Source organism: Colwellia maritima, assembly GCF_022669015.1.
Classification (GTDB): Bacteria; Pseudomonadota; Gammaproteobacteria; order Enterobacterales; family Alteromonadaceae; genus Colwellia; species Colwellia maritima.
The window spans coordinates 922,745-980,415 of record NZ_JAKKSL010000002.1; the positions used below are offsets into that span (position 1 = coordinate 922,745).

Genomic DNA, 57,671 nt, shown 5'->3' on the forward strand with positions numbered 1-57,671 from the left:
CTAAGGCTAAATCATGCAAATAGCGAATAAAAGCACAAAATCAACAAAAAACAATCAAAATCACTGTCTATTAAGTAAAATCACGTAAAATAACCAATTAATTTTTGTTAATTAGTCCAAATAACTATATTTAACTTGAATTTTTCTCAAAATGATGTAATTTTACTACATATTGAATTTCTAAGAGGTTTACCATGAAAATTAAAGTTGGCATTAACGGTTTTGGCCGTATCGGTCGTTTTGTATTTAGAGCAGCGGCAGCAAGAGATGATATTGAAGTTGTAGGTATTAATGATTTAATTGATATTGATTACATGGCTTATATGCTTAAGTATGACTCAACTCATGGTCGTTTCAATGGTACTGTTGATGTTGTTGATGGACAATTGATTGTTAATGGTAAACCAGTTCGTGTTACAGCAGAGCGTAATCCTGCTGATTTAAAATGGAATGAAATCGACGTTGATGTCGTTGTTGAATCAACTGGCTTGTTCTTAACTGACGAAACAGCGCGTAAGCATATTGAAGCAGGCGCTAAACAAGTTGTACTTTCTGCCCCATCGAAAGATGATACCCCTATGTTTGTTTGTGGCGTTAACTTAACTGAATACGGCCAAGATGTTGTATCTAATGCGTCTTGTACAACTAACTGTTTAGCGCCAATTGCTAAAGTATTGAATGACAACTGGGGCATTAAAGACGGTTTAATGACCACAGTTCATGCTACTACAGCAACACAAAAAACAGTTGATAGCCCTTCAGCGAAAGATTGGCGCGGTGGTCGTGGTGCAGGTCAAAACATTATTCCTTCAACAACAGGTGCTGCTAAAGCCGTAGGTAAAGTTATTCCTGCGTTAAATGGTAAGCTAACCGGTATGGCATTTAGAGTACCAACTCCAGATGTATCAGTAGTTGATTTAACAGTTAATTTGGAAAACCCGGCTAGCTACGACGCTATTTGTCAAGCAATGAGCGCTGCTGCCGAAGGCGAATTAAAAGGTATTTTAGGTTACACTGAAGATGCTGTTGTTTCTAACGATTTTGTTGGTGAAGTTTGTACTTCTGTATTCGATGCTAAAGCCGGTATCGCGTTAACGGATACTTTTGTTAAAGTAGTTTCTTGGTATGACAATGAAATTGGCTATTCAAACAAAGTATTAGATTTAGTTAGCTATATTCATAATTATAAAAAGTAATTTATATAAATTAAGTTACTTAACTGATATTTACACAGGTGACATGAATCACATTTTGTAATTTTCAGATCAAAAAGTTCAAACAAAAAGCTAGATTTTCATCTAGCTTTTTTATTACTATTTTTTCAGTTTTGTCTTTGTATTAACTTATAGAAGCATTTATCTGCTCTAACACTAATTGTGGGTCAACCGCTTTTGTTATAGGGCGTCCAATCACTAAGTAATCAACCCCTACTTTTATTGCTTGTTCTGGTGTCATAATACGTTGTTGATCATCTTGAGATGAGCCTGCCGGTCTAATACCGGGTGTAATTAGTTTAAACGCTTTCCCTAACGATAACTTTAATTGTTCGGCTTCCATTGCTGAGCAAACCACACCGTCTAAACCACTGTCTTTGGTTAATTTAGCTAAAAAGTTTACCTGTTCAGCGGGGTTTTATTAATACCTAAACCACGTAAGTCGGCTTCTGACATCTTTGGTAAGTACGGTAACGGCAATTAATAATGGCGCATCTTTACCATAATTTTCAAGGGCTTGTTTGGCTTTTACCATCATTTGGCTTCCGCCACTGGCATGTACATTGACCATCCAAACACCTAGGTCAGCCGCTGCCGTAACAGCCTTTGCAACGGTATTTGGGATATCGTGAAATTTTAAATCAAGGAAAACATCAAAGCCCTTCCCTGTTAACGTTTTAACAAAGTCAGGACCAAAATAGGTAAACATTTCTTTGCCAACTTTTAATTTACAATCGTTCGGAGAGATTTTATCAACAAACGATAAAGCATCGTTTTTCTTATCGAAGTCTAACGCAACGACAACTTTTGGATCTAACATGGGATTTCCTATTTTCAATTCTTTACGCGATTCATACCGCGCTTAATAGTACAAATAAAACTTGTGAATAAATAATATTAAATTTAGTAGGCTTTATCTGCTCAGTCAAACGAAGCTAGTTCAAGGAAAATGCACGGAGTTGACACTAGTCAATGAGTACCTTTGACGCCGAAATAGCAAAGTATGACAACGCAGATTAAGACTACTCTCCTTCAAGTCCTCGCACGGGCTTCAATTGTTCCCATTCGTGACACGATGGACATGACCAATAATGTGTTGAACTATTAAAACCACAGTTTCGACAACTGTATCTATGTTTAATTTTTAAATACTCGCCAATTAACTCTTTTATTAAATCTAAACTTGCTTTGTTATCAACATCATCTGCTTGCTTCATTTCCATTTTAACGAGGTGTTTAAAACCACGTATTGTTGGCCTACGCTTGAGTGCTGATAACAAAAATTCTTTTGCTTTTTTATTGCCATGTTTTTTCTCAACATAACTCAAGTATGAAATTAATGCACTAGAGCTTGCCGTTTCGTCATACACTTTTTTAATGAAACGAAAGAATTCATCACTCGCATCAAGATGAAGATAACATTTATGCATTTGGTCTATAACATCGGGGAAAAACTCTTTATCTTGCTGATAAATGTCTTGATAACATTTACAGGCTAATTCACATTGTTTATGATTTTCATAAATCTTCGCCATTAACCAATTAGCCCTACATGAATTAGGATCAAGTTTAAGAGCTTGTTCAAGTAATTCGATCACTTCAATAAATTTGTCTTGTTCAAATGCACTGGTGGCTTGTTCGCAGTAAAAATTGGCTAGGGTGTGCAATAAACGTTTATCATTAAATTTTACTACTAATTTTTGGTGACTAATGCCTTGTTGCCAATCTTTAGTCGATTGAAAAATTTGCAATAAGTAATTTAATGATTTCAAGCCGTAGTCTGGTGACTTTAATAACTTGTTAAACATAGTTTCTGCACGATCATATAAACCCGCACTGAGAAAGTCTTTACCTAATTCGAATACGGCTTGTTGTTTGTCTTTTGTGGGCAAATTACCGTGGCGAACTAAGTGTTCATGCACTTTTAGTGCGCGATCAAGTTCACCTCGTTTCCGAAAAAGATTCGCCATTGCAAAATGAGCTTCAACACTGTCATCTTCAACTTTTAATGCATCTAGTAATGAATCAATTGCTTTATCTTTTTGATTCGACAATAAATAATTCAAACCAGTAGAATACTTAATCGACAAGTCTTGTTTAATCGTTTGATCTTTTTGTTTTATACTATTTCTTCCCATAAACCGACCATAAGCCATGGCGACAGGGAGAAGTAGGAAAAGTAGCTCTATCATTTTATCACTTAAGCTTAAGCCTCGGTTGAGCGTTTTTTGGCTAAGGATTTTTTACCTTTGCGGACTAGTCGCCATATAATGGTAGCGAGTAGACCAAGTAAAAATCCTATCGCGGTGAACAAGCTAACCGCTGCTGCAATAGATAGCTCAACTCTTGCAATCATATAATTTAAGGAAATGATTTGTTCGTTTTGACTACCAAAAACAAATGCAATAGCGAGTAATAGTAAAACTAAGAGTAAAGTGAAATAAAGACGCACGTTGATTAATCTCGTTTAGAAGTTATTGGTAAAGGTTACCATAGCATGGATAGCATATAGATTACGGCACACCAAATGTATGCCGTATATTATCTATTTTTTTTATGGTTTTTGCAATGCAGACAATATAATACGACAGGGTACGACAATCGATAGCCTATCTTTAGTTTCTTTTATTAATCAATCATTACACATGATTATTACTCGATTCATTACTGCCGATTCATTACTGCCGATTAATGATTAACGATAGCTTAGAAAACGACTCGATTACCGACAAAAAATTTACCATTATACTTACTAGCATTCCGACGATTACGCTGCTCACTAATTAACGAATTGAATTGTTCCATTAATTTAATAAAGTTAGGGTTTTGCGAAATAATCGCCATTTCGTTATCCACACTCCCCACATGCTCTATCATTGCAGTTTCAGCTGCAATAGGATCTCGCTCTTTGATGGCAGAAATAATGTTAGTGTATTCATCAACCACGGCACTACTACGCTTTATTCCTATCATCGCTTTTAAATGATTAATACGATCCATTTGAGCTATTGAACTTTCAAGTAATAACCATGCACCTAAAATACCAAAGATATTCAAATAAAGTTTGATGAAATAACTCATCAAGTTGTGCAAAGGGACAAAATACGGCTTTATCATCATCCGTAATAGTCTTAGGAGGCGTTTGACTATACTCGGCAATTATCGAGTTTAGTTTTACTTGTTCAGCTAAACTAATGCCCTTTTCTGCAAGGCGCTTGGCACAAGCACTTTCTAAACTTCCTCTGATGAAACACGCTTCTAAATAGCTTTCAAGGCTAATTGACGTAACATAGCTGCCGCTTTTGGGAATGATAGTGACTAGACGATCATTAGCCAAACGTATTAACGCCTCTCTTACGGGAGTTTTACTTATTTGAAATATTGCGGCTATTTCTTTTTCTACTAACGGCATGTCAGGCAATAAAGAAAGGTTGATAATATTTTCACGTAACACGGAATAAATATGATCAACTAAACTGCCCTCTTGTGGAATACAAGTAGCATTCAATATTTTGTCTATACTTTGAATTTCAAAATCAGTTAGTTTCATTAAAAGCTTGGTGTTCTTCTCAAAGGTGTCATAACGAATACTTATTACAACACAAGTTATTACCAAAAGTTGGTATTTGCGCATACAATAACAGATATAAAAGATAAAAATAACACTTAATTGGTAATTGTAAATTACACGCACTGGTAAGTACACAAAACCACAATTGGTAAAATTTAATATTGCATTTACATGATAAACATATTATAAGTGTTTTTAATATATCAAAACAAAAACTGATATATCAATTAAGGCATGATTTTAATCACTCAATAGTTAGTTGAGTTTGTAGGATTTTATTTGCGCAAAACGATAACGAGATTGATAAAAAATACCGAGTTACAAGTGCCGCGTTAATAGGTTAATAATTGGCATAGTTAACGTACTAAAAATAACCAAAATTATATATGAGATACCAAATGAAGCATAAAAAGTTTACCACGTCAGTTACTTTACTATGCCTAGCTTTAGCTAGTTGTAGCGAAAATAAAAACGTTGAAACACAACAAGTAAGTCACTCAACTCCTGAACAACAAGTACCTGCGAGCAAGTTTGACTTGAGTCATTGGTATTTAACTGTTCCGCTTGATAAAAACAAAGATGGTGTATCTGACATTTATGACGTTGCAGAGCTTGAAACTTACTCTCATCCTGACTTTTTCTATCTAGATAATGATAACAATATGGTGTTTGCAAGCCCTAACCGTGCGGCTACTGAACGTACATCTACCAACACACGAAGTGAGTTGCGTTATATGATAAGGGGAAAAAATCAAACGATTGCTGAATCATCATTAAAAAACAATTTTGCCTTAGTTGATAATCAGCATGCTGATAAATATGCAGCCATTGGCGGAAAGTTAGAGGCAACGCTTCATGTTGATCATGTAGCAAAAAATGCTAAATATCCGAATAAGCCACCTGCGTATTCTGTTGTTGTTGGACAAGTTCATTCATTTCAACTGCCAGATGAAGAACACATACCAGGTTATGGTCGGGGTAATGAGCCATTAAAAATTTCTTATAAAAAATGGCCAAACCATGACAAAGGGTCAGTCTTTTGGACCTACGAAAGAAACCTTGCTACAGATGATCCTAACCGAATTGATATAGCCTATAGTGTTTGGGGCAGTAATTGGGATGACGCTACAGATCCAGGCGAAAACGGTATCGCATTAGGCGAAAAATTCAGCTATACCGTAAACATAGATAAAAACACCATGTATCTTACTTTTACAAGTGAAAATCATGAAACAGTTCATCATCAAATTAACCTTGCTGACAATGTTGATGTAAATGGCAAGGTAGATAATGCCGATTACCCCTTTAGTTACAAAGATGAAACCATGTACTTTAAAGCGGGTGCTTATAATCAATGTAGTACCAAAGATCACCCTACAAGCTTCCGTTATCCTGCATGTCCTGGTACTGGAAATTGGGCTGTTGATGTTAAAAATGGCGACTATACTAAAGTAACGTTTTCTAAATTAGTGGTTAGCTCTTCTACACCAATGTAAATCATTAAATATGTCTGATATAAGTTAGTAATCAACTGAATTTTATATAGATTATTTATAATTGTTATCCAAAGGAATTATTATGTTATTGCCAATTACAATTATTGGTAATAATCTATCGTAATTTCTGTAAGATCCATGTAATCTATAACAACATAGTAAAAACCAAATAAACGTACGCAGTATTTCATTAATAACTGGTTACTCATTACATTTAGGAGAAAAACATGTCGAAGGACACTAAATTACATTTTTATCCCCTGGTATTATTTTTTGCGCTTTTTTCTTTTTCGCAGGTTAGTAATGCCAAATTGGTAAGAACAATAGAACAGTTTGATAACGCTATTGCATCAATAAAACCAGGTGAGGAAGTTGTTCTGGCCAATGGTACTTGGAATGATGTTGAATTAGTGTTTAAAGCAAAGGGCTTGTTGAAAAAACCAATTACGCTAAAAGCCGAAACTCTTTGGTAAGGTAATCATTACTGGACAGTCTAATTTAAGTATCTCTGGTGAGTATTTAGTGGTTTCTGGCCTTGTATTTAAAAACGGCTATACGCCAACAGGCGAAGTTATTTCATTTAGAACGTCAAATGATGACTTAGCAAACCACACTCGCGTAACTAATGTAGTAATTGACAATTTTAGTCATCCAGAGCGCCATTTAGCCGATCTTTGGGTGGCTATCTATGGTAAAAACAATCATTTTGACCATAACACGCTTGTTAATAAACGTAATCGTGGTGTAACGCTTGCTGTAAGACTTAACTCTGAAGGTAGTGAAGATAATCACCATGTTATTGAATACAACTACTTTGGACCTAGACAAATCCTTGGTGCAAACGGTGGTGAAACACTGAGAGTAGGTACCAGTCATTTTTCAACTAAATATTCTAATACTCTTATTCAATATAACTTTTTTGATCGTGTGAATGGCGAACATGAAATCATTTCGAATAAAAGTAGCGGTAATATATACCGTGGCAATGTGATCTTTGAAAGCCAAGGAACATTAACGATGCGACATGGTCACCACACGCTAGTTGAAGGTAACTACATTATTGGTAATGGTAAACCTAACACGGGTGGAATTCGTATCATTAATGAATACCAAACGGTGAGAAACAATTATTTGTCTGGTTTAACAGGTCATCGTTTTCGTGGTGCACTTGTTATCATGAATGGTGTGCCAAATTCGTCTCCTAATCGCTATAACCAAGCTATTGAAGCGATCATGGAAAATAATATTGTTGTTGATAGTGACTATATTAATTTTGGTGCAGGTAGCGATGAAGAACGCACAGCAACGCCAATTGATTCTTCATTTAGACATAATATTATCATGAGCAAAAGCAATCTTGACGTTATCAAATTATATGACGATGTTTCAGGTATTAAATTTGCAAAAAACATTATTAACAACGAGTCTAATGTGCCATATGTGTTAGCTAAAGGTTTCCAAAAAACGCCTTACTTAGTAACAGTAAATGAACATGGATTACGCGTGCCACCCAAAGCATTAGTTGATCAAATTTCATTTGGTGAAATTAAACTTCCAATTAGTAAGCCTAATACGGGTGCTAATTACTATGCTAAAGAAGAAATATCTATCGTATTTCAAAGTGGTAAAACCATCGAAGTTAAATCAGGAACTGACACTCTGCTTACTGCATTAAATGCCAGTAACTCAGGTGATATTTTAATGCTTGAAAATAATGGCGAATACTTGCTGACTAAACTTGCTGATATTCATCACCCTATTACAATTATGGCAAAAAAGGGTAAAAAACCAGTTATTCGCTCACAAAAACCAAGTTTTTTAGTTATCGAAAATGGTGGTGCGCTTGAGGTTGATAACTTGTGGTTCGACGGTGCCGAGTCTCCTGACTATAAAGGCAACAATGTTATTAGAACCAGTGGGCATTCTATGAACATTAATTATTCTTTATTAGTGCGTAACATTAAAGTGACCGATTTAGACATTAATGGATATTTTGATTTTTTCAAAGGGAGTTACGGTACATTTGCAGATGAAATACAACTGATTGACTCTGAAATGAGTAATATCTCGGGTGGAATTCTTGTGTTAAATAAAGAAACTGATGATATTGGCGAATATAGTGTTGAAAACTTAACAATCTCTGGCAATACCTTTACTGATATTAATGCTGAAGTCGTCAATATATACCGTGGTGGTTTTGATGAAAGTACTTTCGGTCCAATGGTGACAGTGAAAAATAATCAGTTAACTGATGTGGGTAACGGTTCAACTCATAGATCAGGTGCTTCTATGTATTTTCATGGTGTTCAAGATCTAAATATTACAGACACCATCTGGAATAATAGCGCTCCACTGAGTTTACATCTAAGTAATGGCGAACCTATCACATTAATTAAAGATGTCGTGATGAAAAATACCAATAAAATTCGTGCAAACAATACTGAATATAAAACCTTAAACGTTGTATACCAATAAATTTAAGTTTTGGATTAATTCTGTTTGGCATTCACTTTCTATACTTCCCAACACCGCATTTAACTGTGAATTGGGCAGTATAGATATTCAACAAAACATAAATATGAACATAAATAAAAAGCTTGTCTGTTGCGAAACACACAATGACTTTTTATAACGCTAGGAACAACATGAATACTAAGTTAACCGGAAAAAATGTATTAATTACTGCCGGTGCACAAGGCATTGGTGAAGCCATTACTAAGCACTTTATTGACAGTGGCGCAAACGTTGCTATTCACTATTTTTCAAGTGCTGATACCGCAAATAAATTAGTTGAATATGCACAAAGCAAAGGCCAAAAAGCCGTTGCTTTGAGTGGTGATTTAACCGATGAAGTGGTTGCAAATTCATTGGTTGAGCAAACCATTACTGCACTGGGGAGTTTGCATATTTTAATCAATAATGCGGGGTCGCTTGTTGACAGAAAAATGCTGAATGATATGGACACTGATTTTTGGCACAAAGTGATGGACATTAACTTAACGTCTATGATGTTTGTGACACGTGCAGCGGCGCCTCAACTTGCTAAGCATAAAAGCAGTAGCATCGTTAATTTGGCTTCACTTGCAGGACGTAAAGGTGGTCATCCAGGCTCTTTAGCTTATTCAACTAGTAAGGGTGCCATTCTTACGTTAACACGTGCACTATCTTCTGAATTAGGTCCTCAAGGGACACGTGTGAATGCTGTTGCACCAGGGTTAATTCTAGGGACTTCATTTCACAACACACATACAACAAAAGCATCGGCAGCTCAAACCATTGCAGGTATTCCAATTCAGCGTGCAGGTGATTCAGATGATGTAGCTCGTGCAGTGGTTTACTTAGCCTCTGAGTATGACGGTTTTATCACGGGTGCTACGTTAGATATTAATGGTGGCGTCTACAATATGTAGAACTTAATTCATGTATCAAGCTAGTGGTATTAGCCGAGTTATTACTTGGTTTTTTATTGCGCTTTTTACCTGATTTTATCTTTGGCAATTTTTATATAGGGTCATTTATGCTTAAGACAGCAGTAATACATCCAACAATCTTAGAAGCGCTCGCTCGCTCAGGTCATTTTGCACAAGTAGTGATTGCAGATGGTAATTTACCTGTTGGCGCTATGTCGGGTCCTAACTCTGTTACGGTACACCTTAATTTTAGTCCTGGTTTATTAGATGCTTTAACGGTACTTAAAGGAATTATTGACGTGTGCCCTATTCAAGGCGCTATTGTCATGGAAAAGCCACCTCAAGCAAACGCGGAAATTCATGATGCTTATAAAGCACTATTAGGTGATGTGTCTTGGGAGTCAATGGAACGTTGGGCTTTTTACGACAAAATTCGTGATCCCTTAACAACCTTAATCATTCAAACAGGTGAACAAAGGCGTTTTGCCAACCTTATCCTTACCGTCGGGGTTGTGAAAATGGCTGAAGAAAATAATTTCTAGCAATGTGAAATATAAATCAAGTACAACCAGTACACGCACAGTGGTTGTTTCTAATATCAAGCTTATTAATGGTAAATATTAGTAACAATAACAAGATCTATTGTCGGCTAACCAATGTGTATAGACGGCAGTAAATAATTTTTTGGGGGGAATAAATGTGTCAGCAATAATTAGAACAATATTAAGTTTTGGACAAAGATTTTTAGCTATTGGTTATACCATAGGTACTGGTAGTGTCACGTCGATGATAGTGGCAGGTAGTGAATTTGGCATGGGCTTGTTATGGGTATTACTATTAAGCTGTTTGTTTTCAGGTGTGCTTATTTATGCCTATGGTAACTTTGCTTTAGTTACGGGTGAAACCGCCCTGTACAGTTTCAGAAAACACCTTAAGTTTGGTAAGCCGATGGCCATACTGATAATTATTGGTGTTACCTTTGGTCAATGGAATTCTTTAATGGGGATATTAGGTATTTCAGCTAATATTCTGTTTGAAATGATCGCATTGTACTTTCCTTCTGTTGTCCCACACAAATATGGCATTGTGATCACTATTGCCCTTGTTGTGATTAGCGCTATGTACGCCATATTGCTGATAGGTAAGTATTCATTATTTGAAAAAATCCTTGTTATCTTTGTTTCTTGTATGGGGATCTCTTTTATTTTATCACTGTTTGTTGTGCAACCTTTACCTGCTGAAGTTATCAGAGGCTTAATCCCTGTTATTCCCGATGTTGAGGGTGGGAAAATGATGGTAGCAGCTTTTGTTGGTACAACGATGGCCGCTGCCACTTTTTTATCAAGACCTTTATTTATTCAAGGCAAGGGTCGGACAATTGCTGACCGAGGTCAACAAAAGAAAGACGCCATAGTTGCAGCTATATTAGTATTTATTATCAGTGGTGCGGTAATGGCTGTTGCTGCCGGTGCTTTATTTCATGACGGTAAAAAAGTAACTGATGTGGTCGATATGGTTAGTGCGCTTGAACCAATTGCGGGTAAAGCTTCCCTTACTGTTTTCTTTTTTGGAACGCTTGCTGCTTTGGGTTATCTTCTGTATTCCCATGCATGTTAATTGCCCCACTATTAATAGAAGATTACCGCTCGGGTAAATTAGACACCCAATCTAAACAGTTTCGTATCATCACTGGTATTGCTGCTCTGTTTGCGTTAACTATTCCAGTACTTGGTTTTAATCCCGTTAAAGGTCAAATATTAACGCAGGTATTTAACGTTTTCGTTCTGCCTTTGGTTATTCTTGGTATTATATTAATGATTAATAACAAGAAATTAATGAGGGAATATGCTGCAGGCTATTTACTTAATTTTGTATTAGGTTTGGCATTTCTTTTCGCGGTATTGATTTCGTATAACGGCATTCTTGCACTTATTGCATAATAAAAGGACTATCATGATTATAATAGTTTGTGGGGTTTCTGGTACAGGGAAATCAACCATTGGTAAGTTATTAGCAAGTAAGTTACAACTGCCATTTTATGATGGTGATGATTTTCATCCCAAAAGTAATGTACAAAAAATGCAAAATGGAACGGCCTTAAATGATCAAGATCGGGCCCCCTGGCTCACTCAACTTTCCACTGAGTTAGCTCAGTGGGAAAGCAATAAAGGTGCTGTGCTTGCTTGTTCAGCACTTAAAGAGTCATACCGAGAAATACTTTCAACAAAATGCAAAGAACCAATAACGTGGGTAGTGCTAAATGGGTCAAAAGCCTTGCTCACTGAGCGGTTAGATGCGAGAAAAGGACATTTTTTTGATTCTCATATGTTGACCTCCCAACTGAATACACTTGAATTACCAGACTACGGTCTGGTGATCAACGTTGCGTTAACACCTGAGGAGATAATCGATACTATTTCTACACATGTACAAGGTTAACGTTTATAAACTAACGAATACATAATCGTTATTGCTGACGTTTAATAACAATAACGATTAACAACGCTGAGCCAATAGAAAAACACAATAATTGATGAGGTACAAATAATGAACCTAAAAAAAACACTACTTCCCTACGGTGTAGTAGCCCTGAGTAGCATTCCTTTAATTAGCATTGCATTATCAGGCTGTAGTCTACATAACAATCCTACCGAAAAAAGCGTCATGGTGCCGGCAGATAAATTTGACTTAACACAATGGAAAATAGCAATCCCCACTGATGCAAATAATGACGGTAAGGTAGATGAAATTAGTGCAAAGGATATACAAACCTTTCAACACCCTGATTATTTTTATTTAGATGCACAAGGAAATATGGTTTTTACAACCCCGAATAAAGCCTTTACAACACCAAATTCAACCAACACTCGTAGTGAACTTCATCAAGTAATTCCGGGATAAAAGGTACTAGCGACTCGCGTAAGAATAACTTTTCTTTAAAAGCTAACAAACATGCCGATAAATTTGCGCAAGTCGGTGGAAATTTACAAGCAACAGTCATGGTAAATCACGTTGCAAAACGTGCAGGTTATCCTGATAAAGCACCTGCGTTCTCGGTTGTCGTGGGGCAAATACATGCAGGTAAGAGTAAAGATTTAGTCGCTGAAAACGAAGGCTACGGTTGGGGTAACGAGCCATTAAAAATATACTATAAAAAACGTCCAGATCAACAATATGGCTCTGTTTTTTGGAATTATGAACGTAACCTAGAAAAGAAAAACCCAAATAGAAAAGATATTAGTTACCAAGTATGGGGCAACTCATGGCTCAACAGTGAAAATCCTGGTGAAGCAGGTATTGCACTCAATGAAACCTTTAGCTATGAAGTGAATGTATACGAGAACATTATGTACTTAACTTTTTCTAATAAACGTCATGGAACGGTTAATTTTGAAATTAACTTAGCTGATAATATTGATGCTAATGGTGATATTGATGTACTAGACCACCCTGTTGGCTATTCTGGCGATGTTCTTTACTTTAAAGCCGGTGCATATGATCAATGCAGTATTAAGGATGATCCTGGCTTTTGGTACCCCAAATGTTTAGGTACTGGTGATTGGAAAACAGACAAGAAAAACGGTGATTATGCACAGGTTACATTTCTGCGTTTAGAAACTGGCTTAGGGGAAAAGCCTCTTAAATAATTGTTTTAGTTATCAATAAAAAACGGCTTATAAATTGATTTATTTTCAATTTATAAGCCGTTTTACTATGCAATATAAGGGCTAATTTACACTTTCGGTCCAGTCAAACTTTACAAGTGTCTTGGACATTAAAAGCATACGCTATTTAAGCTTTACATAACTAATATCGACTTAACGATAGTTAATTAGTGATCGTAATCGATAATTAAGCTACTGAAAGATTAACTCTTTCTCGCAACTCTTTACCTGGCTTAAAATGAGGTACGTATTTGCCACTTAACTCAACTGATTCACCTGTTTTAGGGTTTCTACCAACTCTAGGTGCACGATAATGTAATGAAAAACTACCAAACCCTCTGATTTCAATGCGGTCACCTTTAGCTAAGGATTGCGCCATTAACTCTAAGATTTCTTTAATCGATTGTTCTACATCTCTAGCTGACAAATGACTTAATTTATCACCTAGTTTTTCAATGAGTTCTGATTTGGTCATAAGACCTCCAGTATTCATCTAGCTTCGCGCTAATGAGGTTAATATAAGAGGAGAATTATAAATTCTCCTCCCCTAGTCTCTTCTTAGTTTAATAAAAACTAGGAAAAGTGCAAAGAAATATAATTTATTTCTTGTTACAAGTTATTAATTTTTAGCGTTTTTAAACGCTGCAGCCATTGCACTTAAACCGGTTTCTTCAACTTGGTTTAAGTTATCCAACGCTTCACGTTCGTCAGCTTGGTCTTTCGCTTTGATAGATAAGCTAATAGTACGGTTCTTACGATCCACACCCATAAACTTAGCTTCAACATCATCACCAACTTTTAATACTGTAGAAGCATCTTCAATACGGTCTACAGAGATGTCGCTAACACGTAAGTAACCTTCAACACTTTCAGCTAACTCAATTGTAGCGCCTTTAGCATCAACTTCCGTTACCTTACCATTAACAATAGCACCTTTTTTCTTATCTGTCAGATACATATTGAACGGGTCGTCTTCAGCTTGTTTAACGCCTAACGAGATACGCTCACGTTCTGGGTCAACTTGAAGTACGATAGCATCGATTTCATCGCCTTTCTTATAATCACGAACAGCTTCTTCACCGCCGCCCCATGAAATATCAGATAAGTGAACTAAACCATCTATGCCGCCATCAAGACCAATGAAGATACCAAAGTCAGTAATTGACTTGATCTTACCTGATACTTTGTCGCCTTTGTTGAAGTTTTTAGCAAACTCTTCCCAAGGGTTAGCAATACATTGTTTAAGACCTAAAGAAATACGACGACGTTCTTCGTCAATTTCTAATACTAGCACTTCAACAGTGTCACCTAAGTTAACAACTTTAGATGGGTGGATGTTTTTGTTAGTCCAATCCATTTCAGAAACGTGAACTAAACCTTCAACGCCTTCTTGGATTTCAACGAAACAACCGTAGTCAGTTAAGTTAGTTACACGACCAGAAAGTTTAGAACCTTCTGGGTAACGGTTAGCAATAGCTACCCATGGATCTTCGCCTAACTGTTTCATACCTAATGATACACGAGTACGTTCACGGTCAAATTTCAATACTTTAACTTGAATTTCATCACCAACATTTACGATTTCACTTGGGTGTTTAACGCGTTTCCAAGCCATATCTGTGATGTGAAGTAGGCCGTCAATACCACCTAGGTCAACGAATGCACCGTAGTCAGTAAGGTTTTTAACGATACCTTTAACTTCTTGGCCTTCCGCTAATGACTCTAGTAATTCATCACGTTCTGCACTGCCTTCTGCTTCGATTACAGCACGACGTGAAACAACTACGTTATTACGCTTTTGATCAAGCTTAATAACTTTGAATTCTAAATCTTTACCTTCAAGGTGAGCAGTGTCACGTACAGGACGAACATCAACTAATGAACCCGGTAAGAAAGCACGAATATTGCTAACTTCAACCGTGAAACCACCTTTAACTTTACCGTTGATAACACCGATAATAGTTTCTTTTTCTTCGTATGCTTTTTCAAGCACTTGCCATGCTTCGTGACGTTTTGCGTCATCACGAGAAAGCACAGTCTCACCGAAACCATCATCTGTCGCTTTAAGTGATACATCTACTTCATCACCAACAGAAACTTCTACTTCACCAACAGCGTTTTTAAATTGGTCAATTGAGATCACGCTCTCAGATTTAAGGCCGGCGTCAACAATTACGTTGTCTTTGGTTACTTTTACGATTGTGCCACGGATAATTGAACCCGGACGAGTTTCGATTTCTTTTAAACTTTCTTCAAAAAGTTGTGCAAAATTTTCAGTCATAACTTGTCTATTAACTCAGTTATTAATCCAATCAACATCATTGTTTCATGGGGTTGTTAAATTAGCCTCGGTACATCCTGACGTAGGCTTTAAATAAATTACCGTTACTCAAACTTAAGTTAAGTATAAGTAAATGATAAGGACTTATGTTAATTTTCCATTCGCAAATGAAAGGACTTTATTAACCACTTCTTGTATAGAAAGGCTAGTAGAATCAATAATTAACGCACCTTCTGCCGGAATTAAAGGGGCAACTTCTCGGTTGCGATCCCGTTCATCACGCTGACGTATGTCATTCAAAAGGCGCCCGATTCTAACATCAAACCCCTTCTCTTTCAACTGATTAAATCGGCGTTCTGCACGTATCTCTGCGCTAGCAGTCAAAAATACTTTTACAGGAGCCTTAGTAAACACAACCGTGCCCATGTCTCGCCCATCAGCAACTAAACCTGGTGCAACACTAAAGGCACGTTGACGACGTAACAAGGCCTCTCTTACACGTGGAAAGGCTGCAACTTTAGAGGCTAATGAACTAATTTCTTCACTACGAATAGTATCCGTAACATTTTCACCTTCTAAAATAACTTTACTTTCGCCCTGACTACTAATTTCAAATTGAACGTCAAGGTGAGCTGCCATTGGAATCAAAGGCTCTTCATTATCTAGGCTAACGTGATGATGCTGTGTAGCAACAGCAAGAACGCGGTAAATAGCACCACTGTCAAGTAAGTGCCAACCAAGCTGTTCAGCAACAATTCTAGCAACAGTTCCTTTGCCTGCGCCACTAGGACCGTCTATTGTGATTACTGGAACACTTTCCTGCATACATATCTCTCCTAATGTCAAAAATCGGCGGCATTATACGTGATCTATAGATTAATACCAATTTGAATAAAGTTATTACCTGTTCTACGTCAAATTTATGAACGTAGAACAGGTAAAATCAACTAAGTATAGTTATGCTGTATTGCTTTATTTTAGCAAGAGACTTGCGATAATTTATCAAAATAATCAGGAAATGTTTTCGCTGTACACTTAGGATCATTAATTGTGACAGCTGTGTCACTTAGGGCAACAAGCGAAAAACACATGGCAACTCGATGATCATTGTAGGTATCAATTTCAGCGTGTAGTAATTTTTTAGGCGGTGTAATAGATATGTAGTCTTCGCCTTCTACCACGTCAGCGCCAACTTTTCTTAGTTCTGTCGCCATGGCCGCTAATCTATCCGTTTCTTTTACACGCCAATTATAAATGTTTCGAATGGTTGTGGTGCCTTTTGCAAACAATGCCGTTGTCGCAATTGTCATAGCAGCATCAGGAATGTGATTCATATCCATATCAACCGCCGTTAGTGGTTTACCTACAACAGTAATTGATTCATCATTCCACGTCACTTCGGCACCCATTTTTTCGAGTACATCTGCGAAATGTTTATCACCTTGCACACTTAATTTACCAACACCGTGTACGGTAATTTCACCACCTTTAATTGCTCCGGCAGCTAAAAAATAGGACGCTGACGACGCATCGCCTTCTACCATATACTTTTTAACCGCTTGGTATGATTGATTACCTTTTACTGTAAAAGATTGATAGCTGTTATTCTGTACTGTTACGCCAAATCTTTTCATTATATCAAGCGTTATATCGATGTATGGCTTAGAAACTAAATCACCTTCAATTTCTATTCTAGTATCTGTTTTTAATAACGGAGCTATCATCAATATTGCGGTTAAAAACTGACTAGAAATAGAGCCATCAATAGTTACAGTACTTGCAGTTAAGCTTGTACCATTTATTTTTACTGGTGGATAATCTTTATTTTCTAAATATTGAATATCAGCATTAAGCTGCATTAACGCATTAACCAAGTGACCAATTGGTCTTTCTTTCATTCTTGGTTCGCCCGTTAAAATAAATTCGCCTTCGCTTGCTGCAAGTGCCGCGCACAATGGACGCATTGCAGTACCGGCATTTCCAAGAAATAATTCTACCGGTTCACTAACCTTGAAAAAACCATTGTTTCCACTGACTGTGCACTCTGTGCCACACTCGCTCAGCGTATAGTTAACACCAAGGGTTGTTAATGCATTCAGCATATACTTAATGTCATCACTGACAAGTAAATTGGTTATTTTGGTCTCGCCATTTGCTAATGCTGCAATTAATAATGCGCGGTTAGATAAGCTTTTTGAACCAGGTAAAAAAACCTCACCATTAATTTTACTTATTGGGTTTAATGTTAGCTGCTCCATGCTATCTGTTCCCTTTTTCAAATTTTTGCATGAAATTCACTAGCGCTTGTACACCTTCAATAGGCATTGCATTGTATAAACTTGCGCGCATACCACCGACGCTTCTATGACCTTTTAATGCCATTAAGCCATGCTCTTCTGCTTGAGTTAAAAATTGTTTATTTAAACTTTCGTCTTTTAGCCAAAAAGTGATATTCATTTTACTGCGATACTGTGATTCAATATTATTTTGATAGAAGTCACTACTATCAATGGCATTATACAATAATTCTGCTTTTGCTTGATTGAGTTTAGCAATGGCTTTTACGCCGCCTATCTCTTTAAGCCACTGAAAAACTAATCCCGCTAAATACCACGCGTAAGTTGGCGGAGTGTTATACATTGAGTCATTATCGGCTGTTGTTTTATAGTTCATAATACAAGGTGTTGCTTTTTGAGCATTGCCAAGCAAATCTTCACGTACAATGACAATAGTTAAACCTGAGGGGCCTATGTTTTTTTGAGCACCCGCATAGATTAAACCAAATTTTGTTACATCAACTTCGTGTGACAAGATGGTTGATGACATATCAGCCACAAGCGGTACCCCATGAGTATCGGGTATCTCGTTAATTTCAATACCATCAACCGTTTCATTTGGGCAGTAATGTACATAGGCTGCATCACTATTAAGCGGCCACTTGTCGCTAGGGGTAAGGCTAACTTCACCATCACCGTGCTCTTCGCGAATACTGATCACATTGACATTACCAAAATTTTTAGCTTCAGCAGCCGCTGCTTTTGACCATGAGCCATCAACAATATAGTCAGCGGATTTTCCCTCAGGTAATAAGTTTAATGGCACCGCTGAAAATTGACCACGACCGCCGCCATGGCAAAATAGTACTTTGTAGTTTTCAGGAATAGCCATAAGATCGCGTAAATCGGCTTCTGCCTGTGCTGCCATTTCAATATAAATAGCGCTGCGATGACTAAGTTCCATAACAGAGCAACCCGTATTGCTCCAATCGATAAATTCTTTTTGTGCTTTTGCCATTACAGGTGTAGGTAACATTGCGGGGCCCGCACAAAAATTAAAAACTTCTGACATGATTTCTTCTCAAATGGGTAAATTAAAATTATCAAACCTGATTAATTAGTTTGATATACCTTTTTTCTGAACATAAAAAAAGGCGGTTATTAGCCGCCTTTCAGTAGTGTGCGACGTTTATTCTTGCTCGTCGTCCGATGTACTTTCGTCATCCACTTCTTTGGGCGCTTTGCTCAGGATTATGTGTTGATGAGGAATCAGCTACGATTGTAGCATCATCCGTTTCACTAGCCTCTTCAGAGTTCTCTTCCGACGCAATAACCGCTGGCTCTTCTATTTCATCAATACGTTGTAGTGCAACAACATGTTCCCCCTCAACAGTACGTATTAAGCGTACACCCTGAGTATTACGACCAATAACGCTCACTTCATTAACACGCGTACGTACTAAGGTGCCGTTATCTGTAATCACCATGATTTCGTCAAGTTCATCAACTTGTACTGCACCAACAACTTTGCCATTACGTTCACTCACTTTAATTGAAACAACCCCTTTGGTTGCCCTACTTTTCGCAGGATATTCATTTAAGTCGGTACGTTTACCAAAGCCGTTTTCCGTGATAGTTAATATAGGTCCATCTTTTTTAGGTACGATCAACGAAACAACTTTTTGGTCGTCTTCGAGTTTCATACCGCGAACACCTGTACCTGTTCTACCGATAGGTTTTAATGCCCAACGTTGTTCACCCGTTTCAGGATCAAGTTTAATCTCGCCTGTTTCGCTATCACGTACTTTTTCATTAAAGCGAACCACTTTACCGGCATCAGAGAACAACATTATATCGTTGTTACCATCAGTAATATCAACACCTATTAGGGTGTCATCATCACGAAGGTTTAAGGCAATAATACCGTTAGCTCGTTGGTTTTTATATGCTGTTAATGCTGTTTTCTTCACCGTACCTGATGCAGTCGCCATGATAATATATTTATCTTCGGCATATTCACGTACAGGTAAAATCGCGGTAATATGTTCGTCGTTTTCTAATGGTAGAATATTGACAATTGGACGACCACGCGCAGTTCTACTTGCTAATGGTAGCTGATACACTTTAAGCCAATATAGTTTGCCTCTATCAGAGAAACATAAAATAGTGTCATGAGTATTGGCTACTAACAATCGTTCAATGAAGTCTTCTTCTTTCATTTTAGTCGCTGCTTTACCTTTACCACCACGACGCTGTGCTTCATAGTCACTTAATACTTGATATTTGACATAACCTTCATGAGAAAGGGTTACAACAACATCTTCTTCTGTGATGAGATCTTCAAGCGATAAGTCATGAGAAGCATTAGTAATTTCAGTACGACGTTCATCACCAAATTCATCTCTGATGGCAACCAGTTCTTCACAGATTACTTCCATTAAACGTTCAGGACTGCCTAAAATATGCATTAATTCAGCAATAAGGTCTAATAACTCTTTATACTCATTTAGAATTTTTTCGTGTTCAAGACCACTTAATTTATAAAGCTGTAATTCAACAATCGCTTTTGCTTGTACTGGCGTTAAATAATACTTGTTATCACGAATACCAAATTGCGGTTCAAGCCACTCAGGACGTGCTGCGTGTGTGCCTGCGCGTTCTAACATAGCGCTAACATTACCTAAATCCCAACCTTGAGCAACTAGCTTTTCTTCTGCTTCTTTTCTTGATGGTGAGGTTTTAACCAATTCAATAATCGGTTCAATATTGGCAAGTGCTATAGATAGACCTTCTAAGATATGGGCTCTATCACGGGCTTTTCTTAGTTCAAAAATAGTACGACGTGTAACGACTTCGCGACGATGTAATACAAACTCTTCAAGCATTTCTTTCAGGTTAAATATTTTTGGTTGGCCATTGCCTAATGCCACCATATTAAAACCAAAAGACACTTGCATTTGAGTGAGTTTATATAAGTTATTTAAAACAACTTCACCAACATCACCACGTTTGATTTCAATAACCATACGCATGCCGTCTTTGTCAGATTCATCACGTAAAGCTGAAATACCTTCAAGACGTTTTTCTTTAACAAGCTCAGCCATTTTTTCAATAAGGCGTGCTTTATTCACCTGATAAGGTAACTCATGAACAATAATGGTTTCTTTACCTGTGGTTTCATGCACTTCAATTTCAGCGCGCGCACGAATCTTTATTTTACCACGACCGGTACGGTAGGCTTCTTCAATACCCGCTCTACCACTAATAATAGCCGCAGTGGGGAAATCAGGCCCTGGAATATATGTTAGTAACTCTTCAAAGGTAATGTCACTGTTTTCTATTAAGGCTAAACAGCCATTAATGACTTCAGTTAAATTATGTGGCGGAATATTAGTAGCCATACCCACGGCTATACCTGAACCACCATTCACTAATAGTGTAGGAATTCGTGTAGGCATAACAGCCGGAATAAATTCTGTGCCGTCATAGTTTGGTACAAAATCAACCGTTTCTTTGTCTAAATCCGCTAAAATAGCATGTGATATTTTAGCCATTCTGATTTCGGTATAACGCATTGCTGCCGCGCTGTCACCATCAACTGAACCAAAATTACCTTGACCATCAACTAACATGTAACGCATAGAAAACGGTTGTGCCATACGTACAATAGTGTCGTATACAGCAGTATCACCATGAGGGTGATATTTACCTATTACATCACCAACCACACGGGCTGATTTTTTATAAGCTTTGTTCCAATCGTTTCCTAAAACATCCATTGCGAATAAAACACGGCGATGAACAGGTTTTAATCCATCACGTACGTCAGGCAAAGCGCGCCCAACAATAACGCTCATGGCATAATCTAGATAGGAGGTTTTTAACTCATCTTCAATATTTACTGGAACTATTTCTTTGGCCAGATCTGACATAAATAGACGTTTCCCTTAACTTAAAATGTAACTTTAAAATCACACGATTTTTATTATTATCTTTTCATAAAAAAGATCTAAATCAACGCAGCATACTATCACAAATTTGAGTGATGCCAAACAGCTTTATTCGTCCAGTAACAAGGAGATGGCATGTCTTAATAAAAGTGGTGGTAAAAGCAGCATAATTAGCGATTAATTGATCTATGTCGTCACTTTATTCCTTGTTTCCTCTTTGTTTAATACGCCGATTCGTTTAGAATCGAACCAATCAAAAATCAACTAGATATAACCATGACTATGACCATGACAGAAATTAACGATACACCTAATGTAAATGAGGTTGAAATTGCTAAATTTGAACAGATAGCGAGTCAATGGTGGGATTTGTCTGGTGATTTTAAGCCATTACATCAAGTTAACCCGTTAAGAGTACAATTTATTTGCCAACACATTAGTGAGCAACAAACAGATCTTTTTGCTAAAGAAGTTATTGATATTGGTTGTGGCGGCGGGATATTGTCAGAATCACTGGCGAAGTTAGGTGCCAAGGTTACTGGTATTGATATGGGTAACGAACCTCTCAATGTAGCTAAACTACATGCTCTTGAATCAGGTTTAACCATAAATTATGAAAAAATAACCGCTGAAGAAAAGGCACTACATTGCCATGAACAATTCGATATGGTGACATGTATGGAAATGTTAGAACATGTCCCTGAGCCTGCTTCTATAGTTAATGCGTGCGCAAATTTAGTTAAACCTGGTGGTTTAGTGTTTTTTTCCACGTTAAATAAAACCGTAAAATCATACCTTCTTGCTATTTTAGCTGCGGAAAAAATACTTAAATTAGTGCCTGATGGCACCCATGAACACGACAAATTTATAAAACCCTCTCAGTTGATTCAGTGGGCAGCAGAAAGTGGCTTAAATTGTATCGATGCTAGTGGCATTCATTACAATCCACTTTCTGAAAATCATAAGCTTTCATCAAGTTTAGACGTTAACTATATTTTGTGTTGTCAAAAAGTATAAGGACGTCAAGTTAAGTAGACCTTAACCACATTAACCGATTGAGTAATTTTTCAAAAATATGCTTTGTTAATTTGTTTTATTCCAAACGATTAATCAGAACCAAGTATACTTTCTATATAGCATATTTACTCCTTGATTCTTTTTTACCCATATCGGTTAAACTAAAAACAATCACTGCAACTCATTGATATTAAAGTGATTTATTTTTAATATTACAAATGGATATATAAACTTGTAAAAATTAATTAAAATATTTTCATTTAAAATTATTTTTTAAAATAATGATTGATTTTGTCAAGTTACAAAACCTTTTAACGTTACTAGGTTAGTCATCGCTAACCTAACGACGACAAATAAAAATATCATAAAAGCAAGCTGTTTTTATGTCTTGCAAAAAGACAAAAACCTCACTATCTTGTGTCTAACTTTATAAAAAACCCTAGATGTTGTGTGCACACCATAAGTATGCATATTAAATTAAAGTTTCTAAAAATTAGAACTAACTAAGCGCACTTTAGTGATTAACTTACATGTAATGTGTAATATATGCTAAAGAAAATAATCATAATTTACACCACAGGTCTTTCATGAATAATTATCTTTTTGTTACCAAACGGAATGGCGAAAAAGAACCCATCGATTTAGAAAAAATTCATCGCGTTATCGCTTGGGCTGCAGAGAATCTTGACCATGTGTCAGTTTCTCAAGTTGAATTGAAATCACATATACAATTTTATGATGGTATTAAAACAGCGGATATTCATGAAACTATTATTAAGGCTGCTGCGGATTTAATATCTGAGGAAACGCCTGATTACCAATATTTAGCCGCTAGGCTTGCAGTATTTCATCTTCGTAAGAAAGCGTATGGTCAATTTGAACCCCCTTCATTATACGACCATGTGGTAAATATGGTTGAATCAGGAAAATATGATCAACACTTGTTAGTTGATTACGACAAAAGTGATTTCGAACATATGTCGTTGTTTTTAGATCACAGTCGTGATTTAAACTTCAGTTATGCTGCAGTTAAGCAACTTGAAGGTAAATATCTTGTACAAAACCGTGTTAATGGTGCTATTTATGAAAGCGCACAATTTTTATATATTTTAGTCGCCGCCTGTTTATTTGCAAAATACCCGAAAGCAACACGATTAAGTTATGTAGAAGGTTTTTATAACGCAATATCAACCTTTAAAATATCACTTCCTACACCTATTATGGCAGGTGTTCGTACACCAACCCGTCAATTTTCATCTTGTGTGTTAATTGAATGTGATGATTCGCTTGATTCTATTAATGCTGCCTCAAGTGCGATAGTGAAATATGTTTCTCAACGTCTTGGTATTGGTGTAAATGCCGGACGGATTCGTGCGTTAGGCAGTGCTATTCGTAATGGTGAAGCGTTCCATACAGGTTGTATTCCTTTTTACAAACACTTCCAAACGGCGGTAAAAAGCTGTTCACAAGGTGGTGTTCGTGGTGGTGCAGCAACCTTGTTTTATCCACTTTGGCATTTAGAGGTTGAGAGTTTACTCGTACTTAAAAATAACCGAGGTGTTGAAGAAAACCGTGTACGCCATTTAGATTATGGTGTTCAGTTTAACAAAGTTATGTATCAACGATTGATCAAAGGTGGTCACATTACATTATTCAGCCCAAGTGATGTACCAGGGCTTTACGATGCATTTTTTGAAGACCAAGATAAATTTGAAGAACTATACACGCAATATGAAAACGATGATTCTATTCGTAAAAAGCGTATTAAAGCCATCGAATTATTTACGTTATTTGCTCAAGAACGTGCAAGTACTGGCCGTATCTATTTGCAAAACGTTGATCATTGTAATACCCATAGTCCTTTTGATCCTAGTAAAGCACCTATTCGTCAAAGTAACTTATGCTTAGAAATTGCCTTACCCACTAAACCGATGAGCGACGTTAATGATGAGTCAGGTGAAATAGCACTGTGTACTTTGTCTGCATTTAATTTAGGGGCAATAGAATCACTTGATGAATTAGAACCTTTAGCTGATTTAGCCGTACGTGCACTTGATAGTTTACTTGATTACCAAGACTACCCTATTCCGGCTGCTCGAAATGCCAGTATGTCTCGTCGTACTTTAGGCATAGGTGTTATTAATTATGCCTATTATTTAGCAAAAAATGGCTTATATTACTCAAATGGCAGTGCCAATAATTTAACCCATAAAACCTTTGAAGCCATTCAGTACTATTTACTAAAGGCCACCAACGAATTAGCGAAAGAACAAGGTGCCTGTCCTAAATTTGATGAAACACGTCTTGCACAAGGTATTTTACCCATTGATACTTATAAAAAGTCTATCGATGATATTACAGGCGAACCCCTTCATTTAGATTGGGAATCTTTACGTGCAAGCATTAAAAAGCATGGTGTGCGTAATTCAACAGTATCTGCGTTAATGCCATCTGAAACATCATCTCAAATTTCAAATGCAACTAACGGCATTGAGCCACCACGTGGCTTAATTAGTGTTAAGGCAAGTAAAGATGGTGTATTAAAACAAGTTGTACCTGAATATTTAAAACTTAAAGATAACTATGAGTTACTTTGGAATATTCCAAGTAATGAAGGTTATTTAGAACTTGTAGGTATTATGCAAAAATTTGTTGACCAAACAATTTCAGCTAATACTAACTATGATCCATCTAAATTTGAAGGGGGAAAAGTGCCAGTAAAACAAATCCTAAAAGATATTTTAACCGCCTACAAACTTGGTGTTAAAACCATGTATTACCATAATACTCGTGATGGCGCGAGTGATGATGTAGAAGTAGAAGATGACGATTGTCTTGGTGGTGCTTGTAAAATTTAAGCCCTGAAACAGAATGTGTCTCAGGTGATTTACAATCACAAACATGTAATAACGAAACAATAAAACCAATAAAATCATATGAACCTGGTCGTGTTACTGGGTTCTTTATTGCCAAACGCTTTAGAGTCAAATTTAGAGAATTTATTCTGGCAATATATTAAGGAAAAATGGCTAATGACGTACACCACGTTTAATCAAACACCCAGTAATGCTTTACTCGAACCTATGTTTTTAGGTAATAGTGTTAATGTTTCTCGCTATGATCAACAACGCTATATTGCTTTTGAAAGATTGATTGAAAAACAACTTTCATTTTTTTGGCGTCCCGAAGAAGTTGATGTTTCAAAAGATAGGTCTGACTGGCAAGGTTTAACTGAATCAGAAAAACATATTTTTATTTCAAACTTAAAATATCAAACATTACTTGATTCAATGGCTGCTCGTTCAGTGAATGCGGTTTTATTACCCTTAGTTTCTTTACCTGAAGTTGAAACCTGGGTAGAGACTTGGGCATTTAGTGAAACGATTCATTCTCGTTCTTACACGCATATTCTACGTAATTTATTTACAGAGCCTGGTGATGTTTTTGACGATATTATTGTTAACCCTGCCATTTTAAAACGCGCTAGCAGCATTGCTAAATATTTTGATGATGTAATTATCACCACACAATTACTGCAATCACAAGGTGAAGGTGTTTATGACGTTGAAGGTAAATCGATAGAGGTTAGCACCAGAAAACTTAAAGAGCGCTTGTTCTTAGCTGTTTGTTCGGTTAATGCACTTGAGGCGATACGCTTTTATGTTAGTTTTGCCTGCTCATTTGCGTTTGCAGAACGAGAGTTACTTGAAGGCAATGCCAAAATAATTAAGCTTATTGCACGTGACGAAGCACTTCACTTAACTGGAACCCAAGCATATGTTGAATCTTTGGATGTCAGGAAAAGATGACCCTGAAATGGCTGAAGTTAGTAAAGATATGCGTCAAGAGGGGTTACAAATATTCCTCGATGTTGTCGATCAAGAAAAAGAATGGGCTCAATATTTATTTAAAGATGGCTCAATGATTGGTTTGAACGCTGAAATATTAAATCAGTATATTGAATACATATCAAATCAACGACTTACATCAATTGGCTTTAGTGCACCGTTCAACATAAAAAGTAACCCGTTACCATGGATGAACGCTTATTTAGTCAGTGATAATGTACAAGTTGCCCCACAAGAAACTGAAATATCAAGTTACTTAGTTGGACAAGTTGATTCGAGTATTGAAGCTGATGAATTTGATGATTTTGATTTATAAATATTATTCAATACTAGTTCATGTCTGTTTCAACTAAACCTTGTGCTGAGTTAATACCCAACATTAGTGCTGACGGAAAAATAATAGCGTTTACAGAAAATAAGCAAACGCTATTAGAATGTTTAGAGCAGGCAGATGTTGAAGTGCACTATCACTGCCGAGACGGATTTTGTGGTGCTTGCAGAGTCACACTCAACGGTGAGGTGTCTTACCCTAACGGTGAACCTTTAGCCTATGTGGGCGAAAATGAAATTTTGCCCTGTTGCTGTATCCCGATTACCGATATTACTTTAACACTTGAATAACCATTTCTGATTAGCCTTGTTAACTTATACCTGTTTCATTAATTAAGTGATCTATTTTATACGTAGAAAAAATTGCCAAATACAAGGCATTTATTTCAATAACTAGTTGGTCTAATGATTAAATAAACAACGATATAGTGGGTGGTTTTAGCAAGTAAAAGTGATCACATAGTTGCTGAGATTGGTATTAATAACAATTCCATTAAGTTATTTTAATTCCGTCTTAAATTTGTCGATAATTAAAGTTTATATAGAACGTTATTGATTTTGACAAGTGCGCTACAAGGCTGTAGCTTATTGTTAATGGTTATAATGACTAACTTACCTCTAACTGCCTTTTTTCGTGTGAATTAAAATGAAGTATATAAAATGAATGGATTTTTAAAACCCTACTTGTTTCGAGCCATATTATTTTCTGGTTTAGCCCTTATTTTAGGGCTGTCACTTTCTTATATTGTTTATAAATCTTCAACTAAAATAGAACAAAACACGTATGAACTGGTCAATAAATATATTCCTATTTTAAATAGTTCTAACCAAATTATTGAAATATTAATTGCTCAAGAACGCAATATTTACGAGTATTTTGTCACACAAGACAACTCATTATTTTTATCAAAACAAAATGAATTTAATCAAATACTCACTGCGCAATACTTGCTAATTACTCAGCAAGGTTCATTTACTAATGAAAGTCAATTAATTGCTGAAAGCCAAAAGCAAATAGAACTTTTATTCACAAAATTTCATACGACAATCCAAAACAGAGATCAATATGATGCAAATGACTATTGGGATGAATTAAGAGTTATATTAGCCCAAATATCCGCGACTAGGCGTGAAATAACGCCCGTATTAGAAACGATAAAAATGGAGACTCAAAAGAACGTAATGAGCGCTAAAAATGCCACCCATAAACAAGTGGCGAAGAGTCACACTATGGTGGTTTTTTATAGCTTTAGTATTATTCTATTGGGTGCTCTTATTGCATGGTATATAAGACAATCTATTGTAAATAATGCCAAGATGAACCGTTTAGCATTATTTCCTCATCGTAATCCTAACCCTATTTTGAGTATTAACAACAAAGGAAATATTAGTTTTTCTAACCCCGCATGTGAAGCATTGTTACTTAAGTTGCAATACACGAATGAAGAAATACATAAATTGCTACCTCATAATTATTCTGCCCTGTGCAAAAAAATAATAAAGAGTAAATTGCAGTCTATTTCTGTTGAACAAACAATTAAACAATTTGTTTTACAATACAATATTAATTATTTACCCGATATCAATGCGTATGACATTCACATAATAGATATTACCGAACGAAAAATAGCAGAAGAGAAAGTTAAAAAATTAGCCTTTTATCATCAAGTAACTCATCTGCCCAATCAATATAAGCTTGATGATGATTTAATCTCTGAAATAAAACGTCAAAAAGAATTTTCTTTGGGCATATTTTCTATTAGAAGTTTTAATGAACTCGTGACAGCCTATGGTGTTGAAGTCTGTAATGATTTAGTACTTAAGTTTTGTCAGCACCTAAATAACGCCTTCGTTAACGAATTCATTTTCTATCATCTTAATGAAAACCACTTTGCTTTAATTAGCCGTGGCGAGAATGACAAAGCATCGTTACAACGTATTGCCAAACAAATTTGCCATATAGCTGAAAAACCGCTTATTACACAATACGGCGAATTCTTTATTGAGTTAGACTTTGGATTTTGCTTATACCCAACCCATGGTCAAGATAAAAACCGTTTAATCAAAAATGCATTCTCTGCCCTGTCGATTGCTCAAGCTAACCAACACGAATACTTTTCTTTATTTTGTTCCGATCTTGAGCACGACATTACCCATAATGCCAACATGATTGATGATTTAAGAAATGCAATTACAAAAGATGAATTATTTTTGGTTTTTCAACCTCAGTTAAACTTAGCTCAACAGAAAATAACCGGTATAGAAACCTTAGTTAGGTGGAAACGTAACGATAACATAGTATCACCAAACTGAATTTATCCCTTTAGCAGAACAGTCTGGTTTAATCGTCCCTATTGGCCAATGGATTCTTGAGCAAGCATGTTTGTTTACTAAAACCTTAATCAGTTTAGGCCATGAAGACATCGTTGTTGCGGTGAATGTATCACCACGTCAATTTTCTCATCCTGATTTTTTACAAACAGTTCAGCAAACGTTAGAAAACACAGAATTAGATGCCAAAAACTTAGAACTAGAGATCACCGAAGGTGTCTTTATGCATAACGAAGAAATGACTTTATGCGTACTTAATCAACTAAAGAAAAATGGTATACAACTCTCAATTGATGATTTTGGCACGGGTTATTCTTCCCTCTCTTACTTAAAACGTTTTCCCATAGATAAACTCAAAATAGATCAATCGTTTGTTAAAGATTGTCACGAAAATAATGAAGATAAAGCCATCATCAGTACGATTGTTGCTTTAGGGAAAAATCTTAACTTATCTTTGATTGCTGAAGGCGTAGAAGAATTAGCCCATGTTGATTTTCTAAAAAGTATTCACTGTGATGAGATACAAGGTTACTGGTATAGCAGACCATTGGAAAAAGATAAGCTTATCTCATTCATGACAAATGCAATGGTTAGAAATAACGGTTAAGGCTTTAACGACATGAACAAGATAATAAACTGGTTTTCTCTCGCCATTGAAAAAAACACGTTAAAACGCTCATTAAAAGTAGCGATGATTGTTGGAACGCTGCTGATGTTAATTAACCATGGAGATATAATTTTCTCTGGTGAAATTCAACTACACCATATATTGAAAATATTATTAACCTATTTAGTACCCTATTTAGTGTCTACCTATAGTAGTGTTGAGTCGAAACTCAACCACTAAAATAAGATACATTTACAGCAGTTGTTCCTGGCAAGAGTTTATTTAACAGCTTTATATCACACGGCTTAATAGTTTGTATTAAGCGCTCTTTGCTCTTTGTATAAAGCGCGTTCAACCCAATAATCAACACTCACATAACGTCCTGCACCCATAAATAATAGCGCTAATAACATGATAAAATAGGTAACAGAAAACTCGATACCATTATTTAACATCACAACACTGCCCGAAGAGGTTATGTAATCGTAGTTAGTGTGTTCTTGCAATACTTCTTTGACAATAGCCAACTTGTTTGAAGCTTCTATTACGCGTTCGGTAGCAAATGGCGCACTCGGGTCAGTAATAGCCTGCCAACCGTTGTCCCAATGAACTGTTCCGGCGGCAACAATCATAGTAATCATCAACGGAATTGAAAACCATCTTACGGCAACACCAAAGAAAAGTGCTATAGCACCAAAAAATTCAGTTGCGGTAGCTAAAATTGCCATCAAAAAAGGAAACGGTAAGCCTAAACCCCACTCGGTATTTCCAAACCATTCAACAATTCCCTCAAAGCCTTCAACTTTCTTAGTGCCTGCCATCCAAAAAACAGGTACTAAGTACATCCTCAACATAAAAGGGGCTAAAAAATCTAATTTTCGGGTTTTATTCAATAATGCGTGGATTTTTATTAAGTGCGATTTCAAAGTCTACTCCTTACAAAATACTATTTAGAATAACGATGTATTAAATAGTGATTTTTAGATGAATATTCGTTAGTTTAATGATTTGATGCTATCGAATAATAAAGGTTACAACTTTTTTGAAAAAACAAACGAGTCCCCCTCAAGACCTAGAAAATGAAAAACAACTCATTGATGGTCTTCTCAATAATGACAATTGTGCCTATGAAACTTTAGTAAGGCAATACAGTTCGAGAATGTATGCCATTGCGCGACGTTTTTTTAATAACGATGATGATGCCCAAGAATGTCTGCAAAAAGCATTTATTCAAGTATTTAAAAATATTATATCGTTTAATAAGGACGCTAGTTTAGCTACTTGGTTACATCGAATTACCGTAAATGAAGCATTAATGATGATCAGAAAACGCAAAAGACAACAGACAACCTCATTAGATGACTTTACTCAACATTATAATGAATTTGGCGAACGCACAGTGTTTAGCGATAGCGAAACAGATGAATTAGGTCAAAGTTTAGGGAATACTATTGAAGCTATTTTTGAACAAAAAGAAACTAAATTATCGCTGACAGAAATTATTTATCAACTTCCTGAAAAATACTGTAACGTTTTGCTACTTAGAGACATCCAAGAGATGAATACTAAAGAAACAGCAGCATTATTGTTTATCTCTGAAGCATCAGTGAAAACGCAATTACACCGAGCTAGATTGCTTTTAAAAGCAATTTTAGAGCAACAAGACAAAGAAAATTTAGAAAATAATTGGAAGGTGAATTAACGTGTTAATGATTAAACGATTAATGACTCGATATGTCCCTGGCATGTTAACTTGTGAAGAAGTAGATAACTTTTTATATGATTTTCATGAAGGGCAATTATCGTATGCTGAAAGAATTAAATTTAAACTACATTTGAGCATGTGCTCTGAATGCAGAGCTTATGTCCAAGGTTATATCAATACAATTCGTAATACACAAGCAGATATTAAAAAAACGGAACCCGTAGAAACTATTCCTGAAGAGTTGATTGAAGCAATTTTGAAAAGCCGAACAAAAAAGTAGTTTTATCCTTTAATATAATATTGGAAATACCATAAAATGATCGCAAGTCAATTGGCCATTCTCGAACAAGGCCTTTCATATCTAACGCACATTTCTGAAGAAGATTATACCGCAATCATATCGCCTAATTTTATTAGTTCAGCCGGCGCTCATATGCGGCATATTATCGATCATTACCAAGCGATCATTACAGGCTTGGAAATGAATTTAATTGATTATGATATTAGAGAACGCGGTTGTGAATTCGAATCATGTCCACGACGTGCAATAGAAAAACTAAATGAAATAAGCAACTGGATTCAGACTCTCACGTCGAATCAGCTGAGACAATCAATTACGCTAGCAACAGAAGTTTCCATTCATAATAAAAACAGACAAAAAGTACAAACCTCTGTTGCGAGAGAACTCGTGTTTGCCGGCAGCCATGCAGTACACCATTATGCCATGATAGCCCAAATATCGTATGCTCAGAAAAATTCACAGCCTCAGTTATTTGGTTTAGCTCCTGCTACTGCAACATTTCTCAGACAAACGGGACAGCAGAATAATTTAAAGCAACAAAGCTGTTGTTAGCTTTTAATTATGGTTATTTACCTTTTGCCAACATAAAACACGCAAAATGTAAGCATGAATATTATACCAATCTCACTTACTATGTGATCATTTCTACTTGTTAAAACCTCCAACTACATCGTTATTTATTTAATCATTGGAACAACTCGTTAATGAAATAAATGCCTTGTATTTGGCAATTTTTTCTACGCATAAAATAGATCACTTAATTAATGAAACTGGTATTAGGTTCTAAACCGCTCAACAGACTGGTTAAAACTAATAGCCAACTCTGTCATTTTCACCGAAATATCATGAGTTTCCATACTGCCCTTCAGAACAGCATCCCCCACGGTTTTAAAGTGCTCAACCCATTCACGCATGTCAATAACTTGGTTATGTGAATGTTTTGCCTGATTCGCTACTTCATCGCTATCCTTGCTCAACGTCATAATAGTTGCTTGAATAACTGAAAGTGACTCAACCGTTTGTTGCGATAACTCAACCGCTTCACTGGCTTTAATCTGGTTATTTTCCATAGAACAAACAACCTGGGAAATAGAACCGACAATACCCTCTAACATGGCATTAATTTCAATGGTTGATTGATGTGTCCGTGTCGCAAGTGTTCTTACTTCATCTGCAACGACGGCAAAACCTCGACCAGTCTCACCTGCTCTTGCTGCTTCAATGGCTGCATTTAACGCTAACAAGTTGGTTTGATCTGCAATTTCAGCGATAGTACCCACAACCGCTGAAACATTATCCCCTGATTTACGAAGTTCTAATAACATTTCTGATGAGATTTCGATATCACTCGCCAATGAAGAAATACCTACCGATGCTTTAGCAACTTGTTGCGCCCCTTTTTCTACTTCTTGCGCGCCTTTTTCAGCTTTCTGTGACACATTATTTGACTGCTGAAAACTTAACTTAATTTGATCTTCCAAGGTCATCATTCGTGATAGCAGTGATTCAATTTTTTCATTGAGTAATTTAACTTGATCATCAGCATTCTCTGATGACTGTGCCAATACGCTAACTAAGCCATTAATGTTATTGGCTACACTTCTAACATCGTTAATACCAAGGAGAAACGCTTTAAGTAGTCGGTTAACACTTCCCGCAGCAATACCAATTTCATCTTTGGAATTTTCTGGCACTGTAACGGTTAAATCATAGTCTTGCGCCACGTGGTCAAGTTCTTTGGCAAGTTCACGAATAGGCAAGGCAATTTTTTTATGAGAATAAGCATAAGCAACAATGGCTACGGTAACAATACTTGCTAACAGTGCTAAGACTAATAGTTGGATGTTGGCAATTTCCGTACTTATTTCTTTCGAGCTACTATTGGCACTACTACTAACATCCTCTTTAATTTTATTTAGTTGAAAGGCAATGTTTTTCGAGTGCTCATCAACTTCTACTAGGATATTGCGTGCACTATCCCAGTCGACAGAATCTGCAGTCATAACACCTTGCAGTCGTTCCATAATGGCAAATAGAGTTGTTATTTCTACCATAATTGGCTTACTTTCTTGATAGGCTGTCATCATACTATTCGTTTTTAATAGCCGGTCGAACTGTTTTTTATTGTCACTTATCACACGAGAAAATTCACTTTCTTCAATCACTGTGCCGTAAAACCCATAGGCGGAAATTTGTAAACTATCCAAGGAAAGTCGCATTTCTTGCAAGGTATCTAATTCTGGCAAGGTTTGACCTATAAAGTGATTTGTTCGTTGATTCACCTCACTAGCAACACCAAACAAAGTTACCGAGGCCGCAATTGCAACCATGAGTACAAATACATAGCCAATTAATACTTTTTTACTGATAGAATTCATAAACTTCTCGCTATATAAAGGGTTTTTATTGTGGGAGTATTAGATAACAGTGCAGGATGCACTAGACGTTATTAAAACCCTTTTTTCAACTCATTCGCTAAATGATACTTTTATTCTATAAGAGAGAATAACAGTTTCCTGAAAATTATTTTATCTAAATTATCGTTTATTGCCTTCATGTAAATATTTCTCTTTACCTTTGCCAAGGTAAAGCTTCAACAATTTTTCAGGGGCACTAGGCAAATCAACACTGAGAAGTAAGCCAGGGGTTTGATTAAAGTTTACATCAATTCCTGTACAATGAAATTTTGCACCCAATTTATGGTACTGTTTTAAAAGGATAGGAATATCTTTGTTGTCTTTTTCAATGCCCATTACTAATGCCGATAGCTGTGTTAATGTTAACGGTTTTTCATCTATAAAATCGTTAACTTCCGGATGAAGTTGTCCATTAAACATTGCTTTAGCTTGAACACCTTGATTGTTAGATACCATGACTTTATCGATTAAAGCAACCGAACGTGGATCGTATAACTTACTTAATGATACCGTACCATACAGGGTTCTATACCTAGGATGTTGACAAACGAAAGCGCCAATGCCTTTCCATAATAATAATAGTCCATAATAACTATTCTGGTATTTTTCAATAATAAAAGACCTTCCCATTTCTAAACAAGGTTCTTGTTGGTTAATAAACTCTGGCTGAAAGTTAAATATTTGCGCAAGGTAAAGCTGCGACACGCCCTCCTTTTGTTGCAATAAATCTGTTTGACCAATACGATACGCACCAATTATTTCTTGCTCTTTATGATCAAAGATAAATAAATGCATGTAGGTCGCATCAAATTTATCCGTATCACAAGGCTCACCACTACCTTCATTTAGTGTTCTAAAGGTAACTTCTCGCAAGCGTGTAATTTCTTGCACACAAACAGGTATTTGATGCTGATAACCATAATACACAGTAAAAGTTTTAAACTGTAATAGGCATTGTTCAGTGGGTAAGCAAGATAATTCCGCTGTTAAAATTGAGCCACTTGCCGATGGAATGATATCTTCAAATACGGTGGGCTCATCATCTGTCTGCCACGCAGTAAAATACTTTTCATCATTTAAATAACACTGCAATCGTAAAAAATCATTCATTTTATCAATACTATCAAATTCATTGAGTTGTTTAGGTTGAATTAAACTATTTGTTTTTAAGGTTATTTCATGCTGTTGTAATTTCAACATTTCACGGGCAAGCATTAACAATCGAAATCGATAATAGATTCTACCCATTTGATGAAATAACTGACTATTAGTACCAGAAATATACACAGGTAAAATGGGTGTTTGGGTTTTATTAGCAATTTGAACCGCCAACCGATTCCAGTCTCCATCGGTTATTCGTTGTTTATCCGCTTGATAAAAAGACACCCTACCTGCAGGAAAAATAACTAATAGTCCTTCGTTTTTCACATGATTAAAACACTTTTTAATCGCCGAGGTATTGATGGCAGCTTTGGGTTTTAATGGGTTTGCAAAAATAAAGTAGTCTTCAATTTCTTTAAATATTTGTAAGCCAATATTGGCCATTACTTTGGTATCTTCACGATAGGAGGTAAGTAATTGAGCAATAATCACGCCTTCCACCATGCCATAGGGATGATTACATACCACAATACATCGCCCTGTTTTCGGTAATTTCGAAATAATATCTTGTGCACCAGAGACTTGAACACCTAGTGATTCTAGTAATTTTATAGAGAAATTTTGCTTGTCTAAGCCTGATAATTCATTGGTTAGATACAATTCTCGTAACTGCTTTATCCCAAATAGTCGATCGAGTAAAGGACTAACCGCTTTAAGTAAAATACCTGAAAACGTATTAGGCGCGAGTGATGACAACCGTAGATTTGAAAGGAGCTTATTTGAATTATTCATTATGAAAATACTTTACTACACAAATTAACTTATTAGAAACCACACTAAACTAGTTTGGATTTACCAAAAAACAACATAACAAACAAATCTTTGACACTGGCTTTAAAAAACCAATAGCTTAAATTTCTTTGCTGTGTTTCAGGTATTTTAGCTGAATTACTCGCTACTTTCTTTACTCCCTTGGAAACAAGCGCATGTTGACGTTTTTCTTGTTGGCGTTTCAAGGCAATGTTATCTCGTCGTTCTTGGGCAATATTAGCGCGCTCAGCAAAGCGACTTCTTGCCTCAGTACTCATCGTTGATAATAAACTACCACCGCCTGCCGTTTTACCTTTCACTTTAGTTTTTGGTTTTGGTGTACTACACATATTAACCTCCAATACACTTGATGATTTATCTTCAAATTAGCACAATGATTCTCATGCTTTATTTTTAGATGAACAAACGTATCTAAAGGTTACAAAATAAAAAAACATATTATTGAAAATCAGCCTACTTAGGTTAGTAAACTCACTATTATTCAACAATATGCTTTTCATAAAAGTTTATAATTAATTCAATATATTAACTATTCAGTTTCACATTAAACTTAATTTAACTATAAGGCCAAACCCAATCATTAACTTCGGGTATGTCTACGCCGTGTTCATGGGCGTATTGGCAGCACTCAATTTGACGGTCTCTAAATAATTGTTTTGCATGTGCTCCACCACTTTCAAGCTAGGTACACGGTTAATTACATCAATGGCAAGACTAAACCTGTCAATTTGGTTTTCAATCGCCAACTCAAGCGGTGTGTTTATATTGCCTTTTTCTTTATAGCCACGCACATGTAAGTTTTTATGATTATGGCGTTTATAGGCTAAGCGATGTATTAACCAAGGGTATCCATGAAAGTTAAAAATAATGGGTTTATCTAAAGTAAATAAACTATCAAAATCATTATCGGATAAACCATGAGGATGCTCTGTTTCACTTGTTAAACGAAACAAATCCACCACATTAATAAAACGCACTTTTAATTGTGGAAAATGCTCCCTTAGCAAGGCTGTTGCTGCTAACGCTTCTTTTGTTGGTATATCACCGCATCCTACCATAACAACATCAGGCTCATGACCTTGATCATTACTTGCCCTTGACTCCATATTCCCAAACCCTTGGTACAATGCTTAATGGCGCTATCCATATCAAGATATTGTACGTGTGATTGCTTATCACAAACAATCACATTGATATCATTCTCACTACGTAAACAGTGATTTGCGGTTGAAAGTAGGCAATTAACATCAGGCGGTAAGTATATTCGGGTAACGTCAGGGTTTTTATTAACGACAAGATCTAGAAAACCAGGATCTTGATGCGTAAATCCGTTGTGATCTTGACGCCAAACGGTTGAGGTAATTAATAAATTAATGGATGAAATGGGTGCGCGCCAAGACAATTTTTCGCTGATAGCTAACCATTTTGCATGTTGGTTAAACATAGAATCAATGACATGCACAAAAGCTTCATAGGTAGCAAAAAAACCATGTCGTCCAGTTAGTACATAACCTTCAAACCATCCTTCAAGCGTATGCTCAGATAACATTTCTAAAACACGCCCATCCGGACTAAGTTCTCCCCCATTATCATCTTCAGGTAAATATTCAGATAACCATAACTTTTTACTGACTTCATAAATGGCTTCTAATTTATTTGATGATGTTTCGTCTGGCCCAAACACTCGAAAATTATCATGATTCATGCGCATAATATCACGCAACATTTCACCTAAAGGTCTAGTGTTCATTGCATTGGTTTGGGCAGGTTTATCTACTCTTGCGGCATAGCTTTGAAAATCGGGCATCCGTAAATTTCGTTTTATTAAACCACCATTTGCGTGAGGGTTTGCACTCATTCGGCGTGAGCCTTTGGGTGCTAGTGCCTCTAATTCTGGTATTAACCGTCCCGTTTTATCAAATAATCTATCGGGCTGATAGCTTTTTAGCCATTGATCTAACATTGTAAATTGTTCTGTATCAGAAACGACCCCTGTTAAAGGCACTTGATGCGCACGCCAAAACCCTTCGACTTTATTGCCATTAACTTCTTTTGGCCCTGTCCAACCTTTAGGAGAACGTAAAATAATCATTGGCCAATGCACACGTGATGCTTTACCTGAAGTGCGCGCCTCATTTTGATGAGCACGAATGTCCTTAATACAATTTTCCATTACCTCTGCCATGGTTTGATGCATGAGTGTTGGGTCACTCCCCTCTACAAAGTAGGGTTTCCCACCATATCCAATAAATAATGCTTCAAGCTCTTCGTGCGGAATACGTGACAGTAATGTTGGATTGTTTATTTTGTAACCATTCAAATGTAAAATAGGCAATACGGCCCCGTCTCGAATAGGGTTAATAAATTTACTTGAATGCCAAGATGTTGCTAAAGGTCCTGTTTCTGCCTCACCGTCTCCCACAGCAACAGTTACAATTAAATCGGGGTTGTCGAATGCTGCACCAAACGCATGAGATATACTATAACCAAGCTCACCGCCCTCATGAATAGAACCCGGTAGCTCAGGCGTACAATGACTGCCAATTCCCCCAGGAAATGAAAACTGTTTAAATAATCGTTTCATACCGGCAGCGTCTAAACTTACATCTGGGTATATTTCGGAATAGGTTCCTTCTAAATACACAGGAGCTAAAACGCCAGGCGCCCCATGACCTGGCCCTTGACTAGAAAAATAGCATCAAGGTCATACTTGTTAATAAGCCTATTTATATGAATATACATAAATGACAAGCCGGGGCTTGACCCCCAATGTCCTAAAAGCCGTTTTTTTATATGCTCGGGCGCTAAAGGTTGTTGTAATAAAGGATTATCTTGAAGGTATATCATGCCTGCGGCAATATAATTACAAGCCTGCCAATAGGCATTAATTGAATGCAATTCATTGTCTGAAAGTAGATTAGTGTTTTGCTTAGTTTTATTCGAGATTTCCATTTGAATACCACACATATAATTTAATAGTTAAATCATTCTTACCACTCAAATGCTCTGATAAATAATGAGTATTTGAATGTTCCCTTTTGAACAAAGATTTTTGGGTCTGTTCAAATTACATTGTCAATAAACCACTACACGATGTTGTCAATATTTTCTTTATCCTCTTGTTTTTCATTAATATTATTCGTCATATATTGCACTACAGTACAAGTAACTACATCACCAAGCACATTAACGGAAGTACGGCACATATCTAATATTCGATCAACCCCAAGAATAAGCGCAATACCTGCACTAGGAATACCAACGCCTTCTAGTACCATACTAAGAATAATAATGCCGGCACCAGGTGTGGCAGGAGAACCTATTGACGCAGCAACCGACATTGTGACAATAAAAACATAGCTGCTTATACTCAAATCAACATTAAAAACCTGTGCGAGAAACACTGTGGCTACACCTTGATATAGTGCAGTTCCTGTCATATTTATTGTGGCACCCAAGGGGACTAAAAATCGTGATATCTCTGGTTTTATCTTAAGTTTATCTTCAACCACTTTTAATGTCAGTGGCATTACAGCCGCTGAGCTGCCGGTAGAGAAAGCTAACAGTAATAATTCTCTAACATTAACAAATACGGCTTTAAATCGTTGTTTCAAGGTTATCGTAGCCACGAAAAAATACAAACATGCCATGATAATGATGCCTAATAATACCGTTGCCATATATATGGCCATACCAGTTAATACATTTAAACCAAGGTTGGCAACAAGTCTTGTTATTAAACCAAAAACAGCTAAAGGCGCTAATAACATAGCCCATGAAACGATGCGTAAACTCACCTCTTGTAACGCCCCCAACAAATCAAATAAGGGTTTTGATTGCTGAGCAGGAATTGATAATAAAGCGACCCCTAACACAGCAGCAAATAAAATAACTTGCAACATTTCACCCGAAGCCATCGAGGCTAAAGGATTTTTAGGTATTAATGCTGATACTTTATTTGGAAATTCAGCTGCATCAGGAAAACCTTTAGCAACCGCTTTAATGGTGGGGGTAGCATTGGGGTCAATTAAAGAGGTAGCATCAACAAAATGACCCGGTTGAATATTAAGTGCTAAGAAAATACCAATAGCAGCGGCCAATGCTGTTGAGATAATGATAAAAATCAAAGCGATCATGCCATTTTTTTTCATCGCTTCAGGATTATTATTCGCCGCTAGCCCCATCACTATTGAGGCAATAACTAATGGCACAACAATCATTTGAATAATAGCTAAAAACACCTGTCCGGGTAGTGCGAGCCAAGCCGTTATAATTTTAACTGTTCCAAAGAGAAACCAAACCTAAATCTGGTCCTAATAACACCCCAAGAATGATACCTAATCCTAAAGCGATAATAACTTTCAGCCAGAGCTTTCCGCTTACCAATTTGTCAAATTGATCCGCCAAATTTTTCAGTGGATTGAAAAAAAATTGTGATTTTTTCATGCTAATTCCTTCTCTTCATTTCCACTTTACTCATTATATTGTAAAGATTGAAATTCAATTTAGACTTATTTGACAATACGCCATAAATACACGTAAATCATCTTTTATCTTTACGATATTTTCATTTGTTTTTCTTAGGATTTTAGATGTTATTTCAGTCTATATATTATGAACCTCAGCGTACTTACACGAATTAAGGCAAATCAATATACCAACATAGAAAACATTCAGACTACTAAGAACAGATGACACTAAGCAGGTATAATACAAATCTTAACAATTATGTGATCATTTCTACTTGCTAAAATCACCAACTACATCGTTATTTAATAATTATAACAACTACTTATTGAAATAAATGCCTTGTATTTGGCAATTTTTTCTCCGTGTACAATAGATCACTTAATTAATGAAACGGGTATAATTGTCATTATCTTGGTAAATAAAAGATCATTACCACGCAAAAAATAACAATTGCCCAAAAAACTTTAACAAAAAATTTAATTTTACTGCCTTTACTATGCGGGTGTTTTTCAGGTAGAGCCATACCACAGTGTTGGCAATGGCTAGCACTTTCGTCATTATTACCTTGACAATAAAGGCACTTTTTATCTTTTTTATTCATACCTGAGTTCCTTATTGCGAAGTCAATTGATGATATAGTTGCGGCAAACGCAAAGGTAATTGTTCTGGTCTTAAAATTACGGTAAAACCATCCGAGCCAAAAAGATAAGGTAAATAGGTCTGCGCATCAGTGTCAATGGTGATACAAAAAGGTTTTATACCCAAACGCTTCGCTTCAGTAATAGCATTATGCGTATCTTCGATACCAAAACGTCCTTCATAGTGGTCAATATCATTGGGTTTACCATCAGTCAAAATAAGTAATAATTTTTCAGTACTTTTTTGTTCATTAATAACCTGTGTTGCCTGACGTATTGCAGCGCCCATACGAGTATAAAAACCAGGTTTTATCGCTTGAATGCGTCCTCTTACATGGTCTGTGTAATTTTCATTAAAATTCTTCAACATAGTAAAACGAACATTATGTCTTTTTACCGACGAAAAACCATACATAGCGAAATTGTCACCAACTGACTGCAATGCTTCACCAAATAATAAGAGGCTGTCTTGCACCACATCAATAACACGGTTGTCGTTATCTAAATGTGCGTCGGTCGACATTGATAAATCTGCTAATAAAAGGCACGATAAGTCTCGGTTATTACCGCGAAAGGATCTAAATAAGCCTTTTTCTGCGCTTGGGGTTATTTTACTTTCTACATGAAAATCTAACCAAGCACTCAAGTCTATCTCTTCGCCTTGTGGTTGTGCTTTTAACCAGTATCTTACGCTACGCAATTGTTCAAACTGAGCTTGAATGAGTTTAGATATTTTTTGTAAACGTACAGGTAACTTCTCTGCCTTAGCATCTTTGGGTAGCATTGGCTGTAGTAAACAGCGGTCTTCTTCTAAAATTTGTTTTTTATAATGCCACTCAGGTAATTTTATTCCCTCACCTAAGGGGATATCGTCTTCTGAAGCTGATGGTAAATCAAGATCGATTTTAATTTGTGCACTTTTTTGCTTTTCTTGTTGCTTTGCTAGCGTGATTTTATCAAGATCTTCGACCGTACTTGACATATCATCGTCGTCATCACTGTCATCCGAACCACGATCTAATTTGGAAAACTCACTCCAAGAAAATAAACTTTCAAGACGAAAAATCATCATACCATTACGTTCATCTGGAGAATCAACACGTTCAGCTTCTTTACGACTTGTTTGTGATTTTTTGACTGATTTTTTTTGTTTCTCTTCCTCTTGCCCCTCTTCTTCAATATCTTGATATTCAGGCGGTACAGTTTCTTCAGAAGAAGATGAGGGATACAGCCATAAATATACTGCTTTAGGCGCAAAGTTAACCATTGGGAATTCAGTAACAGAGCCCGGTGTTAAAATGGAATTTACAATTGCTTGTTCCATTGCTTGCTCAGTGTGAGGCAAGGTATCAATGGGTTGCCGACTTGCTACAAACGCTTGTGCTAGTCGAGTATAACGATTACGAAGTGCAGGAAACTTTTCTAGTATATTAACGACTAATGTTTGGTTATCGGTAGCCCAATGAGAGAAGCGACCATTGTGATTTGAGGCCAAAACAGCTAACCAAATATATAAATCATAATTTAATGATTTATCATTAAATATGGCAAGTGACTCAGGTAAACGTAAACTTTCTTCGTCTTGCCACGCTAAACTCACCAATTGGGTATCACCTGAAATTTTTTGTAAAAAGCTTTTTCGACTAAGATATTCACGCCCTGAAGCCGCTTCTACCCGCTTTACTGAATCTCCGCCTAAGGCACGAAAGACCATACCAACTGATTTACTTACTTCATCAAAAGCAACTCTTGCTTCTTCAAATTCAGGATTTGCCTTGCGGGTAATATACTTGTGCCATAGTCCGCCAACCCACTCTTCCATAACACTAAAACCGTATAGTCAGTTAATAATGCTAAGATTGTATCAAATGATCTCGCTGTGTGTGTGATTTGGGTCAAGATTAGTGAAGTGTTATTACGGTATTTTCAAGTATTCATTAAAACAAAGGAAGTTTATGTGCCATAGCTCGCGCTAAGTTAAGCATACCAAGCAGCACAAAACAGGCGTGCATGGTAACAAAATAAACAACGGTTATCATGACTGACACATCAAATTGATCGGAAAATAAAATATAAAAGGTCGGAGCAACACCTAGCATGACCCCTGCTAGTGCAGACACTTGAATACTTCTAATTAAATGTATCCGATTATAATTTGAAATTTGCTGTGCGTTTTCGCTATTCGATTTACTTTGAAAAAAATAGTACACAAGAATTAAAAAACTGATAATGGGCACAAGTAACAAATTTGACAAATAAAGCGATTGGTAAATTATCTTGGGCTTGTTATGTTGATTTGATTTCATATTCACTTACCTTTTATAGTTAACCTAGCACGGTTTAAGACGAATGAAGCCGAATAAAGAACTTATACCAAATAAATAATTCCTATAATAATAGGGAGTAATATAACATAGCCTAATAATAATCGTCGCCAAAGTTTAGGCGCATATTTAAGCTCCATAAATACATCAATTATCTGTTGTCCTTTTAAAAAAACAATAAATAAAACAGCGCCAATAAACAAGCTTTTCTGGGTAGTAAATAATTCAAGTACTTCCCCTATGTATACAGAAATAACCGTAAAGAGCAGTAGTAACAGCCAAGTTATGGTATTTTTTTTATTCGTATTAATTGATGACATCAGCGTTAAATCACGTAAACAAGAGGAAATAAAATAATCCACAACATATCAACCATATGCCAATAACTAGCACCTGATTCAAAGCCTGTGATATTACTCGCGTTATACTCATTTTTTGCCGCTTTTACTGCGACAAAAACTAGGATAACCATCCCTAAAAGGACATGCATTAAATGAAAAAAAGTAATCATAAAATATAGGGTAAAAAAGGTATTCGTTTCAATCGTAATACCTTGTTCAAATAAAGATAAATATTCCCCTATTTTGACTCCGATATATACACACGCCACTAACTTAGCAATAACTAACAGTTTGGCTGCTTTTACCCCGTCTCCTTGGTGCACTTTTGTTAAGGCAAGCGCGACAAAATAACTACTTGTAATCAGGGTAAGCGTATTAATGAAACCGGATATTTTATGTAATTGAGCCTTCCCTTGCAGGAATATTTCAGGATTTAACTTTTCAGAAACAGCAAAACCGATAAATAAAATAGCAAAAACAGTTAATTCAGCCAAAATGAAAAACCACATGGCTAAATCACCAGGCAGCCTATTTTCTAATTTGTGTGGTGAGCTTGTTTCAACCTCAGGAGATAGTGTCTCAGCACTTATGGTATTATTCAAGGTTACTTCCTGTTTATGTTCATCCGACAACTATTCATCAAAATAAATTTTAGCAACATCCATTAGCGCTTTAACTGTTTGAGGATCATCTGATAATGGCTCAGCTAAACAACAGCGACACACATCTAATACATTCATGCCTGTACTGATCATACGGGCTGCATAAATCAATAAACGTGTTGACGCCACTTCGTCCAAATCATTTTGTTCTAGTTTTCTTAGCGCACCGGCTAATTCAACAAGTTTAAACGCTAAATGCGCATCTACGCCAGTTTCTTTAATCAGTATCTGTTGTTCAATTTCCGCCGTTGGGTAGTCAAAACGTAATGCAACAAAACGTTGACGAGTACTTGGTTTCATCCCTTTGAGCAGGTTTTGATAACCGGGATTATAGGAAACCACTAACATAAAACCTGGGGCGGCTTCAATCAACTCACCTGTTCTTTCTAACGGTAGTACACGTCGATCATCAGCTAACGGATGCAAAACAACGGTTGTGTCTTTTCGAGCTTCAACCACTTCATCTAAGTAACAAATCCCCCCTTCTCTTACGGCTCTCGTTAACGGACCATCTTGCCAGTAGGTACCATCAGGACCAATTAAATGACGACCCACAAGATCCGCGGCCGTTAAATCATCATGACAAGCAACGGTATATAACGGTTTATTTAATTTTGCCGCCATATGAGCGATAAAGCGCGTTTTACCACATCCTGTAGGTCCTTTAATTAACACCGGTAGCTGATGCTCATAGGCATGATTGAACAAAGTGACTTCGTTGCCTTGTTCTTGATAGAAAAGCGCTTTAGTGGTCATATGCGTTAGTTAACTCAATAATAATTCTTGTGAGTAAAATACCTTAGCACGAAGGAAAGTACAAATACGATTAACCGCTTAATTGATAAGGATCATTGAAAGGGTAAAGTTTATTATTTCTAATAGATTTGCGCTTTAACTTTTAATGTACCGAAAGTTTAGTTAAAATCAATATCTCAGCATTTTTCATTTGAAATAGTTTTAATATGCATGCAATTTTTGAATACATTCCTTTAGTTATATTTTTTATTGTTAGTAAATTTGTGGATATTTATTGGGCTACTGCCTCATTAATACTGACATCTGCTTTACAAATCCTTTATTATTTTTTGAAAAAAGAGAAGGTACCAACACGTAATTGGATATTTTTTGCTCTAATTGTTGTTTTTGGTGGTTTAACTATTTTTTTACATGATGACGTTTTCATCAAGTGGAAAGTAACCATCATCAATGAAATTTTTGCCATTGCATTACTTGTTAGCTATTACGGTTTCAACAAAAACATCATTAAACAGTTTCTTTCCGAATCAATATCATTACCTGACCCTATTTGGACCAAATTAAATCTTGCGTGGGCGTTTTTCTTTGCTTTTTGTGGTGTACTAAATTGGTACATTGCTTTTAATTTTGATTTAGAAACTTGGGTGAATTTCAAAGTATTTGGACTTACAGGTCTGATGTTTGCCTTCTCAATTATTACAATATTATCCTTGAGTAAATATATGACAGACGACAAAGATGACATTTCTGATGCCATTGAAGATAGTGTTGAAATCACCTCAAATGTAATCAGCAAACCGCAACATAATAAAGATAATGACAAAATATAGGAAAACTCATGTTATATGTAATTTACAGTGAAGACGTTGCCAACAGTTTAGAAAAAAGATTATCCGTTAGAGAACATCATTTAGCCCGTTTAAGTGCCTTGCAAAATGAAGGTCGTTTGTTAGTGGGCGGTCCTTGTCCCGCTATTGATAGCAATGATCCAGGGGAAGCAGGCTTTACTGGCTCTTTAGTTATTGCCGAGTTTAATGATTTAGTACAAGCACAAGCTTGGGCCGATGAAGATCCCTATATAGCTGCCGGTGTCTATGAAAAAGTCATCGTTAAACCTTATAAAAAAGTACTTCCTGCTTAATATCCTCTTTATTAAGATCTGCGTAAAAACTGTAGAGTTAACTTTTTTTACGCAAGGATATCAACTATGCTGTAAGTGTCTAGCGAAAATAAAATACTGACAGTGACAGTGACAGTGATACATAAACATAATTCAATATTTCAACAATGTGTGCATGGCCAATAAAATCTTAGCGTTAAGTGTTTTCATTCTTTCACAATCTTTTTTGTCTGCACCGGCGTTTGCGGAAAAAACCATAGACGAATGTGAAAAAGTGTCATCCACACAAAAAAAACTGTCCCGTTGTTTTGATACACTGTCGTCAGGGCTCGATCGAGAATTACAAACGTGGGTTAATAATCATGTTTTTAATCTAGAGGAAAAAGCGTTATTGACAGGACGCCATGCCGCATTAAAAATGTTTAAACGATCGCAAAATGATTTCATTACCTTTCGTGACAACGATTGTCGGTGGCAATATCTTGCTATATCACCCTGAAGAAAGGAGCTGATTTAGCCTATAAAAAATGCTATATCATAATCACAAAGAACCGTATTAGTGAACTCAGTAAAGTGCCTTAAAACAGTGTTTTATTTAATACGTTATATTAACCCTGCTTTATTAAATCCTCTTTACTAAATCATTATAGAAAATAATAAAGAATGACTTCTTTAGTCTAAGACAAGCTTGATGGCGAGCTTTCAATTGGCGCGATTTCCTCAGCTTCCTCTTCAGGACCAAGTAAAATGCCTAACCGCGCATGTTTTTTCATTGGTATCAAGTGCTATCTTAATCATCATGGTTAGTGGAACAGACAAAAACATTCCAACAGCACCAAAAATGTAACCCCATAAAATTAAAGATAAAAAGACAACAAAAGCAGATAAACCTAACATTTTACCCATTAATTTAGGCTCTAAATAATTGCCGACTATATTATTGATGGCGAAAAAGCTTATCCCTGTCCACATTACACCTAATGGGCCTAATTGTATTAACGCTAAAATAACCGGTGGTACAGCCGCAAGCAATGAACCTAAATTGGGAATAAAGTTTAATAGAAAGGCCAAAGATTCCCCAAAGAAAGGGATAATCTACCCCAATAAGTACCAAGGCTAAAGACGCTAAAACACCTGTTAATAAGCTCGTGGCCGCTTTAATGGCTAAATAATGACGTATTTTACTAAGTACATGGTTTACATGTACCATTTTGTCTTGTGCATCTGAAAATGCTTTGGCAAATTTAGCAGGGAAACTTGTTGTTTCAGCTAAAATAAAAATAACGCAAAGGAAAATAACGAAGAAGTCACTAAAGATGTTACCCACACCACCTAAAATCATGGTGACTAATGACATGATGTCTGCTTTCTCAAAAGCAGATGCTACATTAACATTCTCAATTGGCATACCATGGGAAGCAACCCAGTCGACAATTGACTTAACTCGAGTTCCTAATTGTTCAATATAAAAGGCCTTATTCGCATTAAAAGCATTTATTGAATCGCCAACTAAAGCGACAACCCCATACACAAAAGTTAGAATCACTGCGAGTACAATCACAATGGCTAACGAGCGGGGTACTTTATGATCTTCCATCCATCGAATCGATGGCATACAAATAATAGCGATAAACAAAGCCATTAATAACTGCACTAAAAGCGGTGCCGCAACTTTTAAACCTGAAATGATGATGATGATGGAGGCAAATGCAACGAGGTAAGGTGTTGCCTGCTTAGAAGGGGTCATACTTATTATTATTCCTTGGAGTTTACTAAATTATCTACAATATATAGATAACGTTTCAGGTATATATCGAGCCAATATACCTGAAATTGATGCTATTCACTAGCGTAGAAATAAAAGCACTCTGTCAATTTAATGAAAATTACATTATCAAACCAATGTGCTTATTTTTAACTTTTAGTAATAAACGAGGGCGTTCAAAATTCAGTATTAGTTTAAACTAATTTATTACCTTGCACTTAACCAAGTTTTCGTAATAGTCCCTGTGTATTTTGTCGCATGGTTTTAGCAACCATAAGGTAACCAATACTTGCCACAAAAATAGCGCCACTTGCAGGACCAAGTAACCACACGTACGGATGTAACCTTCCCGCTAAGTCAAAAAGTTGCTGCTGAATTATTAACAAGGTTACATCACTAACAATTGCCGCGACTAAGCCAGAAATGGCACCTAATAATAAAAATTCATACAAAGTTGCTAACTTTATCAAGCGCCCTTTAGCACCCAATGTACGCAAGATCACTACTTCTTGCATACGCTCAGCTAAACTTGCCTGAACTTGAGAAATAAGCACTAACCCACCACTAATCAATACGATAAAGAGGACAAAACCAATGGCCAGTGTTACTTGAGATATTATTGACTGTGCCTGCTCCATCTGAGATTTAATATCAATCATGCTAATAGTGGGAAAACGTTGCAATAACTGACTGACATCTTTTGTATGAATATCTTGTAACTGTGCTGCACTAAAATAGGTTACAGGTACTTTCCCTGCCATATTAGGGCTGAGGATCATGACAAAATTCGGCTTTATATTGGCCCAATTCACATGTCGAAAACTGGTTACTTTGGCATCAATTCTTTGCTCATCAACTAAGATGGTTAATGTGTCACCTAATGATAAACCAAGTTCATCTTTCCAACCATCAAATACGGATACTTCAATTTCATCAGTATCTGAAAACCATTGACCTTCCGTTATTTCATTATCTTCTGGTAAAGCATCTAGCCATGTTAAATTAGGCTCACGTCTAACTCCTTTACGCGCATCTTCAGCATCCTCTTCACCTTCCTGTTTTGACACTCTTCGCGCATACTCTTCATTATTCACCGCATCAATTCTGCCTCTAAATACAGGATAAAAAGCTTCATGTATTATCCCCTTCTCCTCAAAGAACTGTTTGATTGGTGCCACTTCTTGCTCAGCGATATTAATTATGTACATATTGGGTGCATCAGCAGGAATTTGCATTTGCCAATCTGTAATCATGTCATTTTTTAATACCACCAAAAATAGCATTAACTTAATTGCTAAAGCGAAACTAATCAGCTGAATTGCATTGGCATTCGCTCTTTTTTGTAAGGTAGCAATGGCTAGAGACCAACTTGTTCCTGGTCTAAGTCCCATCCGACGCCCTGCAGAAAAAATCAACTTAGAAATACCAAACAAAAGGGCTATAACTAGCAAAGTTGAACCGAACAAAATTAATGTGGTGATCATTTCCCCACTAAAAAGCCACATTAAAACAAAGATAGTGATCAATGATAAAACAATATGAATTCGGCTTAATGCTAAAGAATCGCCCAAATTACGACGTAATACGCGCAGTGGAGGAATATCAAATAAATCTAGCAAAGGTTTTAGTGAAAACATTAACGCGCACACAAGACCAACAAGGCATGAGAGTAGCCAAGGTCGGACACCTGAAGGAGGTAACTCAGCCCCCATAAATTTGGCTAGATATTCCCCTCCAATATATTGCAATAAAAAGCCGATGGCTAAACCCGCAGCAATAGAAAACAGTGTAACTAGACTTAAATGAAGTAAATAGATATTTCGAATAGTAGTTCGACTTCCCCCGAGTGTTTTCATCATAGCAACGGGATCGTACTGGCGCTCACAATAACGTTTAGCAGACACCGCCATGGCCACTGCAGCAAGCATGATGCCAAACAAACCGACTAACAATAAAAATCGTTCTGCACGGTCTAAATTATTACCCAGGGGAGATTGCCTATCTTTTATCCCCTCCCAATTTTGATTATTTTTCAGTTGTGGTTTTAACCAGGTATAGTAGTTTTTTATTTGTTGTTCTGAACCTGCAAAAAGTAACCGATGAAATACGCGACTACCGGCTTGCACAGCCTTTGTTGCCGGAATATCGTCATAGTTAATCAGTACGCGTTTATTACCTGATAGCGAAAAGAAAGGTGCATCGGGCTCACTGACTAAAACTTTACTTATTAAAAACACGCCGGCCCCTAGCTCAACTTCATCACCAACCTTTACATTAAGGGGATAGAATAAGCCTTCGCTAAGCCAAACTGAACCTGATTCAGGTCCACTTTCCACGTCATACTCTTGTCCTAACAAACTATCTTTAATGGTTATTTTTCCGCGCAATGGGTAGGTTTTTGTAATGGCTTTTACAGAGCCTAATACCAAAGCATCGTTAGCAAACAGCATTGAATCAAAAAATAACATTTGTGCTGTTGCAAGCCCCTGCTCTTGCGCATTACTTAGAATTTCAGGCTCAAAGGCATGATTACTTGAAAGCCGCCTATCAGCAGCGATGAAATCACTACTTTTTGTTCGATATTTAAACTAATTCGTTCCGTAATAGACGACAAGCTAAAAACGGTGAGAACAGCCAGTGCTATCGCGGCAAATATAATCGTAAGTTCACCACGACGAGATTCACGAAAAAATAATTTAAAAGCAAGTTTAACCCACATTAGTAACGTCCCCGTTGCTAACTTTAACGAGTTTTCCACCTTCAATATGAAGAATACTCTGACATTGATTAGCTAATTGCTCATCGTGTGTAACTAGCACAAGCGTTGTACCATTTTGCTTATTTAAATCAAATAGTAGTTTTTCAATTAAATGGCCATTATTACTATCAAGATTTGCTGACGGCTCATCAGCAAAAAGAATTTTTGGGGAGCCTACAAATGCACGGGCAATAGCCACTCGCTGCTGCTCTCCTCCAGATAACTGAGACGGATAATGTGAAAGCCGATGAGAAAGCCCTACTTTTTCTAATAAGGCTAAGGCTTGCTCTTTTGCATCAGGCTTCCCTGCAAGTTCTGCCGGCAACATCACATTTTCAAGTGCAGTTAAACTTTGTACAAAGATAAAAGATTGAAAGACAAATCCCACTTTTTCTGCTCTAATACGTGCCCGTTCTTCTTCATTAAGAGTACTTAGTGCAACGCCATCTAAATAGATTTCGCCTTCACTTGTAACATCTAAACCGGCTAATAAACTGAGTAAAGTTGATTTACCTGAGCCCGATGCACCAACGATGGCTACCGATTCGCCTGACTTGACAGAGAAGCTAATATCGCTAAGGATAGTAAGGCTTCCTTCAAACGTATTAACACGTTTGCTTAATTCTGAAACTCGAATAACATTCAATTGAGAAAGTACTGACATGACACGTTTTTTCCTAAATTTAGCTTTTATAATCACACTATCTTGCTTGTCGTTTACAACATTAGCTAAAGATAAAATATTACTTATTGGTGACAGCTTAAGTTTGGCTGACGTGGTCTAATTGATTCGACTACCCCAGTTAAGGAATAATAGACTTAACTGGAGATTGAAATGACAAAACGTAAAAAATATTCAAAAGAATTTAAACTTGATGCCATCGCTTTAGTGATAGAACAAAATTATTCACAAGCTGAAGCCGCTAGAAATTTGGGAGTTAACCCAAACATGCTTGGTCGTTGGATAAAAGAATCTGAGAATGATGATGGGCATGCTTTTCGTGGTAATGGAAAACTAACGCCTGAGCAAGAAGAGATCCGCAACTTAAAAGCGCAAGTGAAGCGTCTCGAAATGGAGCGCGAAATATTAAAAAAAGCGACGGTCTTCTTTGCAAAAGAAACGAAGTAAAGTATTCGTTTATTGCCCAACATAAGAAGATCTGGCCTGTGGTTTTAATGTGCCATGTACTGGGTGTTAAAAGTAATAATTATTATAGTTATCAAAAACGTAAATTAAGTGAATCTGATGATTTAGACCATCAAGAAATGATTGAGTTGATCAAAGACATTGCCAAATTTAGTGACAATACTTATGGTGCTAGACGCATTAAAAAGGTACTCAATACACTGAGCTTTCCTGTAAGTCGAAGAAAAACAGCTCAGTTAATGAAAGAAGCAAATGTCTGGGTTCGCTATAAAAAGAAATACAAGGCAACAACGAACAGCGATCATAACAAGCCTATTTATCAAAATGAGCTTAAGCAGAATTTTACCGTAGAAGCTCAAGACCAAGCGTGGGTAGGTGATATCACGTACGTTTGGACAACGGAAGGCGGTTGTACTTATGCGTCGTGATTGATTTATATTCACGGAAAGTTGTTGGGTGGAGTATGGGTTCGAGAATGAAAGCACAGCTTGTTTGTGATGCGTTAACGATGGCTATTTGGCAGCGACAACCCAAAGCAGGATTGATAGTTCACTCAGATCAAGGTGTTCAATATGCGAGTCATCAATATCGTCGATTGCTCAAATCAAATGGTTTTGTTGGGAGTATGAGTAAAAAAGGTTGTTCTTTGGGATAATGCCGTTGCCGAAAGCTTCTTCGGCAGTTTAAAACAAGAACGTGTTCACTGGCGTAACTATGAAACACGTTATGATGCGCAGCAAGATATATTGAATTATATAACAATGTGGTACAACAGTCATAGACTTCATTCTTATCTGGATTACCAAAGTCCAAATGAATTTGAGCTAGCTGATAAAGAATTAAAAATGGTTGCTTAACTAGGGTGACTGAATTTAGTTGACCAGGTCAGGCTATGGGCTAGAGCAAGCAGAAGCTTGGGCTCATTTGTTACAAAATAAGTATGATGAGAGTGATACTGCTATTCTTTTAATTAATACCGCTATCAGTGGGCAAACAACCGATAATGCTCTGTTAAAAATAGATACCTGGATAAACGCACATAAACCAAGCCATGTATTAATTGAGCTTGGTGGTAATGATGGTATTCGAGGCTTTCCGATTATGCTATTACAAAAACATTTAACTGAGCTAGTCACTAAAAGTCAAGCACAAGGCGCAAAAGTGGCTTTGATGGCAATTCAGATCCCGCCTAATTTAGGCCCAAGATACACAACTATGTTTGTTGAAAGCTATCATAAAGTTGCGGCAGAAACAGGCGCGTACCTTATGCCATATTTTATGACGCACATCGCAATTGATGCAGGCTTAATGCAAAACGACAATTTACACCCTAACGCAAAAGCTCAGCCGCTCATTCGAGATTTTATGTACCGTGAAATCAACAAATGGTTAGAAAATTAAATAAGGTTATAGGGCAGAAAGCCTAAAAATCAATCGTTATGCTAAATAACTAAAATTTATACAATAAATTATTACAACACGCAGTTTTTAGCATAAAATTCTACTTACTATAAACATGTTTCGTAACTTATCAGAGTCTTATTATGGATTTTATCTGGATATTTTTTGCTTTTATTTGTGGTTTAGCAGCCAAGTCGATTTCTTTCCCACCTTCTATTGGCTATCTTTTAGTGGTTTTGCTTTAAATTTCCTTGGCTATCAAGCAGATGAAAGTTTATCAATTTTAAGTCATTTAGGTATTACGTTAATGCTATTTACCATAGGCTTGAAGCTTAATGTAAGCAGTTTGTTCAAACAGGAAGTTTGGTTAACAAGTTCGGTTCATACCCTTGGTGGTTAATTATCACCGTTATTATTATCAAATTATTTGCGATATCTGCCCTGAGTTATTTTTCGGGACTAGATATATTTACCGCAAGCTTAATCGCATTTGCTTTAAGTTTTAGTAGTACGGTATGTGTTATTAAACTGTTAGAAGAAAATGGCGAAATGCGCACCCGTCATGGAAAACTGGCTGTTGGTATATTAGTTATTCAAGACATAGTAGCCGTTGCATTTTTAGTTTTTGCTACGGGTAAAACACCGTCTATTTGGGCTTTAGCTTTGCTATTGCTTTTTTTATTAAAACCCGTAATTAATAAAATTGTTGACCATGTAGGTCACGGAGAATTGATACCATTAGCCGGATTTTTTATCGCGCTAGGAAGTTATGAGTTATTCGAATTGGTTAATATAAAAGGAGATTTAGGTGCATTAATTGTTGGTATGTTCCTTTCTTCCCATGCTAAGGCAACTGAAATAAACAAAGCACTATTAAGTTTCAAAGATATATTCCTTATCGGTTTCTTTTTGTCTATCGGTTTTAGCGCTATTCCTACTTTTGAAATGTTAGGCTTAGCATTGTTACTTGTTTTGATTATGCCTATTAAGTTCACCTTATTTTTTGCTTTATTAAGTCTGTTAAAAATACGCTGTAGAACAGCCTATTTATCATCATTGGCGTTAAGTAATTTTAGTGAATTTGGTTTAATTGTCGCAGCAATCAGTGTCACTAATGGTTGGTTGACTAACGAATGGTTAGTTATTTTAGCCTTAGCGGTTTCAATATCCTTTATTATTAGCAGTATTTTATATCGTTATGCCCATACTTTTTTTGGTCATACTAAAGAATTTTTTCAACGCTTTGAACGTAAACACCCCTTAGCTGAAGATATTTTTTATCAACCTGCAAAAGCCCCTATTGTAATTATTGGTCTTGGTCGTGTAGGTATGGGGGCTTATCGAGCGATTACTGAACACGGAGATAAGCTTGTTTGGGGGTTAGATGCTGAACCGGAGAAAGTCACGGAATTAGCTGAACAAGGTATTCAAGCATATTACGGGGATGCCGAAGATGCCTTTTTCTGGGAGCGGATAAATTTATCTCATATTCATTTAGTTTTATTAGCACTTCCAAAGGTTATTGATAGTATCAGCATAACAGAGCAACTCAAATCGGCAGGTTATCAAGGTAAAATAGCAGCAATTGCCCGCTATGATGATGAACGGGTGCAATTAGAAGAGTTTGGTATTGATAAGGTGTTTAACTTCTACAATGAAGTGGGGTTGGTTTTGCTGATGAAAGTATGGCCCTAATCCAGGGAGAAAATGCTTAGCGCCCCCCTGTGAGTAACCTGTTCAAAAGCTATTAGTAAATACAGAACAAGCTGTTCCTACGTATTGAGCAAAGGTAATAAAACGATCGAAATAAGTTAAAAAGACCTTGTTATTCAATAAGATAAAAAACTATTTAAATTAATTCGCATTAATATAAATATACACTACACTTAATTATTACAGGAGACAGCTTGTTGAAGTTTTAATTGTACTTGTACAATTAAATACAAAGTTTCCTCTCTATGTTATAGAGATAATGCTCGCAGCAGCTTTGCTAAATAGATATGCAGTATATTTAGCTACTTTGTTGTAAAATTGAAGTTAAATAGCGCACGGCTCAGACCCCTTTGAGCCATTCCCTTAAGCCCAAACCGAATAGTTTGGGCTTTTTTTTGTACGTTAAAAATATAAAAAACTATAATTTGAAAAGTCGGTTAAAATTATCCGTGGATAACTTGGCAATGGTTTCTATTGATTGACCACGTATACTCGCTAAATGTTTCGCTACTTCAACTACATAGGCAGGTTGATTTTCTTTGCCACGATGTGGAACCGGCGCAAGATAGGGAGCGTCTGTTTCAATCAAAAATTTATCATCAGGAACACGTTTAGCTACTTCTCTTAAAGCATCGGCATTTTTAAACGTTACAATACCAGAAAAAGAAATATAAAAACCCAACGCAATAGCTTGCTCTGCCATTTCCCAGGTTTCAGTAAAGCAATGTAGAATTCCCCCTACTTTACCAAAGATCTTCAGAACGTAACAGATCAAGCGTATCCTGTTGGGCAGACCGCGTATGAATAATCAATGGTTTATTCAGCTCTAGTGCAACTTGTATGTGCTTTTTAAAAGAATCTAACTGTAATTCTTTGGTTTCAGGCGCATAATGATAGTCTAAGCCAGTTTCTCCAATTGCAATCACATTAGTGTTATCAGAAAGCTTACGTAACTGATCAATATTCACTTCATCTTCTTGATTGAGTGGGTGCATACCACAAGAAAGTAAAACATTATTAAACGCTTGTGTTTTCTCTACCATGGCAGGAAAATCTTTTAAAGTAACACTAACACACAAGAGTTTATCTACTTTTGCATCGCTTGCCGCTTGTACAACATTCGCTAAATTATCTTCATAAAGTGATAAATTAAGTCGATCTAAATGGCAATGTGAATCAATAAACAACGGGACACTCCAAAATTTAAACATGAGAAATAAAAAAGCCCATATAGCAACTACAGGGCTTGGTGGGGTAACATATTAAACAAACTTTACATGGTTAATGTCGGCTCTGATGAGTTTAATTGACGAGCAAGCATGGTTTCAATTTGATGCCGTATTTTATCAGGGTCATCGGTAAAGCTAATACCAATTCCCGCAGGTGTACCGTTTTGGGCGCCTAAAGGTGTTAACCAACAAACTTCCCCCTTAATTAAAGAGGGCTCTAATGAATCTGGTAACAACACATTTAATTCAATTTCCGAGCCTAATTCAAATGATTTTGCTGTTCGGATAAATAAACCACCTTCTTTTAAAAATGGCATATAAGCAATATATAAATCATGCTCTGAAAAAAATTCAATATTAATTGGGATCAAACTAGATCTCCTACTCGTTAGTTTTAGCTTGCTCAATTACATCACTTATCTTTAGGATAAGCTGCTCACAAACAAACTGTTGGTTTGCTTGCACATAAGATTTTATTACTTTACACCCATTGATGATAACTTTATAGATATTATTCAATACTTCGGCACTTAAAGTGGGATAATTATCAGGTTCAGTTGTGCTTATAAACTGGTTTCTCAATAAGTTAACCGTTAGTTGCTCTAACCACCTTAGACCATGTTCATTTTTCAATAACAGCTCAAGTAATTGAAATGCAGATTGTTGTCCAACTAGAAAATTAAAGTAACACGCTCTAAACTTTTCAAATGCATCACTTAGCGTTGGATCAGTTAATTCAGGCAATTGAGTTAAGTTAATAAATGGGGTGTTTACGTTAGCATTGCGTTCATGACTGAGTAACTGATTTGACATATCTTGCAATAATGCTTGGCCAACACTGGGCCTAATATTAATGACTCTGCACCGGCTAACAATCGTCGGTAGTAAATTCTCAATGTCATTGGTTAATAAAATTATGACACTATTATCGCTTGGCTCTTCTAAAGTTTTTAGTAATGCATTGGCAGCAGCTATGGTCATTGTTTGTGCATGATT

General features: G+C 36.4%; 52 protein-coding genes and 7 pseudogenes (1 of these 59 cut by a window edge). 26 read left to right on the forward strand and 33 right to left on the reverse strand.

All coding sequences use genetic code 11. From position 1 onward, the window contains the following. The first annotated feature begins 194 nt into the window (after positions 1 to 194). Entirely contained in the window at positions 195 to 1,196 is a 1,002-nt protein-coding gene (gene gap / locus L3081_RS14595; RefSeq protein WP_242286823.1) for a type I glyceraldehyde-3-phosphate dehydrogenase, read from the forward strand. Positions 1,197 to 1,338: 142 nt separating this feature from the next. On the opposite strand, the pseudogene pyrF reads toward gap, so the two are convergent. The 5 genes and pseudogenes from pyrF to L3081_RS14620 all read right to left on the reverse strand — a co-directional run bounded on the left by pyrF (position 1,339) and on the right by L3081_RS14620 (position 4,764). Further along, positions 1,339 to 2,034: pseudogene (pyrF, locus tag L3081_RS14600) on the reverse strand (orotidine-5'-phosphate decarboxylase). 202 nt (positions 2,035 to 2,236) lie between these two features. Beyond that, positions 2,237 to 3,406: a lipopolysaccharide assembly protein LapB gene (gene lapB, locus L3081_RS14605; RefSeq protein ID WP_242286824.1), complete on the reverse strand. Its 1,170-nt coding sequence runs from the start codon at positions 3,404 to 3,406 to the stop codon at positions 2,237 to 2,239. A 14-nt stretch (positions 3,407 to 3,420) separates the two neighbouring features. Then, the gene (locus L3081_RS14610) at positions 3,421 to 3,666 is read right to left on the reverse strand and encodes a lipopolysaccharide assembly protein LapA domain-containing protein (protein ID WP_242286825.1); all 246 of its coding nucleotides are present in this window, start codon (positions 3,664 to 3,666) and stop codon (positions 3,421 to 3,423) included. Positions 3,667 to 3,920: 254 nt separating this feature from the next. Then, positions 3,921 to 4,271, reverse strand: coding sequence for an FCD domain-containing protein (locus tag L3081_RS14615; protein ID WP_242286826.1), 351 nt, complete (start codon positions 4,269 to 4,271; stop codon positions 3,921 to 3,923). After that, entirely contained in the window at positions 4,231 to 4,764 is a 534-nt protein-coding gene (locus L3081_RS14620; protein WP_242286827.1) for a GntR family transcriptional regulator, read from the reverse strand. The genes L3081_RS14615 and L3081_RS14620 overlap by 41 nt, the downstream gene beginning before the upstream one ends. Before the next feature lie 419 nt (positions 4,765 to 5,183). On the opposite strand from L3081_RS14620, the gene L3081_RS14625 reads away from it, so the two are divergent. From L3081_RS14625 to L3081_RS14655, 9 genes and pseudogenes are all read left to right on the forward strand, one after another. Continuing rightward, entirely contained in the window at positions 5,184 to 6,281 is a 1,098-nt protein-coding gene (locus L3081_RS14625; protein ID WP_242286828.1) for a polysaccharide lyase family 7 protein, read from the forward strand. A gap of 227 nt (positions 6,282 to 6,508) precedes the next feature. Continuing rightward, positions 6,509 to 6,754 (forward strand): chondroitinase-B domain-containing protein, encoded by a 246-nt coding sequence (locus tag L3081_RS27045; protein WP_274620550.1) that lies wholly within the window; start codon positions 6,509 to 6,511, stop codon positions 6,752 to 6,754. Positions 6,755 to 6,803: 49 nt separating this feature from the next. Next, positions 6,804 to 8,756 carry a polysaccharide lyase 6 family protein gene (locus L3081_RS14630; protein WP_338027338.1) on the forward strand — a complete coding sequence of 651 codons (1,953 nt, stop codon included), beginning with the start codon at positions 6,804 to 6,806 and terminating at the stop codon, positions 8,754 to 8,756. A 170-nt stretch (positions 8,757 to 8,926) separates the two neighbouring features. Next, a complete protein-coding gene (locus tag L3081_RS14635; protein WP_242286829.1) occupies positions 8,927 to 9,691 on the forward strand; it encodes an SDR family NAD(P)-dependent oxidoreductase in 765 nt (254 codons plus the stop codon). A gap of 107 nt (positions 9,692 to 9,798) precedes the next feature. After that, a complete protein-coding gene (locus L3081_RS14640) occupies positions 9,799 to 10,233 on the forward strand; it encodes an RbsD/FucU domain-containing protein (RefSeq protein ID WP_242286830.1) in 435 nt (144 codons plus the stop codon). A 157-nt stretch (positions 10,234 to 10,390) separates the two neighbouring features. Then, entirely contained in the window at positions 10,391 to 11,308 is a 918-nt protein-coding gene (locus L3081_RS14645; protein ID WP_338027339.1) for a divalent metal cation transporter, read from the forward strand. Then, positions 11,302 to 11,631: a divalent metal cation transporter gene (locus L3081_RS27050; RefSeq protein ID WP_274620551.1), complete on the forward strand. Its 330-nt coding sequence runs from the start codon at positions 11,302 to 11,304 to the stop codon at positions 11,629 to 11,631. The genes L3081_RS14645 and L3081_RS27050 overlap by 7 nt, the downstream gene beginning before the upstream one ends. A gap of 13 nt (positions 11,632 to 11,644) precedes the next feature. Further along, entirely contained in the window at positions 11,645 to 12,130 is a 486-nt protein-coding gene (locus L3081_RS14650) for a gluconokinase (protein ID WP_242286831.1), read from the forward strand. A 108-nt stretch (positions 12,131 to 12,238) separates the two neighbouring features. Beyond that, positions 12,239 to 13,338 (forward strand): annotated as a pseudogene (locus L3081_RS14655) (polysaccharide lyase family 7 protein). A gap of 205 nt (positions 13,339 to 13,543) precedes the next feature. On the opposite strand, the gene ihfB reads toward L3081_RS14655, so the two are convergent. The 6 genes from ihfB to gyrA form a co-directional block, all read right to left on the reverse strand. After that, a complete protein-coding gene (ihfB, locus tag L3081_RS14660) occupies positions 13,544 to 13,831 on the reverse strand; it encodes an integration host factor subunit beta (protein ID WP_242286832.1) in 288 nt (95 codons plus the stop codon). A gap of 144 nt (positions 13,832 to 13,975) precedes the next feature. Further along, positions 13,976 to 15,637 carry a 30S ribosomal protein S1 gene (gene rpsA / locus L3081_RS14665; protein ID WP_242286833.1) on the reverse strand — a complete coding sequence of 554 codons (1,662 nt, stop codon included), beginning with the start codon at positions 15,635 to 15,637 and terminating at the stop codon, positions 13,976 to 13,978. Positions 15,638 to 15,781: 144 nt separating this feature from the next. Then, a complete protein-coding gene (cmk, locus tag L3081_RS14670) occupies positions 15,782 to 16,462 on the reverse strand; it encodes a (d)CMP kinase (protein WP_242286834.1) in 681 nt (226 codons plus the stop codon). Between the two features lie 152 nt (positions 16,463 to 16,614). Then, positions 16,615 to 17,895 (reverse strand): 3-phosphoshikimate 1-carboxyvinyltransferase, encoded by a 1,281-nt coding sequence (gene aroA / locus L3081_RS14675; RefSeq protein ID WP_242286835.1) that lies wholly within the window; start codon positions 17,893 to 17,895, stop codon positions 16,615 to 16,617. Between the two features lies 1 nt (position 17,896). Beyond that, the gene (gene serC, locus L3081_RS14680; protein ID WP_242286836.1) at positions 17,897 to 18,985 is read right to left on the reverse strand and encodes a 3-phosphoserine/phosphohydroxythreonine transaminase; all 1,089 of its coding nucleotides are present in this window, start codon (positions 18,983 to 18,985) and stop codon (positions 17,897 to 17,899) included. A gap of 148 nt (positions 18,986 to 19,133) precedes the next feature. Next, positions 19,134 to 21,845 carry a DNA topoisomerase (ATP-hydrolyzing) subunit A gene (gene gyrA, locus L3081_RS14685; RefSeq protein ID WP_242286837.1) on the reverse strand — a complete coding sequence of 904 codons (2,712 nt, stop codon included), beginning with the start codon at positions 21,843 to 21,845 and terminating at the stop codon, positions 19,134 to 19,136. A gap of 315 nt (positions 21,846 to 22,160) precedes the next feature. Here gyrA and ubiG point away from each other — a divergent pair, with 315 nt between their 5' ends. From ubiG to nrtS, 7 genes and pseudogenes are all read left to right on the forward strand, one after another. Beyond that, positions 22,161 to 22,880: a bifunctional 2-polyprenyl-6-hydroxyphenol methylase/3-demethylubiquinol 3-O-methyltransferase UbiG gene (gene ubiG, locus L3081_RS14690; RefSeq protein ID WP_242287058.1), complete on the forward strand. Its 720-nt coding sequence runs from the start codon at positions 22,161 to 22,163 to the stop codon at positions 22,878 to 22,880. A gap of 587 nt (positions 22,881 to 23,467) precedes the next feature. Beyond that, complete coding sequence (nrdA, locus tag L3081_RS14695; RefSeq protein ID WP_242286838.1) at positions 23,468 to 25,738, forward strand: class 1a ribonucleoside-diphosphate reductase subunit alpha; 2,271 nt, start codon at positions 23,468 to 23,470, stop codon at positions 25,736 to 25,738. 174 nt (positions 25,739 to 25,912) lie between these two features. Beyond that, positions 25,913 to 27,044 (forward strand): annotated as a pseudogene (gene nrdB, locus L3081_RS14700) (class Ia ribonucleoside-diphosphate reductase subunit beta). Between the two features lie 20 nt (positions 27,045 to 27,064). Next, positions 27,065 to 27,349 (forward strand): class I ribonucleotide reductase maintenance protein YfaE, encoded by a 285-nt coding sequence (gene yfaE, locus L3081_RS14705; RefSeq protein WP_242286839.1) that lies wholly within the window; start codon positions 27,065 to 27,067, stop codon positions 27,347 to 27,349. A 369-nt stretch (positions 27,350 to 27,718) separates the two neighbouring features. Further along, positions 27,719 to 29,371 (forward strand): diguanylate cyclase domain-containing protein, encoded by a 1,653-nt coding sequence (locus L3081_RS14710; protein WP_242286840.1) that lies wholly within the window; start codon positions 27,719 to 27,721, stop codon positions 29,369 to 29,371. 52 nt (positions 29,372 to 29,423) lie between these two features. Continuing rightward, on the forward strand, positions 29,424 to 29,996 hold the full coding sequence (locus tag L3081_RS14715) for an EAL domain-containing protein (RefSeq protein ID WP_242287059.1): 573 nt from the start codon (positions 29,424 to 29,426) through the stop codon (positions 29,994 to 29,996). Positions 29,997 to 30,008: 12 nt separating this feature from the next. Next, on the forward strand, positions 30,009 to 30,236 hold the full coding sequence (gene nrtS / locus L3081_RS14720; protein ID WP_242286841.1) for a nitrate/nitrite transporter NrtS: 228 nt from the start codon (positions 30,009 to 30,011) through the stop codon (positions 30,234 to 30,236). Positions 30,237 to 30,301: 65 nt separating this feature from the next. Here the strand turns inward: nrtS and L3081_RS14725 are convergent, their stop codons facing one another. Next, complete coding sequence (locus L3081_RS14725; RefSeq protein ID WP_242286842.1) at positions 30,302 to 30,922, reverse strand: HvfX family Cu-binding RiPP maturation protein; 621 nt, start codon at positions 30,920 to 30,922, stop codon at positions 30,302 to 30,304. Between the two features lie 116 nt (positions 30,923 to 31,038). Between L3081_RS14725 and L3081_RS14730 the strand changes: the two genes are divergently transcribed. From L3081_RS14730 to L3081_RS14740, 3 genes are read left to right on the forward strand one after another with little or no spacing between them, the layout of a single operon-like run. Continuing rightward, positions 31,039 to 31,698, forward strand: a complete 660-nt coding sequence (locus L3081_RS14730; protein ID WP_242286843.1) for a sigma-70 family RNA polymerase sigma factor — start codon at positions 31,039 to 31,041, stop codon at positions 31,696 to 31,698. Positions 31,699 to 31,705: 7 nt separating this feature from the next. Next, positions 31,706 to 31,981, forward strand: a complete 276-nt coding sequence (locus L3081_RS14735) for an anti-sigma factor family protein (protein ID WP_242287060.1) — start codon at positions 31,706 to 31,708, stop codon at positions 31,979 to 31,981. A 36-nt stretch (positions 31,982 to 32,017) separates the two neighbouring features. After that, a complete protein-coding gene (locus tag L3081_RS14740; protein WP_242286844.1) occupies positions 32,018 to 32,554 on the forward strand; it encodes a DinB family protein in 537 nt (178 codons plus the stop codon). Between the two features lie 224 nt (positions 32,555 to 32,778). Here the strand turns inward: L3081_RS14740 and L3081_RS14745 are convergent, their stop codons facing one another. The 14 genes from L3081_RS14745 to L3081_RS14810 form a co-directional block, all read right to left on the reverse strand. Next, positions 32,779 to 34,380 carry a methyl-accepting chemotaxis protein gene (locus tag L3081_RS14745; protein ID WP_242286845.1) on the reverse strand — a complete coding sequence of 534 codons (1,602 nt, stop codon included), beginning with the start codon at positions 34,378 to 34,380 and terminating at the stop codon, positions 32,779 to 32,781. Positions 34,381 to 34,539: 159 nt separating this feature from the next. Further along, positions 34,540 to 36,312 (reverse strand): lysophospholipid acyltransferase family protein, encoded by a 1,773-nt coding sequence (locus L3081_RS14750; RefSeq protein WP_242286846.1) that lies wholly within the window; start codon positions 36,310 to 36,312, stop codon positions 34,540 to 34,542. A 44-nt stretch (positions 36,313 to 36,356) separates the two neighbouring features. Further along, the gene (locus L3081_RS14755; protein WP_242286847.1) at positions 36,357 to 36,680 is read right to left on the reverse strand and encodes a hypothetical protein; all 324 of its coding nucleotides are present in this window, start codon (positions 36,678 to 36,680) and stop codon (positions 36,357 to 36,359) included. Positions 36,681 to 36,947: 267 nt separating this feature from the next. Next, a complete protein-coding gene (locus L3081_RS14760; RefSeq protein WP_242286848.1) occupies positions 36,948 to 37,457 on the reverse strand; it encodes a phosphoketolase family protein in 510 nt (169 codons plus the stop codon). Continuing rightward, positions 37,403 to 38,995, reverse strand: coding sequence for a phosphoketolase family protein (locus L3081_RS28380; RefSeq protein WP_242286849.1), 1,593 nt, complete (start codon positions 38,993 to 38,995; stop codon positions 37,403 to 37,405). The genes L3081_RS14760 and L3081_RS28380 overlap by 55 nt, the downstream gene beginning before the upstream one ends. A 5-nt stretch (positions 38,996 to 39,000) precedes the next feature. After that, positions 39,001 to 39,303: a phosphoketolase family protein gene (locus L3081_RS14770; RefSeq protein ID WP_242286850.1), complete on the reverse strand. Its 303-nt coding sequence runs from the start codon at positions 39,301 to 39,303 to the stop codon at positions 39,001 to 39,003. A gap of 134 nt (positions 39,304 to 39,437) precedes the next feature. Then, positions 39,438 to 40,592 carry a dicarboxylate/amino acid:cation symporter gene (locus tag L3081_RS14775; protein WP_242286851.1) on the reverse strand — a complete coding sequence of 385 codons (1,155 nt, stop codon included), beginning with the start codon at positions 40,590 to 40,592 and terminating at the stop codon, positions 39,438 to 39,440. Positions 40,593 to 40,626: 34 nt separating this feature from the next. Then, positions 40,627 to 40,797: a hypothetical protein gene (locus tag L3081_RS14780; RefSeq protein WP_242286852.1), complete on the reverse strand. Its 171-nt coding sequence runs from the start codon at positions 40,795 to 40,797 to the stop codon at positions 40,627 to 40,629. Positions 40,798 to 41,227: 430 nt separating this feature from the next. Next, complete coding sequence (locus tag L3081_RS14785) at positions 41,228 to 41,422, reverse strand: DnrP protein (RefSeq protein ID WP_242286853.1); 195 nt, start codon at positions 41,420 to 41,422, stop codon at positions 41,228 to 41,230. A gap of 11 nt (positions 41,423 to 41,433) precedes the next feature. Beyond that, positions 41,434 to 43,281 carry a nitric oxide reductase activation protein NorD gene (locus L3081_RS14790; RefSeq protein ID WP_242286854.1) on the reverse strand — a complete coding sequence of 616 codons (1,848 nt, stop codon included), beginning with the start codon at positions 43,279 to 43,281 and terminating at the stop codon, positions 41,434 to 41,436. Between the two features lie 115 nt (positions 43,282 to 43,396). Continuing rightward, a complete protein-coding gene (locus L3081_RS14795) occupies positions 43,397 to 43,579 on the reverse strand; it encodes a hypothetical protein (protein WP_242286855.1) in 183 nt (60 codons plus the stop codon). 248 nt (positions 43,580 to 43,827) lie between these two features. Continuing rightward, positions 43,828 to 44,103 carry a cytochrome C oxidase subunit IV family protein gene (locus L3081_RS14800; protein ID WP_242286856.1) on the reverse strand — a complete coding sequence of 92 codons (276 nt, stop codon included), beginning with the start codon at positions 44,101 to 44,103 and terminating at the stop codon, positions 43,828 to 43,830. Positions 44,104 to 44,108: 5 nt separating this feature from the next. Further along, a complete protein-coding gene (locus L3081_RS14805) occupies positions 44,109 to 44,726 on the reverse strand; it encodes a cytochrome c oxidase subunit 3 family protein (protein WP_242286857.1) in 618 nt (205 codons plus the stop codon). Between the two features lie 30 nt (positions 44,727 to 44,756). Beyond that, positions 44,757 to 45,542 (reverse strand): CbbQ/NirQ/NorQ/GpvN family protein, encoded by a 786-nt coding sequence (locus tag L3081_RS14810; protein WP_242286858.1) that lies wholly within the window; start codon positions 45,540 to 45,542, stop codon positions 44,757 to 44,759. A 206-nt stretch (positions 45,543 to 45,748) separates the two neighbouring features. On the opposite strand from L3081_RS14810, the gene L3081_RS14815 reads away from it, so the two are divergent. The 3 genes from L3081_RS14815 to L3081_RS14825 all read left to right on the forward strand — a co-directional run bounded on the left by L3081_RS14815 (position 45,749) and on the right by L3081_RS14825 (position 47,161). Continuing rightward, the gene (locus L3081_RS14815) at positions 45,749 to 46,372 is read left to right on the forward strand and encodes a septation protein A (protein WP_242286859.1); all 624 of its coding nucleotides are present in this window, start codon (positions 45,749 to 45,751) and stop codon (positions 46,370 to 46,372) included. 8 nt (positions 46,373 to 46,380) lie between these two features. Then, positions 46,381 to 46,683 carry a YciI family protein gene (locus L3081_RS14820; protein WP_242286860.1) on the forward strand — a complete coding sequence of 101 codons (303 nt, stop codon included), beginning with the start codon at positions 46,381 to 46,383 and terminating at the stop codon, positions 46,681 to 46,683. 154 nt (positions 46,684 to 46,837) lie between these two features. Further along, complete coding sequence (locus L3081_RS14825) at positions 46,838 to 47,161, forward strand: lysozyme inhibitor LprI family protein (protein WP_242286861.1); 324 nt, start codon at positions 46,838 to 46,840, stop codon at positions 47,159 to 47,161. A gap of 233 nt (positions 47,162 to 47,394) precedes the next feature. Here the strand turns inward: L3081_RS14825 and L3081_RS14830 are convergent, their stop codons facing one another. From L3081_RS14830 to L3081_RS14845, 4 genes and pseudogenes are all read right to left on the reverse strand, one after another. Continuing rightward, complete coding sequence (locus tag L3081_RS14830) at positions 47,395 to 47,694, reverse strand: AI-2E family transporter (protein ID WP_242286862.1); 300 nt, start codon at positions 47,692 to 47,694, stop codon at positions 47,395 to 47,397. Next, complete coding sequence (locus tag L3081_RS14835; protein WP_242286863.1) at positions 47,600 to 48,409, reverse strand: AI-2E family transporter; 810 nt, start codon at positions 48,407 to 48,409, stop codon at positions 47,600 to 47,602. Before L3081_RS14835 ends, L3081_RS14830 begins: the two co-directional genes overlap by 95 nt. Before the next feature lie 236 nt (positions 48,410 to 48,645). Further along, a pseudogene (locus L3081_RS14840) lies at positions 48,646 to 51,146 on the reverse strand (ABC transporter permease). After that, positions 51,136 to 51,849, reverse strand: coding sequence for an ABC transporter ATP-binding protein (locus tag L3081_RS14845; RefSeq protein WP_242286864.1), 714 nt, complete (start codon positions 51,847 to 51,849; stop codon positions 51,136 to 51,138). Before L3081_RS14845 ends, L3081_RS14840 begins: the two are co-directional and overlap by 11 nt. Before the next feature lie 171 nt (positions 51,850 to 52,020). Here L3081_RS14845 and L3081_RS14850 point away from each other — a divergent pair. From L3081_RS14850 to L3081_RS14860, 3 genes and pseudogenes are all read left to right on the forward strand, one after another. Then, positions 52,021 to 53,189, forward strand: a pseudogene (locus L3081_RS14850) (IS3 family transposase). 19 nt (positions 53,190 to 53,208) lie between these two features. Continuing rightward, positions 53,209 to 53,733 carry an arylesterase gene (locus L3081_RS14855; RefSeq protein ID WP_242286865.1) on the forward strand — a complete coding sequence of 175 codons (525 nt, stop codon included), beginning with the start codon at positions 53,209 to 53,211 and terminating at the stop codon, positions 53,731 to 53,733. 143 nt (positions 53,734 to 53,876) lie between these two features. Beyond that, positions 53,877 to 55,448 (forward strand): annotated as a pseudogene (locus tag L3081_RS14860) (cation:proton antiporter domain-containing protein). A gap of 416 nt (positions 55,449 to 55,864) precedes the next feature. Here L3081_RS14860 and L3081_RS14865 read toward each other — a convergent pair. The 3 genes and pseudogenes from L3081_RS14865 to L3081_RS14875 all read right to left on the reverse strand — a co-directional run. Then, positions 55,865 to 56,633, reverse strand: a pseudogene (locus L3081_RS14865) (TatD family hydrolase). 86 nt (positions 56,634 to 56,719) lie between these two features. Further along, positions 56,720 to 57,046, reverse strand: coding sequence for a PilZ domain-containing protein (locus tag L3081_RS14870; protein ID WP_242286866.1), 327 nt, complete (start codon positions 57,044 to 57,046; stop codon positions 56,720 to 56,722). 10 nt (positions 57,047 to 57,056) lie between these two features. Next, positions 57,057 to 57,671: the 3' portion of a DNA polymerase III subunit delta' gene (locus L3081_RS14875; RefSeq protein ID WP_242286867.1), read on the reverse strand. It continues 354 nt past the right edge of the window; only the last 615 of its 969 coding nucleotides appear in the window; its start codon lies off the right edge, out of view; it ends in the stop codon at positions 57,057 to 57,059.

What these genes read in the sequence shown, in the direction of transcription:
- gap (WP_242286823.1), top strand. Translation starts at nt 195, where the DNA reads ATGAAAATTAAAGTTGGCATTAACGGTTTTGGCCGTATCGGTCGTTTT.
- lapB (WP_242286824.1), bottom strand. Translation starts at nt 3,406, where the DNA reads ATGATAGAGCTACTTTTCCTACTTCTCCCTGTCGCCATGGCTTATGGT.
- L3081_RS14620 (WP_242286827.1), bottom strand. Translation starts at nt 4,764, where the DNA reads ATGAAACTAACTGATTTTGAAATTCAAAGTATAGACAAAATATTGAAT.
- L3081_RS14625 (WP_242286828.1), top strand. Translation starts at nt 5,184, where the DNA reads ATGAAGCATAAAAAGTTTACCACGTCAGTTACTTTACTATGCCTAGCT.
- L3081_RS27045 (WP_274620550.1), top strand. Translation starts at nt 6,509, where the DNA reads ATGTCGAAGGACACTAAATTACATTTTTATCCCCTGGTATTATTTTTT.
- L3081_RS14635 (WP_242286829.1), top strand. Translation starts at nt 8,927, where the DNA reads ATGAATACTAAGTTAACCGGAAAAAATGTATTAATTACTGCCGGTGCA.
- L3081_RS14640 (WP_242286830.1), top strand. Translation starts at nt 9,799, where the DNA reads ATGCTTAAGACAGCAGTAATACATCCAACAATCTTAGAAGCGCTCGCT.
- L3081_RS27050 (WP_274620551.1), top strand. Translation starts at nt 11,302, where the DNA reads ATGTTAATTGCCCCACTATTAATAGAAGATTACCGCTCGGGTAAATTA.
- L3081_RS14650 (WP_242286831.1), top strand. Translation starts at nt 11,645, where the DNA reads ATGATTATAATAGTTTGTGGGGTTTCTGGTACAGGGAAATCAACCATT.
- ihfB (WP_242286832.1), bottom strand. Translation starts at nt 13,831, where the DNA reads ATGACCAAATCAGAACTCATTGAAAAACTAGGTGATAAATTAAGTCAT.
- rpsA (WP_242286833.1), bottom strand. Translation starts at nt 15,637, where the DNA reads ATGACTGAAAATTTTGCACAACTTTTTGAAGAAAGTTTAAAAGAAATC.
- cmk (WP_242286834.1), bottom strand. Translation starts at nt 16,462, where the DNA reads ATGCAGGAAAGTGTTCCAGTAATCACAATAGACGGTCCTAGTGGCGCA.
- aroA (WP_242286835.1), bottom strand. Translation starts at nt 17,895, where the DNA reads ATGGAGCAGCTAACATTAAACCCAATAAGTAAAATTAATGGTGAGGTT.
- serC (WP_242286836.1), bottom strand. Translation starts at nt 18,985, where the DNA reads ATGTCAGAAGTTTTTAATTTTTGTGCGGGCCCCGCAATGTTACCTACA.
- gyrA (WP_242286837.1), bottom strand. Translation starts at nt 21,845, where the DNA reads ATGTCAGATCTGGCCAAAGAAATAGTTCCAGTAAATATTGAAGATGAG.
- nrdA (WP_242286838.1), top strand. Translation starts at nt 23,468, where the DNA reads ATGAATAATTATCTTTTTGTTACCAAACGGAATGGCGAAAAAGAACCC.
- yfaE (WP_242286839.1), top strand. Translation starts at nt 27,065, where the DNA reads ATGTCTGTTTCAACTAAACCTTGTGCTGAGTTAATACCCAACATTAGT.
- L3081_RS14710 (WP_242286840.1), top strand. Translation starts at nt 27,719, where the DNA reads ATGAATGGATTTTTAAAACCCTACTTGTTTCGAGCCATATTATTTTCT.
- nrtS (WP_242286841.1), top strand. Translation starts at nt 30,009, where the DNA reads ATGAACAAGATAATAAACTGGTTTTCTCTCGCCATTGAAAAAAACACG.
- L3081_RS14735 (WP_242287060.1), top strand. Translation starts at nt 31,706, where the DNA reads ATGATTAAACGATTAATGACTCGATATGTCCCTGGCATGTTAACTTGT.
- L3081_RS14740 (WP_242286844.1), top strand. Translation starts at nt 32,018, where the DNA reads ATGATCGCAAGTCAATTGGCCATTCTCGAACAAGGCCTTTCATATCTA.
- L3081_RS14745 (WP_242286845.1), bottom strand. Translation starts at nt 34,380, where the DNA reads ATGAATTCTATCAGTAAAAAAGTATTAATTGGCTATGTATTTGTACTC.
- L3081_RS14750 (WP_242286846.1), bottom strand. Translation starts at nt 36,312, where the DNA reads ATGAATAATTCAAATAAGCTCCTTTCAAATCTACGGTTGTCATCACTC.
- L3081_RS14755 (WP_242286847.1), bottom strand. Translation starts at nt 36,680, where the DNA reads ATGTGTAGTACACCAAAACCAAAAACTAAAGTGAAAGGTAAAACGGCA.
- L3081_RS14760 (WP_242286848.1), bottom strand. Translation starts at nt 37,457, where the DNA reads ATGGAGTCAAGGGCAAGTAATGATCAAGGTCATGAGCCTGATGTTGTT.
- L3081_RS14770 (WP_242286850.1), bottom strand. Translation starts at nt 39,303, where the DNA reads ATGGAAATCTCGAATAAAACTAAGCAAAACACTAATCTACTTTCAGAC.
- L3081_RS14780 (WP_242286852.1), bottom strand. Translation starts at nt 40,797, where the DNA reads ATGAAAAAATCACAATTTTTTTTCAATCCACTGAAAAATTTGGCGGAT.
- L3081_RS14785 (WP_242286853.1), bottom strand. Translation starts at nt 41,422, where the DNA reads ATGAATAAAAAAGATAAAAAGTGCCTTTATTGTCAAGGTAATAATGAC.
- L3081_RS14790 (WP_242286854.1), bottom strand. Translation starts at nt 43,281, where the DNA reads ATGGAAGAGTGGGTTGGCGGACTATGGCACAAGTATATTACCCGCAAG.
- L3081_RS14800 (WP_242286856.1), bottom strand. Translation starts at nt 44,103, where the DNA reads ATGTCATCAATTAATACGAATAAAAAAAATACCATAACTTGGCTGTTA.
- L3081_RS14810 (WP_242286858.1), bottom strand. Translation starts at nt 45,542, where the DNA reads ATGACCACTAAAGCGCTTTTCTATCAAGAACAAGGCAACGAAGTCACT.
- L3081_RS14815 (WP_242286859.1), top strand. Translation starts at nt 45,749, where the DNA reads ATGCATGCAATTTTTGAATACATTCCTTTAGTTATATTTTTTATTGTT.
- L3081_RS14820 (WP_242286860.1), top strand. Translation starts at nt 46,381, where the DNA reads ATGTTATATGTAATTTACAGTGAAGACGTTGCCAACAGTTTAGAAAAA.
- L3081_RS14825 (WP_242286861.1), top strand. Translation starts at nt 46,838, where the DNA reads ATGGCCAATAAAATCTTAGCGTTAAGTGTTTTCATTCTTTCACAATCT.
- L3081_RS14835 (WP_242286863.1), bottom strand. Translation starts at nt 48,409, where the DNA reads ATGACCCCTTCTAAGCAGGCAACACCTTACCTCGTTGCATTTGCCTCC.
- L3081_RS14845 (WP_242286864.1), bottom strand. Translation starts at nt 51,849, where the DNA reads ATGTCAGTACTTTCTCAATTGAATGTTATTCGAGTTTCAGAATTAAGC.